Source organism: Pseudoalteromonas luteoviolacea NCIMB 1942, assembly GCF_001625595.1.
GTDB lineage: Bacteria > Pseudomonadota > Gammaproteobacteria > Enterobacterales > Alteromonadaceae > Pseudoalteromonas > Pseudoalteromonas luteoviolacea_A.
In genome coordinates, this window is record NZ_AUXT01000147.1 from 1 (window position 1) to 57,671 (window position 57,671).

The window sequence follows — 57,671 nt, forward strand, 5'->3', positions numbered from 1 at the left end:
CAGATTTTTGAACACTACCTCTAATTGCGTCTTTGCTTTTTACTTACCAACTTTTGCTTTATTTTTAAACCTTTTTAGCTCGCGCTGCGACCAACCAATAAGTATATCGATAAATGAATGGAGCTTTTTATGAGAAAATTATATTGGTTGCCCCTATCTTTGAGTGTTGTGTGGCAAGCACATGCAGCCCAATCTCACACTATTTCACAGCAGTTTCCTGCTACTTCAAGTCAAGCTTTAGAGATTGCTTTTCCCATTGGTAAACTAAACATTGAAACTTACCCAGGGGATTCGATTCAAGTGAATATTGAATTGGTGGAAAAAGCAGAGAGCTGGTTAGGTAAAACCGATTTAAGCGCGATTAAGCTTGAACAAAGGCAGTATGGTAATGAAATCTATCTCACTATAGACGAAGACACAGTAGAGCAAATTTGGCATGTTAAAGTACCTGTATCCTTAGTCTTAGACGCTGAAATAGGCGTGGGTAATGTCAGTATTGACACGCTTGAAAACAGTGCAGAAATCGAAGTCGGGGTAGGTAATGTCAAAATTCAAAGCGCATTAAAAGATTACCAAAGAGTCGACTTAGAGTCTGGTGTCGGAAAAACAAAGCTCAAAAACTTTTCAGGCCAATCTCATCACGAAAAATCTATGGTTGGTTCTACAACCCAATATCAAGGTAAAGGCAAATTCCAGTTAGAGGTCGATGTGGGAGTTGGCAATATCAAAGTTACTCACTAAGTGCTGTGGGGATCAGCAGCGCTTCGACCTTTTCTTGGAGTGCTGTAAAGTCCACGGGTTTAAAGAGGTGTGTACTTGCGCCTAAATCATAGACTCGTGCAATAGAGTGCTCCGATGTATTTGCAGTGAGTACAAGTATCGGTAATTCCAGTCCCAGCGACTGTCGAATCAGTTTGATCGCTAAAAAGCCATCCATAATCGGCATATTTAGGTCCATGATCACCAAAGAAAACTCCTCACTTTGCAATGCGTTAATTGCTTCTTGCCCGTTTATGGTATGAACAACACTTAGCCGGAGATTTTCTAGCATAGAAATGACGATCCGTGCATTCAATAAGTTATCTTCCACCAAAAGCACTTTTTGTGTTGCCCCCTCCCGATGCTTAGCTGTATTGTTTTGTAAGGTCAATTTAACGGGCAGATCCAATCGTACTTTTGTGCCGCAGGGCTCACATTCACTAAACACCATTTGTCCATCCATCATGCTTACTAGTAAACGTGCTCGCGCCAACCCCAATTGCATACCCTGGTAGTTTTTTGTCTCATCGTCATTACTTTTAATGCCTGTCATTCCAGGGCCCGTATCTGAAATTTCACAAACCAGATTAGCCTGTTCATGAGCTCCAAAAACACCATATGCCTGTACTTTCACTTCGCCGTGTTCGGTAAACTTAATAGCATTACCTAACAACTCTCCAACTAGCCAGGCAACTCGATTGTGATCGCACTCCACCACCTGTTTCAATTCATCCCCTATCTCCGCGTGAAACTGCAGCTGCTTGTTGCTTGCCACGCCTTCATGGAGCGAAATAGGCAAATCTAATGTATCCGATAGGCACGCGACTTTAGTCTCTAGCTTTATATTTTTTTGTTCAGACAACGCGTTATAATCATCAATAGATGACAGCAATACATGCAATTGCTGTGCACTTCGACTCACGATATCCAAATGAGCTTGTTTTTTGGTTTCTAGGTATAGGTGCAAATAGCCCAATATGGCTTGCAGTGGTGTCCGCATCTCGTGGCTGGCTCTAGCAAGGAACTCCCCTTTGCTATGCTGTAATCGGTTGGACTCTTGTCGCAGTCGCTGCAGGTGGTTAATTTTGTCTCTGATACTAATTTCCATTGGGTAAAATATCCATCGAACCTCAATGGCTAAAATAATCAATCCTAACAACCAGATCAGCAGCTCCGCATTTTGGATCTTAGCAACTTTCTCGTTAGCAAACTCCTCATGTAATGTGACTGCTTTATCTAAAATAACCAATATTTGCTGCGATCTGGCGTTAACTTGTTCCAATTTTTCAATGCTTAAATTATTAGCGTGGGCAAGCCTATGTGCGTCTAGCAACATCAGCCAATAGGTTTTGATTTGCACCTCCAAAGCGACCGGTTTTTGAAAATAAAGGCGCTCCAACTCAGGTGATAAATGCACATACCCTTGCGCATTTTTTTCCATCAAGAAGGCATGGTTGGCACGCATCATCTCCAGAGTTTCAAGAAATGCTTGTTCGTTAACGAACTTGTGCTTTTGCTCTTTAATATATTCATTGCCAAGTAACAAAGCCGCTTTTTGAGAGAGCATCCTTTGCATACCAGCAGTATTAATCACATTTGCGCTGATAGACTGCTGTGACAACAGCACTTGCATCGTGACCATTGCTGTAGTTATCAAGATCGCCATAATGGAGATTGCTAGGATATATCTCCGCCTAAAGTTTTTCAGGATTTTCAACAACCGAAGATCTCCTTCTCGGCCTCAGCGCCGCAAAATAAACTCTCTCACCAACTATCTCAGTCTAGCTTATTTTTCATCTTTTACCTTTCGAAGCTTGACACCTAGACGGCCAAAATGTTTCAATCCCCCTGACCCTATTATCGCAAAATAGCCATTGTTGCTGTTTTGAGGGCTGGAAGAGGTGCGTTATTCAGGTAGCTGAGTCGAGGAGAGCAAATTCCAAAGACACTTAGTGAGGGGAATTAACGCCGAGAAGAAACCGTTTTTGTTTGGCGGTTTTTTCGGGCGCTTGGGCTGAATCCCAACGACTGTCACCAACATATTTGGTGGAGAGCTTCTGGTCTTAGAAAGATAAGGCCTGCCTTATTCTATTTTAAGTCCATTGCTCTTCGAATTTTAATTGTTCGAGAGATGGGCAAGCTTCAAAGCGCCTAACTATCGAACAGCTTTTAAGTTCGGTAGAGATGAAATCTAATTATACCTTATCAAACTACCCCTTGTGGACGGCATTAGTTACGCCGTTTGACGACAATAACCATGTTGATTTTGCGACTTTAGAAGCATTAGTGCGTGCTCAACAATCTGCGGGTAATGGGATATTGCTGCTTGGCAGCACAGGTGAAGGCCTCGCGCTTTCGCAGCAAGAACAACGTGCTATTGTTAATTTTGTCTGTGACCTAAACCCAACAGTACCACTGATGGTTGCCGTTGGAGGCTGTGATCTTGCGCTGCAACTTGAGTGGGTAAAATTTTGCAATACCAAGCCCATTGATGCATTTTTACTGGGTTCACCACTTTATGCAAAGCCGGGGAATATTGGCCTCACACACTGGTTTAAAACACTGCTAGATGCCAGTGATTTCCCTTGTATGCTTTACAATGTACCTGGCCGTAGTGCCGTTTCTATTAGTCCAAATGTGATCGAGAATCTCTCTTCGCACCCAAACCTTTGGGCACTCAAAGAAGCCAGTGGTGACATTGTAACATTCGAATCTTTTCGTAAGGCATCCCCTGAATTAGCCATTTTCAGTGGTGATGATGGGCTCATGCCTTATTTTGCGCAAGCTGGTGCTGCGGGCCTAGTTTCCGTTGCTGCCAATGCTTGGCCAAAGCAAACCGCCGAGTTTGTTAGTCGCTCTTTGGCTGGTACATTTCCAAATTTATTTACCACTTGGACCGACGCCGTAAATAGCTTATTTAGCGTCGCAAATCCAATTCCAGTCAAGGTGCTAATGCACTTACAGGGCCAACTTTCGACACCACGATTGCGACCACCGCTGACCCATTTAGAACTGACTGACACCACTTTTATTAAAACAGCAAATTCAACAATTTTATCTTGGACTTAAGGAAGTATACATGAGCTGGTTATCCCTATTAAACAACCTTGAAAACGGTACTGTTCGCGCTGCAACACAGGATGAACAAGGCAATTGGCATGCAAATGTCGAGGTAAAACAAGGTATTTTAGAAGCATTTAGAAACGGGACAAACACCGAGTTCCCAGGTGGGTTTGTCGACAAAGATAATTTAGCACCGCAAGGTTTTGCTGCAAAAGCGGGTGTAAGAATGGTACCCGGTGGCAGTAGTGTTCGCCGCGGAGCATATGTAGCAGCCGGCACGATTATCATGCCGCCAGCCTATGTTAACATCGGTGCTTATATTGATGAAGGCACGATGGTAGACAGCCATGCCTTAGTGGGCTCTTGTGCTCAAATTGGTAAAAATGTGCACCTGAGTGCAGCAGTTCAGGTTGGTGGTGTGCTTGAGCCAATCGGTGCGAGCCCCGTTGTCGTTGAAGACAATGCATTTATCGGAGCGGGTTGTGTTTTAGTTGAAGGCGTCGTTGTTAAAAAAGGTGCTGTATTAGCCCCTGGTGTACGCTTATCTGCAAGTATCCCTGTTTATGACTGTGTAAATGAACGTGTTTTAGAGAAAGGGGAAGCGATCCCTAAAAATGCCATCGTGATCCCAGGTTCAAGACCTGCTAAAGGCGACTGGGCCCAACAACAAGGACTAAGCTTGTCATGCGCACTGATTGTTAAGTACCGCGATGAACAAAGCGATGCTGCACTTGAGTTAGAAGAGGTGCTTCGATAATGCAAACCTTGAGTACGCCAGTTAAAGCAGCGATAACCGACCTAACGGCCCAGCAACATGAACCATTTTACCTGTATGACTTAGAACAGTTGTCTAAGCACTTAAAGAGTATAAATGATCAATCAGTTGTAAAGCTGTGGTACGCAGTCAAAGCAAACCCTCTGTCTAGCGTCATTCAAACTTTAGATCAAGCTGGGTTTGATTTTGACGTCGCTAGTAGTGGGGAACTAAAGCAAGTACTGTCTCAAGGTATCGACGCTAAACGCGTACTCAACACTGGACCTGCTAAGTCTCAACATCAGATAGAAGAGTTCTTCTCGTTTGGTGTCACAACCTTTGTCGCGGAAAGCATCAATCAGGTGACTTGGCTGCAAGAAGCTGCACAGAGGCATGATACTCAGCTGCGTATTTTATTACGGGTACAGCTGCGTTGGCCAAACAACGAAAAGAACCCGCTTGGCGGTGATAGCTTGACGCCGTTTGGCTTAGGCGCCGAAGAGTGGACAACGATAAGCTTAGGTGACTATCCAAACTTAGACTTTGCAGGTTTACATATTTTCCAGTGGGGCAATATGCTTGATGCAAGCAAACTCGCTTCACTGTGGCAGCAAATGATCGCGCCGCTTGTTTCCCTGTCCGAAAGACTTGAAATGAACTTACGCATTTTAGATCTGGGTGGCGGTTTGGGTATTCCTTACAGCAGTGAAGATTTACCTATTGATTGGCAAGCAATTTTAACGAGCTTAGCCCAGTTTAAAGCCGATGCGCGCATAGAAGAGTTATGGATGGAGTTGGGTCGCTATGCAGTAGGTGAATGTGGCTATTACGTCAATCCAGTCATAGAGCAAAAGCAAAACTATGGCGCAAACCAATTGATTCTAGCTGGCGGTATCAACCACCTACTTCGTCCAGCGGTTACAGGACAACCTTTTCCAGCAAAGCTGCTACGAGAAAGCCAAACAACAGCCGTGCCTTTTACACTGCATGGCCCTTTATGTACCGCCTTGGATAATTTAGGAGAACATCTACTACCAGCCGATATACATGAAGATGACTGGCTCGTGTTTAGCCAGTGTGGCGCATATGGTTTTACAGAGAGTATGCCTTATTTCCTGTGCCATGCACTACCTGCTGAATTCATCTATCAAGCTGGAGAGGTCCGTTGTGTGCGATCCTCTCTTACACCACAAGAGTACCTGAGGTAATTATGAATAAGATCACTCAACAAACCATTCAAGTTGGTGAGCTTGCGAATGGCCAAGCATTAACGATCCCAGTGTTTACTATTGGTGACAGGCAAGTTGGTCCAAATGTATATATTCAGGCCAACATGCATGGCGCTGAAGTGCAAGGTAATGCCGTGATTTACGCTTTACTTGAAAAATTAAAATCAGCACGGCTCGCAGGATCCATTACCTTAGTACCTTATGCCAACCCGATTGGCTGCAATCAAAAATCAGGTGAATTTACGCTTGGCCGCTTTGACCCAATTACAGGTGAAAACTGGAATAGGCTCTATCATGATCACAGCCAACTAGTCGCAGAATTTGTTACGCGCTTTAAAGATGAGCCTGAAGACATCATTCGCGATGAATTTAAAAAACTACTGGTTGAACATACTGAAGGCTTGCTCCTCGGACAACAGCACCAGTTGAAAACAGGCAAACGTATTGCCTTGCACCTGCAACATTTGGCACATCAAGCAAACTTTGTCCTAGATTTACACACAGGTCCGGTGTCTGCCAAACACCTCTACTGTCCTGAATATGCCAAAGACAGTGCAAAGCATTTTGATATTCAACATACCTTACTGATCCCCAATGAGTTTGATGGCGCTATGGATGAAGCCTGCTTCTGCCCTTGGTGGCAACTCAGTGAGTCTTTTGCAGCACAGGGGCGAGAGTTTTCAACTTTAATAGAAGCCTTTACCGTGGAGCTGGGCTCACAAGAGCAAATTGACCTCAAAGAAGCAGAGCATGATGCCAATAGCATTCTTAGCTATCTCACTCATAAAGAGGTGGTATTGGAATCAGGTTACCAGCCACGCTCAATTACCCGATACGCCTGTTATTTAAAAGATTATGTGGCGGTTTATGCTCCTATGGGTGGCATGATCGACTATCAAGCTTCATTAGGTGCCCATGTAAAAGCTGGGGATTCTCTGGCAACGGTGTTGCGTATGGATAAATATTGCGACGGGGAAGCTCTACAGCAAGTAACCTTTGCACAAGATGGTATCGCAATATTGCACTTTGCTTCAGCTAGTGTGAACCAAGGCACTGAACTATATAAGCTGTTCACCAACTATTTCGAATTATAAGGCCAGCCCTAAACAGGTTTGGTACTACACATTGCGTGAGAGTAGGTAGGTCTGAGACTTACTTGCTAAGGTGTGGTGGCTCTGTCACCACCCTTTTTTCCTTCCCCGCACGTTAATACCCTTAAAAAATGAAAGATCTAACTCATACCCGATATCAAGCTGCGAACATAAAAAAGCCAAAGCATGCTACTGCTCTGGCTCATAGGATCAGAAAAATACGTGACTACTATGGGCGAGGGATGAAACCCACCACGTCATAGACTGCTTTTAACGTCTTCTCTGCGCGCTCACTCGCCTTTTCGGCGCCATTGCGCATGATATTTTCAAGCAACGTCTTATCGGCTCTAATCTCATGGAAGCGAGACTGGATCGGCTCAAGCATCTCAACAACCGCTGCCGCTGTATCTTTTTTCAAATGTCCATACATTTTGTCTTCGTACTCTGGCACAAGAGTGTCAACTGAACGACCAGTTGCCACAGACAGTAATGTAAGCAGGTTAGATACACCAGGCTTTTCTTGACGGTCAAAATAAATTCGCGCTTGCTCATCGGAGTCAGTAACCGCTTTTTTAAGCTTCTTCTCGATTTTTTTCGGCTCGTCCAATAACAGCACAAACCCATTCGGATTTTCATCTGACTTAGACATTTTTTTCGTTGGATCTTGAAGACTCATTACGCGCGCGCCCAACTCAGGGATATATGGCTCAGGCACCTTGAATACATCACCGTAAATATTATTAAAGCGGGTTGCAATATCACGCGTCAGCTCTAAATGTTGCTTTTGATCTTCCCCAACAGGAACCTGATCAGCTTGATATAGCAATATATCAGCAGCTTGCAACACCGGATAAGAGAACAAACCAACATTTACATTGTTTGCATGTTTTGACGATTTGTCTTTAAACTGAGTCATGCGATTCAGTTCACCCATCTGAGCATAACAGTTCAATACCCAACCTAATTGCGCATGCTCTGGTACCTGTGATTGTACAAATAAGGCCGATTTTTTAGGGTCAATTCCACACGCTGTATACATGGCAATACCGTCTAAAACACGCTCACGTAAAGCGGCTGGGTCTTGACGCACGGTAATGGCATGAAGATCAACCAGCATAAAGAAACAGTCGTGATTTTCTTGTAGCTTAAGCCACTGGTTTATGGCACCTACGTAATTGCCTATTGTCATACCACCGGTTGGCTGAATGCCACTTAATACTACTGGTTTAGTCATCTTGTTCCTTTATTTGTTTCAAGTCTAAATTATTTAAAATGGGGATTATATCTAAGAACCTATCGCAGAGGTACTCTGGATTCAACTGCTTTAAGTCAAAGCCCTGATTGTACCCATAAGTTAACGTGATCACTGGCATACCCGCATTTTGTGCTGCCAAAATATCGCTTTTGGAATCGCCGATCATTATCGCTTCTTGCACAGTTAAACCTAGCTCTTTACAGGCAGCATGTAGAAGCTCTGGATCTGGCTTTTTGTTTCCATCATCACCACATACAATAACATCAAAATATGTGCCGATGTTAAGTTTTTGCAACAGCTGCAATGTAAAAGCTCTATTTTTATTTGTGACAATCGCTTTTGGCACACCTGACAGCTCTCTTAGTACGCTCTCAACGTCTTGATAAAGCTGAGCATATTCTCCAACGAGTGTATGGTAGTGGTGCTTAAACTGTTCCGTAGCTTGCTGTATTAACACCTCAGACAGGTTAGGGTTCACTTCAAAGTCACAGCTCAACCCTCTCATCACAAGCTTATCAATACCATTACCTACCCAGTCTCTGACCTGAGCTTCCGATACAACAGGAAAAGCCACATCAGATAGGGCTAGGTTTAATGACCAGTGCATGTCTTGCACGCTGTCAACTAAGGTTCCATCTAAATCAAATATAATACCCTTCAAACTCATTAGCGTACCTTTGACAACTCTTGACGCATGGCATCAATAACAGTTTTATAGTCAGGCTGATTAAATATTGCAGAACCCGCCACAAACATATCAGCGCCAGCAGCCGCAATTTCAGCAATATTCTCCACCTTCACACCACCATCAACTTCTAAGCGGATTTTTCGACCCGATGCATCAATAAGCTCTCTGACTTGTTTCAATTTATCCAACGTATTTGGAATAAAACTTTGGCCACCAAACCCTGGGTTTACAGACATCAATAAAATTTGGTCAACTTTGTCCATTACATAGTCAAGATAATGCAGCGGAGTAGCAGGGTTAAGCACCAAACCCGCTTCACAACCATGCTCTTTGATTAGCGCCAGACTGCGATCAACATGTTCGCTCGCCTCTGGGTGGAACGTGATGATATCAGCGCCCGCTTTAGCAAAACTCGGGATTAGCGAATCAACCGGTTTTATCATGAGGTGTACATCAATGGGGGCGGTAATGCCATAGCCTCTTAATGCTTCACAGATCATTGGACCAAAGGTAAGATTCGGCACGTAATGGTTGTCCATAACATCAAAGTGGACAACATCAGCTCCTGCATTAAGAACTCGCTCCACATCGCTGCCCAAGCGCGCAAAGTCTGCCGATAGAATAGATGGTGCAATTAAAAATTCAGGCTGTGAATTGGCTAAAGACATGGGACCCCCTTAAAGTAAAATGTCGACGCTACTTTAACCCAAATTGTGCTTAATTACACGGCTAACACCTGTTCAATTTGCCAGTAAATGACAGTAATCGTAGATAAAGCGATTGTTTAATAAACATCCATAGTGTACTATTTATAGATAGCTCATCGCTGAGGGGATAGTTATGGCAACATGGCTTAAAACACGGACGGTATTGTTTGCAGCTGCTGTAGTTTCAGTAGGTGTATTCTCAATTGGAAACGAAGAGATTGTGGTTACAAAGTACGAGCAATGTCAGTGCACCAATTCTAATAATAATTACAATGTTCCGTACTGCAAACGTGAGGCGCACACAAGCTGGTTTGCTTGGTTAACTGGTGGTAGTAGTAATGCCCAATTCCACTACCTCGACTTGTTGGAACTGTTGATCGGTTCTGATGACAAGCAAGACACTTCGTCGATTTCACAATTTTAATGCTAAACGTAGCTTGGACGTAAAATAATGACTTTTATTAATCTCATTCAAAGCGTCCTTGCTGCTATGTTTGGCGTGCAAAGCGATAAAAAATATCAGTTTGATTTTCAGCAGGGTCGTTTCTGGCCGTATGTAGTGGCTGGTACAATATTTGTTGTGCTCTTTGTTGTTTTTCTCATCACGCTTGTAAATGGCATAATTGCGCTAAGTGCTTAACCTCTAGCTAGAACGCTTATCGGCATCATAGAGTGCCATCAACTCATTTACTTTGTTTCGACCATTCCCCTTCGGGCTAATCGTTCTTTTTACCTGGATCACATCCAAATTAGCTTGGCTATAGATTTTCCTTGTCCAAACCGTATCATGATTTGAAATCAACACAGGCTTATTACTTTTGAATGCCGCGGTTTCAGCAAGGTTTGCAAGTTCAGCCTGATCGTCCAAGTTAAAACCGCCTTTAGCATAGCTTGTAAAAGACGCCGTTTTACTCAAAGGCACATAAGGAGGATCGCAGTATATAACTGAGTTATTGGGCAGCTTGCCAAATACCTGCTCATAACTTAAGCAAGTAAACGTGGCACTTTGCGCTTTTTCAGCAAAATAATAAAGTTCATTTTCTGGGAAATAGGGGCGCTTATATTTACCAAACGGCACATTAAAAATGCCCTTTAAATTATATCTGCAAAGGCCATTGTAACCATGACGATTCATGTACAAAAACAAGATTGCACGCTCATAAACATCGACACATTCATTGAACTGCTTGCGATATTCATAGTAGGCATCAGGGCAATTATTTTGTTCGACAAATAACTTCTTTGCGTCACTAATAAACTCTTCAGGTGCCCGCTGCAACTCTTTGTACAAATTGATCAAATCAGCATTGATATCATTCAAAACATAGCGTTTAAAGTTACTATTCAGAAATACAGAGCCAGCACCCACAAATGGCTCAACCAACGTGTCAGCCTCAGGATTAGCACTACGTAATCGCTTAGTGATCTCTTCTACTAAGCTATATTTTCCGCCTGCCCATTTTAAAAAGGCTCTGGTCTTTTTCTGCATGATCGATCTAATTACTCAAAAGTAGCGCGATTTTACACTATTTTTCTTATTGTGACTGTTGGATTTGCTGCTTTATTTGAGAGATACGTTTAAAAAATGGCTTTGCAGCTAACAAATCCCCTGATAGGTTTGCGCGCGCCGTTTTCGCATCTTCTAATTGACCGAATGGGGCCAAAGTAACAAACCACCATGTTTTACCATTGCGCATTACTTCAGCCACTTTAAGGTTATCCTCGTTATACTTGGCAAGAAAATCATCCACCACTTTTCTGTCCATCACAGCTAACAACTGAATACTCCATTCACTATCAGATCGGGTAACAAACCAAGCATTATCATTACCTAAGTTGGTTTTCGGTGGCGTCGCAACAAGCGGCTGCGTATTTACGGTGGTATCGTTCTGCTGTTGCGTCTGCAATTCACTAACAGGGTCTAATGTTGTTGGTGACGTATTTAGTGACTCATCTGGCACAGTAACTTCTGCCATAACGGCTTCAACAGATGAGGTCATATCCTCTTTTTTAGACTCTTCTAAAGCATTTGGTGTCGCCAAAAGCGCCCCGAGTACCGCTGAGACTTGGGTGGGCTCAACCTGCTCCTCATCAATAATCGATACGGCAACGTCGTTATTGGGATCTTCGACGGCTACATCACTCAATACCAGTTCTGCTTCTAATACCGTAGGTTCAGACAGTACATTACTACTCTGCTGCTCAACCGCTTGACGTTGTTCAAGTAAGTTCATCAACTGTTTGTTATAAAGTGCAGCCATCAGACACAATACCAACACAACCGAAGACGCCGCAATAAAATAGTGTTTTTGCCTACTCTTCGTCGCCAGTGGTTGCCTAAGATCTAAGCTTTGACTCTGTTTTGTCCATCCGAGTAAAACACTGGGGTTGCCGTGCGCCTCTGTCACAAATGTGCTAAATATCGGATCGTCTTCGGGTGGTAACTCTTTAAAAAACATTTTCATAAGTTGTTTCGACTCCGAAAATGTCAACGGCTCTAAGTGTATATCAAGCGCTCCAGGCAACATACCAGGACCTTGCGCTGTAACCAATATATATAGAATACTGGGGGCCCTTGTCGCCAAGCTTTGTAGTTCAGCAATTAACTCATCACTGAGATGACGGGCACCATCGAGCACCCATAAACACGGCTCCGCAGGTTGCTCACTGTGCAAAACAAAAAAGTTTTCAGATAACGAGAGTTTTTGATCGACGATAGGCGAGCGGAACGTATGCTCCATTAATTGCCTTATAACATCTATGTCTTTGCTTTGAGCTGAGAGTTGAATAAACGCTTTTGAAAAGTCTTCGTACTTATCTGTTATAAAGCTTTCAGCTAAATAACTTTTGCCTAAACCTGAGTTACCAACCAAGCATATTAAGCTTTGGCCGTACTCGAATTGCATCGCAACTCGGTCTACCAAGGCAGCTCGGCTTGGTAATATTTGAGACTGCATTACTGCCCTATTAAATTACCTACACTTTCATCTGAAACATCATCCACCAAAGCGCATACCCCAACAGCAGTGGGTACGATAAAGCGAATTTTACCGCGTTTATTCTTTTTATCTTTACGCATATGATGGATAAATTGCTCAGATGTCATGTCGCTTGGTGGAGCAATAGGCAAGTTATACTGAGATAACAGTGAACGCACACGCTCAACTTCCTGCTCGGTGATATCACCTCGCTGTTGACCAAGCTCCATCGCCAATACAATCCCAGCAGCAACCGCTTCACCGTGTAACCAATTACCATAACCCATTTGTGCCTCGATAGCGTGGCCAAATGTATGCCCTAGGTTGAGCAAAGCCCTCAGTCCAGCTTCTTTCTCATCTTTCGCGACAATTTCTGCTTTAATCTCACAACAACGGTAAATGACTTGATTTAAAGTCTGCGTTTCCAGTGTTGTCAGTTGCTCAGATGCTTTTTCTAATAAGGCTAAGAACTCAGCGTCATATATAAGCCCATACTTAATCACTTCAGCCATACCTGCTGCAAATTCACGAGAAGGCAATGAACGCAAAGTGTCAGTATCAATAAAAACAGCTTTTGGTTGGTAAAAAGCCCCAATCATATTCTTCCCAAGAGGGTGATTGACAGCTGTCTTACCGCCCACTGAAGAATCAACTTGAGATAGTAATGTTGTTGGGATTTGGATAAAAGGCACACCGCGCTGATACGCCGAAGCCACAAACCCTGTTAAATCACCAATAACTCCACCACCCAAAGCTATGAGGCAAGTATCACGACCACAATTGTGCTCCAATAAAAAACCACAGATTTTTTCAAACCATTCTAAGGTTTTAAATTGTTCACCATCTGGAATAATGAAGTGAAGAGGAGAAAGATCATTTAACTGTTCTTGTAACGCAGTTAAATAAAGAGGCGCAATGGTTTCATTACTAATAATAACAGGACGACTACTACCTAAGTACTCTCGAAGTCGCCCACGTTCGGACAATAGATCCTGACCAATATAGATGGGATAGCTACGCTCGTTCAAATCCACATTTAATTCAAGCATCACCACTCCCTCCTTTTTATTGGTTATTAGAAATCTAGTTTGTCGATAATTTGATTCGCAACCACTTTAGCACTTTGTTCATCGGTGCGTACAACGATATCTGCAACTTCGCTATACAAATGATTACGCTTCTCTGCTAAATCTTCTAAAATCTTTCTTGAGTCTTCACCTGTTTGCAACAGAGGTCGGCGCTTATCTCGCTGTGTTCGAGCCACTTGTTTTTCAATTGGCGTTTCTAAATACACGACTATCCCACGAGCTGACAGTTTATTACGCACTTCTTTGCTGATCACAGAACCACCGCCTGTCGCCAGAACAATGCCCTGCTTTTCAGTAAGATCTGAAATCACAGTTTCTTCACGCTTACGGAATCCTTCTTCGCCTTCAATATCGAAAACCCAAGCAATATCAGCACCAGTGCGGCGCTCAATTTCTTGATCCGAATCGAAAAACTCAAGGTGTAACTGATCGGCAATGTGACGACCAATTGTGCTTTTACCAGCCCCCATGGGGCCTACTAGAAATATATTACGTTTCTCAGCCATATCTATTTAGTACAAACGAACTCTAAAATTTGAAATAAAACCCCGCCTAACGACCTGGCCCCAAAATTAAGGAGGGGATTATCTCAGTATTTCATTCAAAATTTCAAGTCAAAAGGCGCAAATTCCACCTTTATTTGTTAATTTCTCGCCATTACAAATTATCATTCATAATTCTGGGTGTGACAAAAATCAATAACTCTCTCTTTTCATTGATTTCTTTCGTGTTTCTAAAAAACATGCCTAAATAAGGCACGTCACCCAATAATGGAACTTTACTTACTGCATTGGTTGTTTCTTGCTGATATATACCACCAAGTACAACCGTTTGCCCATTATCGACTAATACTTGTGTCTGTATTTGTTGGGTGTTTATTGCCACCGCAGGGCCACTTGCGGTTTGTACTGTATCACCTCGTGTATCTTGGGTGATAATTAAATCCAAAATTATTTTGTTATCCGGCGTAATTTGAGGTGTCACCTCAAGACTCAAAACCGCTTTTTTAAATTCAACCGATGCAGCGCCGCTCGAAGTTGCCTCAACGAATGGTATCTCTGTACCTTGCTCTATCCGCGCAGTTTTTTGGTTTGCAGTAGTAATACTCGGCGTCGCGATAATTTCGCCTTTATTTTCCTGCTCTAGCGCAGTCAACTCTAGATCAATTAATGTCCCATCAGAGAGTTTTGCGATATGCATACCAATACTGGCTGCCGTACCTTGCACCGGCAAGTTAACATTTAACCTGTCAGATAACTGCGGAATAGTGCCGTTTGATAACAACTCAGTCGCCGTTAAATTACCAGAAATCGCATCAGTCCCTTGCTGATCACTAAAACCCCAGCGGATCCCTAGGTCTTCTTGTACATTATCCGTCACCGTTACCATACGAGACTCGATACGCACTTGCTTAACTGGTACGTCAAGCTTTTCTACCATACGGCGCACATTTTCAATACTGCGTGCGGTATCCTTAATCAATAACGTGTTGGTACGGACATCAACAGACACGCTACCGCGTAAGCTAATGATAGAATTAACATCCGTTTTCAACAAATCTGAAAACTCTTGCGCTTTTGCATAGTTGAGTTGAATATACTCAGTATAGAGTGGCTCTAACTCTTCCACTTGCTTTCTAGCTTGCAACTCTTTTGCTTCACGCGCACTAAGCTCTTCTGAAGGCGCTACCATTAGAATAGAGCCTTCCATTCTTTTATCCAGTCCTTTGACTCGTAAAACTACATCTAATGCCTGATCCCACGGTACGCCGTCTAGACGCAGAGTGATATTGCCCGACACCGAATCACTCGTAACCAAATTAAAGTTATTAGTATCTGCGATTATCTGTAATACCGAACGCACCGGGATATCCTGGAAGTTTAGCGTAATTGGCTGTCCTTGATATGACTTCTCACCACCAAAACTGAATTCGTTTGTATCTTTTTCAACCGTCAGGGTAAAAATATTTTCTAATTGCTGATAGTTAAACTTAAATGCTGAGTTTGGTTCGATAACAATACGAGTTTTATTATCTTCTCTAAATGTTTCAATTTTACTAACAACCGTCCCAAAATCTGTGACATCCAACTCATATAAATGATCATCAGCAATACTGATATGATGAAAATCAGCAATAATCTTGTCACCAATTTTCTGTACATCAATGGCGCTTTGAGACGTGTTCAAAAAAGCGAGGATTTGCGCAGCGCCCTTATCTGTTCTTTTAAAATCGATACTTTGAATGCCATTGATATATTGATTGGTTAAATTTGAAGCTGCTGAATCAGGGATCGGTTGGTCAGAAATCTGAAGATAGACCAAGTTATTTTTGACCGTTGTCTTATATAACTTTAGCGCCTCCAGAGCTATGCTAATCTTAAAGCCCCCCTCTTCCATGTAACTATTTATCGATTTAATGCCCGCTTTATTAATGGCCAATTGTTTCAGGCTCTCTTCAAATTCAGCGTCAGAAAAAAATAACTCCAATCTGGCAGGGTCGCTAAGCACCTGTACTTTAGGTTCAATATCAAGCTGCTCGTCAAATACCAATTGCAGTTCAGTTTCTCCAGAAGGAACTGGGTTGTATCGAATATCGTACAACATAGGGATTGCATGAGAGAGCATTGAAGCTCCTAGCAGTGCTCCACCGATAAGCGTTTTCGCAAAGCTATTCGCTAGATTGCGCGTCATAGTCATTTCACCTTTTTATTATTCGCTCGCGCCAATTTCATCAGCTTCTGGCATTTCTATCGTAGTTAGACGCTCTTTCCAACAGCCTGAGCCATCAGGAATAAGCTCCATCAACTCAACTCTATCGGAAAAGACACCAACAACTTCTCCATGATAAAGCCCCATGTATTGTCCTTCTTTAATTCTGTAAAGACCTTGATCCGCAGCTTTAATCAAAGCCCATGTCGACGCATTTGTTGAGATAATTCCCTTCATCACTAGGTTATCCAATGGAAACTTTTCCAGTGGATCTCTGGTTCTTTCTGGGTCAGGGTGCAAACAGTTTTTTATCTGTACCAGCCGACTTTCTATCACTTCAGGCTCAGGCGCAACAAATGGGCTGCGCAATTCGAAAGCCTGATAAGCAAAGTGTTCAAAATTCATCATTTCAGGAATAGGTTCAATATAAGGCGTTGCGCTGGCCTGAACTTTGTCGATGTATTCTTTTTGCTTGGCGGTGTCGTCGTTGCACCCTGCTAATAATACTAACATGAATGCAGGCGTCAGCCATTTCATTGACTTTCCCCTTGTTCATATCGGTATGTTTTCGCAACCACGCCAAAAATCAATGCGTTGTTACCTGCATTTTCGATCCTAAAGTCATGCAAACTCACTATTCGTGGAAGTTGCGCCACTTTACTTACAAATTCGCCAAACTCGTGATAACTCCCCACGACTTCAAGGTTGATAGGCAGTTCAGTGTAAAACTCTTTTTTGACTTCGGGTAGCCATCCAATTTTAAGAAATGTCAGCCCACTAGACGTGCCAACATACGTTAAATCATCAAGTAATCCTGGTGTTTCATTAGATGTTGGTAACTTGCGTAGCAGCTGAGAAAACTGCTCTTCCATATCAGCCATTTGTTGCCGATATAACTCTAAGTTATTCGAACGCCCATATTTAATGCGATAGCTTTTACGTAATTCTTCCTCTTTTCGTACAGCCCCTTCGTACCTATCAATGGAAGCAGAAACCAGCATAGTGTAGCCTACGATAAGCATAATGAGCACAACCAAAGCGCAGCATAAAGCCTTAACTGGTAACGGCCACTCGCCGATGTTATCTAACTCAATCTCGTTCCAATCTATCTCTTGTAAAGCTTTTACATCCAATTTCATGTAGCAGGTACTCCAGACTGCGTGCCATCTCATTCTTGACGTTCTTGTTCCATCTGTTCGAATGATTTAACGTAAAAGTGCATCATAAAATCACTCAACAACCTATCATCATTGCTCCCTGCAACTATCCCTTGGATCACAGGTCGTTCTAATAAATAGGATGATTCAACCGCTCTCAACATCTGTGACAAACGATTATTAGATTCACTCCGCCCTATCACCTTAATCATGTCGCCTGTGCGCTCTAAGCTAGTTAAATACACACCAGCTGGCACAACTCTGGCCACTTCATCAATAATTTGCGTGCCCAAATTGCGATTGCTTTGTAATACTTCAATTAAGCGAATACGTCTTTGCAGATTTTCTTTTTGTTTATTCAAGCCTTCGATCTCGCCAATGCGCTTGTCTAACTTTACAATCTCGCCTTGCAAATATCGATTTTTAATCTCCTGCCCCTGTCGCAATCCGTCATAAAAAGTACCCATTAGGTACATGAATGCCAAACTACTCGCAACAATCACTGCCAAAATGGTTAGGAACTTTTGCTGAGATGCTTGACGCTGCTGTTCACGCCAAGGCAGTAGATTTATATGTGGCATGTTGAAAAGCTCCTCAAAGCCAACCCTGTAGCTATTGAAAATTGAGAGCGATGTCTGTTAAGCACACTCCTGTCCACTTTCGGTGCTACTTCCATATTTGCGAATGGGTCTCCAATAATACTGTGCACGCCCAATTCATCTACTAGCAATCGATCAAGCCCTTCCACCAACGCAGTGCCGCCTGTCAATATGATATAATCAACCTGATCATGGCCACTGGTTGTCATAAACATCTGCAATGCTCTCCTTATTTGCTGTAACAGAGAGGTCTGAAACGGCGCCAAAACTTCAAACGTGTAGTTTGGCGGTAAGTCACCCGTCGTTTTAGCTAGTTCGGCTTCATCAAAAGTTTTATTGTAGTACGCTACGATGCTATTCGTGTACTGTTCACCACCAAATACTTGATCTCGCGTATAAAGAGTCTTGCCAGACTGCACCACACTGATCAGTGTAACGACTGCGCCAATATCAATAATAGCAACAACTTTATCGTATGCGTCGGATGGCAATTGCTCATATAACACGTCTACTGAACGCGCCAGGGCATAGCTTTCAACATCAACAACTTTGGCTTTTAGTCCCGACTCTTCTAATGCTCCAACCCTTGCTTGGACACTTTCAGTGCGCGCTGCCGACAAAAGTACATTCACTTTTGATGGATCGGCTTCGTTGACAGACAGTTTCTCAAAATCTAGGCTGACTTCATCTAATGGGTAAGGTATTAAGCTATCCGCTTCAATCGCTATCTGAGATTCCAATTCAGCATCTGTTAAAGATACATCCATAAAAATCATTTTCGTGATAACTGTTTGCCCGGATACGGCCACGGACGCATACTGCGTTCCTTTGGGTAGGCGTTTTTTGAGCTTTGAAATTACGCGCCCAATTGCTTCAATATCTTGAACAGCACGCTCTTTCATGGCCCCTTTTGGCAAGGGTTCAATTGCAACAGCTTCAACTCGGAAGCCCGCGCTTGATTCCGCTAGGAGCACAGCTTTTATACAGTGTGAACCAATGTCGATCCCAACCATTAGTGGCGCGTGCTTTTTAAATATTTGATCAAACATGCAATTAATCCAAATATCTTATTTAGTAGTTATCTCGGCGTCATTCGTCAAGAGTTAACATTTGATACGCCTTAAGTATTATGCATTATACTTACCAAACAACTTCGGTGCATCTTTTAACACCTGTCCGGGCAGAAGAATTTACGTAAAAGTTATTAATCGCTTTTTAATCAGGATATACTATCAGTGTCCAATAGCAATTGGGAGTCTCAGTAGGGATAAATTCGTGAATTTATTAAAAAGATTATTACAGACTGTTTTCGTTTTTGGCCTTTTTGGCCTTTTGATTCTAATCGGCTTGTACTTCTATGTAAAATCCGACATCCCCAGCGTCAAAGTATTGAAAGACGTGCAGTTGCAGACCCCTATGCAGGTGTTTACACGTGACGGAAAACTCATTAATCAGTTTGGTGAAAAGCGCAGGATCCCAGTACAAATTGCGGATGTACCAGAGCCGCTGTTAAATGCCTTTCTAGCAACTGAAGACAACCGATTTTATGAACATTTTGGTATCGATCCCATAGGTATCGTTCGCTCCTTTATTGTGCTCGTTAGCACAGGACAGAAGAAACAAGGTGCGAGTACTATCACCATGCAGCTGGCGAGAAATTTCTTTTTAACCAGAGAAAAAGCCTATATCCGAAAGGTAAAGGAAATATTCATCGCTTTACATATTGAAAGATTATTGAGTAAAGATGAAATATTTGAGCTTTATCTTAATAAAATAGAGCTTGGTCATCGCTCATTTGGTATTGGAGCAGCGGCACAGGTCTATTACGGTAAAGAGTTGCACCAATTAACATTGCCACAAATGGCCATGATTGCCGGGTTGCCTAAAGCACCTTCAGCATTAAACCCAATTCGTAACCCAACCCGAGCTAAAGTGAGAAGAAACGTAGTATTGGGTCGTATGTTGGCAGAAAAATACATATCGCGAGCTGAGTATGATGAAGCTGTCAAAGCACCTATCACCGCCAAACGCCATGGAGCAGAAATAGAACTATATGCGCCGTATATTTCTGAAATGGTACGCGCATATATGGTCGATAAGTACGGTACAGATACGGCCTATAATTCAGGTTTCAGAGTCTACACCACGGTTGATTCTGCAACACAAGCGGCTGCTCAGCAGGCACTCATCGATAACTTACATGCCTACGATAGACGTCACGGTTTTCGCGGGCCGGCCGCAACTTATTGGCTAGAAGATGAAGCGCCTTGGAGTACAGAGCAAATTATTGCACGTTTGAAAAAGGTTAAAGCAATAGCACCATTGCAAGCTGGCGTTGTCACCGAGATTGAAGAACAATCCGCTTTAATTATATTGCCTTCTGGACAATCAATTACGCTAGACTGGCCGGCAATGAACTGGGCAAGAGCTTATATCAACGAAAAACGCCAAGGTCGCGCACCCAAAACGGCTTCAGAGATCCTTAAGCCAGGGATGCAAGTGTGGGTTAGAAATGTCGACGATCAGTGGCGATTAAGCCAATTACCTCAACCAGCCAGTGCGCTTGTTTCTCTAGACCCTCAGAGTGGCCAAATAAAAGCACTGGTCGGTGGATATAGCTTTAAACAGAGTCAATATAATCGAGCTGTTCAAGCAAAACGACAAGTGGGCTCTAACATCAAACCATTTATTTACTCGGCAGCATTAAAATCAAATTACACACTCGCAACCATTATCAATGATGCACCAATTAACCATTGGGATAATAGTTTAGGTGTTGCTTGGCGACCAAAAAACAGCCCTAATGTTTATAGCGGTCCTATTCGCATTCGCAGAGCACTCGCGCAATCTAAAAACGTTGTTTCAGTGCGCTTAATGCGGGGCGTAGGGTTAAATAATACCGCTGATCATATCCTTAAATTTGGTTTCAATGATGAAGATTTAGTTCGCAGTGAATCTCTAGCGTTAGGGAGCGCTGCTTTAACTCCCTTAGAAATGGCTAGAGGTATGAGCGCGTTTGCCAATGGTGGGCACTTAATCGAGCCTTACTTTATTGATCGCATGACTGACTCATTTGGCAATGAACTAGGTACTGCCAGCCCATTAAGAGTATGTGATGAAATTGAACTAGAAACCGATCCTTATGTCTGTGCCCCGAGAATCATTTCAGAGAGAAATGCCTTTTTAGTTGCTGATGCATTGAAAAGCGCCATCTGGGGCGGCGGAAGTTGGCGTCATAAAACAGGTTGGACCGGCACTGGCTGGCGAGCTCAGACGTTGAAACGTAAGGACTTAGCGGGTAAGACAGGCACAACAAACAATGCCGTAGATACTTGGTTCACTGGCTTTAACCGCAATTTACTCACCACAGTTTGGGTTGGCTTTGATGATGCCAGTAAACCGCTAGGGCGTGCAACATACAACAGTAATTTAGGTAAACAGCAAATCGTTGGCGGTGAGGCCGGAGCAACAGCCGCACAGCCAGCTTGGGTTCAATATATGCGACATGCGCTAAAAGATGAGCCACTTGCTCCTATCGACCCTCCTCCTGGCCTTGTGTCAGTGCGCATCGACTTAAAAACTGGCTTACTCAGCGAGAAAAACGACTTTACGAGTCGCTTTGAATATTTTGAAAGAGGCACAGCACCAACCAATTACGTGTTAGATTCTGGCGGCAGTACTCCCTTTGAAGATGCTTTACCTGCGACAGAAGAGCTGTTCTAAATCATAAGAAAAGGGCCACGCAATGCGTGGCCCTTTTTATTAGGCAAATTTAAAGTTTAAAATAACGTTTAACGCTAGCGGTATTTAACCGCTATTTTAAGTTTTGCGTTAACCAATAGAGGTCCGAGTGAATGCCTGCTGCCGTCACATCTTTACCCGCACCCGGCCCTTGAATAACCAGTGGGTTTGTCTCATACCATTGGCTCGTAATCACAAAAATATTGTCACCAGGTGTTAAATTGGCGATGGCACTACCATTATCAACATAGGCTATACCAACTTTTACAGTCACCTTGCCATGCTCATCAATATCTAACGCACCTGTGTAGCGCAGCGCTTTTCCTTCTCGCTCAGCCTGCTCAGCTCGTGTCGCATAAAACGTATCTAAGTCTTGTTTATTAGCTAAAAACTCGCTCCAATCACCCTCGGCTAAGTGTTCCGGCATCAATGGCTCTAGGGCAATATCATCAACATCAAGTTCGAGCCCTAAGTCCCTCGCCAATATCAGCAGCTTGCGCTGCATATCACGACCAGATAAATCTTCTCTTGGATCTGGCTCTGTATAGCCCATTTTCTGCGCCGCTAAAACGAGATCTGAAAATGGCTTTGAACCATCGAAACTGCTACATAACCAAGACAAGGTACCAGAAAAAACACCTTCGATACGTGTTATCTTATCGCCGCTATTTTGTAGATCTGCCAATGCAAAATTAATTGGCAAACCAGCGCCTACACTCGTGTTATAACGCCACAATAGATTCCGTTCTTGTAGCTGCTCAAGCAACTGTGAGTACCATTTACGCTGCGCTGTACCCGCATACTTGTTAGCACTGATTAGATGACAATCTTGCTCCACAAAGCTCGGATATAATTCACTAAACGCGTCGCTGGCCGTAATATCAATGACCACTTTATGCTCGTAATCCAGCTCGCTGATACGCTCCAACAAATCAGACCGTGTATAACTTTGCGCTTCACTGCGCCATTGCTGCTGCCAATTGCCAATACTGATACCACTTGGGCAAAATAACATGTCTTTTGAGCGTAAAAGTGCAACCACTTTCAAATCAAAAGATGTCTGCAACTTCGCAATCTGTGCTTGGCATTGCTCGACGAATACTTCACCCACATTCCCCAAACCAGCAATGATAACGGCTAATTCGCGTCCTTTATTAACTAATTTATCGTGCAAAATTGCCAACACATCACTATCGATCGACTGGTCGGTTAGAAATAGCCCATAGTTGCTATCACTGTGGGTAAATCGCACCACAACATCTTGCTGCTCTAATACAACCTCGGCTTGTTGTGTAAGTTGCGTCACTTCATACTCTGGCGCAACCAGCGCCACTCCTCTCAAATGCGTCTCGACAATATTTCCACGGCCTCGCAAATGCGTTGCGACTGCGTGTGTATCGTTACTTGGCACCAGAAGGTAGTCATCACCTCCTTTACTAAAGTGGTGAATACTGTGTTGAATAAGTTGACTCAAAGTGCGTACTTCACCACGTACAAGCTCTTCAACTCGAATTAAATCCAACTCATCAAACGTTGTAATAAAGCGCTTATCTTTACTGTAGCCTTGTTTAACGATTTCTGTACCTAATATCTCGGGCTCGTAGCTGCTGCGCACTTGCAGCTTGATATTCGTATTTTTTAATGGTGACAAAGTCTTAGCATGCAGCACAGGGTTACCCAGTCTAGCCAATAAGTTTGCTTGTACTCGGCATACTTTCGGATATTTGAGGGCAGTCGACACTTTTCGGGGATCCGTACTAAACACCCCTTGAGTATCAGTCCACACAGAGACAGACTCAGCGTCAATGTAATTGGCTAACAAGGTTGCGCTGTAATCACTGCCATTGCGCCCTAGCGTAATCGTATTACCGTCACAGTCAGCAGCAATAAACCCTGTGACTACATTAATCTTGGTGGTATCGATTTGAGATAAACATGCCTGCCTGTTTTGCGCATGCAACAACTGACCTTGATGCTGTGTAAATAAAATCCGTGCATCGACATCGCTAGCAGCTACGTTCAAGGTATTTAAAAGGTGCGCTAACAATCTGGCGGACCATACTTCTCCATGAGCAAGCAAAGTTGCTTCATGCAGCGTCCGCGCATTCGCAGATTGAGCAATAGCCACCAGCTCATCCTGTAGTTTATCTTGCAGTGCCTGAGCGCTTGGTTCTGAAAATAACTCACTCAGTAATTGACGCTGATGATTTTCAATTTGCAAGAGAATATCATTAAACGCTTTATCGTCTTGCTGTGCAAAACTCTGCCATAACTTAACTAGCGTATTGGTTGTTTTACCAGCGGCGGAGACAACAACACAGTCTCCTGCTTGGCATTGACCAAGCACAATGTTTGCTACTGCTTTATACCTAGTGGCAGAACTTAAACTTGATCCGCCAAACTTATGTACTACTTTTGTCATATTAATTACCACAATACCGTATGTGCAGGAGACAATTTAAAGTCTTTTGCGCTGTCTGGGGCACCTTGAGTGCCAGGCTTGATCCGCTGGAAAGCTTGCTCTATATCTGCGAGTAAGTCCTCTACTTCCTCAATCCCCACAGAAATTCGAATTAAAGTATCCCCTACACCCGCTTCCAATCTCGCTTCTGGATCCATTCCAGCATGGGTCATTGTCGCTGGGTGACAAATTAAGCTCTCAACTCCGCCCAATGATTCAGCGAGTGAAAATTGCTTCAACGAGGTTAGGAATGCAGCTGAGTCTTCCAATCCACCTTTGATATCAAAACTCACCATGCCACCAAAGCCATGTTGCTGTTTTTTAGCTAGCTCATGCTGCGGGTGTGAAACAAGGCCTGGGTAGTAAACTTGCTTTACAAAAGGTGAGGCTTCCAAATATTTTGCAATTTCTAAAGCATTTTGCTCATGTTGCTTTAGACGCACTTTAAGTGTTCTCAGCCCACGCAGCGTTAAGTAACTGTCAAATGGTGAACCCGTGATACCGATATTGTTCGCCCACCACGCAAGCTCTTCACCTAACTCTTTGGTACGTGCAATTACGGCACCACCCACAACATCAGAGTGTCCATTAATAAATTTTGTTGTCGAATGCACCACAATATCAACGCCAAATGCAATTGGGTTTTGTAATGCTGGAGATAAGAAAGTATTGTCTGCAGCAACCAATGCACCGCAGTTGTGAGCTGCTTTTACAACAGCTTCAATGTCTGTCAATCTCAGGATGGGATTACTTGGTGTTTCTATCCAAACGACTTTCGGCGCGATCTCTGCGATTTGCTCTAGACTTTCCGACTTAGTCAGATCTAACACGACCACTTTTAATAAACCGCGTTTTTCTAATGACGTAAATAGACGGTAGCTACCACCATAGCAATCATGAGGAATAACTAAGGTATCATCATGATTGAGTAACTGAGTAACTAGGTGAACAGCCGCCATACCTGTTGCCGTGATCATACCTTTCTCGCCGCCTTCTAGCTGAGTCAGTGTATCAGCGAGTATGTCTCTATTTGGGTTACCACTACGCCCATAATCGTAATCACGTTTCTTATCAAAATCTGCAAACGAGTAGGTTGTAGAGAGATAAAGAGGCGGCACAACTGCGCCATGGTGCTTGTCGGCATCAATGCCATTTCTAACTGCGATAGTTGACTTGTTGCTTTGGCTCATAGGTCACCTAGATACTTGGATGTTTAGACGTCTAAAAGGTTAGATGAACAAATCAAAGAAGTCAAAACATTTATACTTCTACATGGCTAAATAACTAGTATTTGACTATCTTATTCAAACCGATAAAATTTCGCCACAAAGCGATCTCGTTTGTAAATAAGACTGAGTCTTTGACCAAATATGGCAAAAGACGTGTTGTTCTGCCACTTATGTATAAAGTACCATTTTCTTAAATTGGACCACTTTAGTTATACCGTCAGCAGTAAACCTCACGAGCAAAAACACAGTCTTATTTGCATCCCAAGTAAACACTGAGGCAAGTACAGAATTATGGCTAAATGGAACGGTGAATATGTTCACCCTTATGCAGAACATGGTAAAAAATCTGAGCAAGTGAAAAAAATCACAGTCTCTATTCCTCTGAATGTACTCAAAGTACTAACAGATGAAAGGACTCGTCGCCAAGTAAATAACTTGCGCCATGCAACTAACAGTGAACTATTATGTGAAGCATTTTTACATGCCTTTACAGGACAGCCTTTACCAAATGATGAAGATTTAAGAAAGGATAACCCTGAAAAAATCCCTGCCGAAGTACGTAATATTATGGAAAAGATGGGATTGGATATTCCAGAGATCAACGAAGAATAATCGAACTCTTCGTCATAAAACTAAAAAAGCCTCACACTGTGAGGCTTTTTTGTCGGATGCGATTAAGCCATATAATTTTCTGGCATATCGATTTGTGCGACACCTGAATCAATAGCAGCTTGCGCAACCGCTTTTGCGATACGTGGCAGTAAGCGCGGATCCATCGGTTTAGGAATAATATACTCTGCACCAAACTCTAAGCTGTCTACTTCAGCAGCAACCAGCACTTCTTGTGGTACAGGCTCTTTGGCGATGCAACGGATAGCTTCCACAGCAGCAATCTTCATTTCGTCATTGATCGCTGTTGCACGCACATCTAATGCACCACGGAAGATAAATGGGAAACACAGTACATTATTTACTTGGTTAGGATAGTCAGAGCGACCAGTTGCCATAATCAAATCATCACGAGCGCCATGAGCCACTTCAGGGCTAATCTCAGGATCTGGGTTTGAACATGCAAATACTACAGGTTTGTTAGCCATTAATTTAAGATCTTCTGGAGACAGTAAATCAGGGCCTGAAACACCTACAAACACATCAGCTTCGGCGATAACATCTTGTAGCGTGCGCTTATCTGTGTTGTTTGCAAAAAGCGTTTTATATTCGTTCAGGTCATCGCGACGTGTATGGATAACGCCTTTACGGTCAAGCATGTAAATATGTTCACGCTGCGCGCCACACTTGATCAAAAGTTCCATACAAGCAATAGCGGCTGCACCTGCACCTAAACATACAATAATAGCTTCTTTTATGTCTTTACCTTGAATTTCTAACGCATTCAACATACCTGCGGCGGTTACAATTGCGGTACCGTGTTGATCATCATGAAAAACTGGCACATCACAACGCTCAATAAGCGCTTTTTCAATTTCAAAACACTCAGGTGCTTTAATATCTTCTAGATTGATACCGCCAAAAGTATCTGCAATGTTTGCAACTGTATTGATGAAATCTTCTGTAGTGCGGTGCTTTACTTCGATGTCAATTGAGTCTAAACCAGCAAAGCGCTTGAACAGAAGCGCTTTACCTTCCATAACGGGTTTAGATGCCAATGGGCCTAAGTTACCTAAGCCTAAAATAGCTGTACCATTACTGATCACAGCAACCATGTTGCCTTTACCTGTATAACGGTATGCATTAGCAGGATCGGCTGCAATTTCACGTACCGGTTCTGCAACACCTGGACTATAGGCAAGCGCTAAATCTTTTACAGATTCTGCTGGCTTAGTAAGCTCAACACTGATTTTACCTGGGACGGGGTGAGCGTGGTAATGTAATGCTTTTTCACGTAAATCTGACATGACGCGATTTTTTCCTACGAGAAGTTAAAAGTGAGAGTGAGATAAAAATTCGCTAACTGTCTTCACAATACCCTTTTTGAAAATTAATTCAAGCACTATCAGGTCTATCCTGTTTACGGGGATTTTTTAGAATTTAGCGACTTTTACATGACTTTTCATCCAATTTTTCTGCTGTAATACGACTCAATATTCGCTTTTAAAAAGCAATTATGAGTAATTATTATGCAAAAGTTAACTCAACCACAATTCATTGAAAATTAAACCACATATCAATGCACTTTACTTAAACTTAACTACATTTAGTGACATTTAGATGAATTTAACTCACAAAAAAGTGAATCACTAAAGCATAAATATTCAAAACAAGAAAAAATTTAAACACCAAACAGCACTCGGTTGGCATAAAAAGCCAACGACAAAGTGTTTAATCACACAAATGTTATAAAATAAATATGGCAACTTTTTAATACAATACCAAATTGCGCGAATTTTTAATCGAGGAAGAGGGGGGGTTGGATATTTTTGATAAAAAGGATTTACATACTTTAGAACTAAAAAAAGCACCCGTAGGTGCTTTTCTATAATACCAAGCTGTTGATTAACGCTTAGCTGAAAGCGCACCGAAGCGCTTGTTGAAGCGATCAACACGACCACCTGTGTCAAGGATCTTCTGCTTACCAGTGTAGAACGGGTGACAAGAAGAACATACATCTAGGTGAATGTCTTTACAAAGTGTTGAACGAGTCTCGAATTTGTTACCACAAGAGCACGTAGCTGAGATCGTCTCGTACTTAGGGTGAATACCTTCTTTCATAGGAAACCTCTAATTAAGGCCGTATCGCTCTCCAAACCCGAAGTTTGGCACCATACGTCGTTATACATATAAATTGGACGCGTATTTTAGAGTTTATATGCTCAAACTACAAGCAATAATTGAGACTAAAAAGAGATTTTTCTGTTTCTTCCTCTAATACCAATAATTTGCGCGTACAAGCAATGAGGGATAGGGTATACTCATTACCGCTTTATCTTCACTTTCAAGAGCAATAGGCTTAGCTACTGGAGACACAATGCCATTTGCAGCTGTCGCAATCAAAGTACCCTTACACAAAACATTTGACTACGCTTATGATCCCTCAGACCTACCATGTATCGGTGGTCGAGTATGGGTCAAATTTGCCAATCGTCGATGCGTTGCCGTGGTAACCGAGTTAAAAGAGCACAGTGACGTACCAAAGGATAAAGTTAAAACAATTGAATCAATCATTGATCACACCCCAGTACTATCGAAATCTCACTTGGACTTTTTGCGCTTTGCTAGCCAGTACTACTGCTACCCTTTCGGTGATACCTTGTTTACCGCGTTACCCGGCGCACTGAGAGACGGGCAAGATACTGATAAAACACAAACCCCTATCATAACGCTGACAGAATCAGGGCGCGCAACAACACAACTGCGTGCTAAAAAACAATTGGCATTACTCGAGCAATTACGCAGTGCAGGTGACGCGACTGGCACAGAGTTGAAAACGCTCGGCTTCAGTCAAGCACAAATTAAAGCTTTGTTAGAAAAGCAGCTTATCCGTGAAGAAGTTCGCCAAGATACTTCATGGCAAACCACGCCATTGCAAATTGGTAGTAAGCCAATCCTCAATCCCGAGCAAGCTACGGCATGTAGTGCAGTTAACCATAATCAAGGATTTCGAACCTTCCTACTAGAGGGGGTTACAGGCAGTGGTAAAACCGAAGTTTATTTGCAGTGCCTTGAAAAGGAGCTGTCAGCGGGCAAGCAAGCATTGGTGTTAGTACCGGAAATAGGCCTCACGCCACAAACAGTAAATAGGTTTAAACGTCGCTTTCCTGGGTTGCCCATCGACTTATGGCACTCAAATCTGACCGACAATGAGCGGCTGCATACATGGCGACGAGCACAACAAGCAACCACCGCATTGGTTATTGGTACGCGTTCCAGCATTTTTTTGCCATTTAAATCTCTCGCAATGATAATCGTAGACGAGGAACACGATCATTCATTTAAGCAACAAGATAGTCTGCGCTACCATGCAAGGGACTTAGCAGCATATCGCGCTAACCAAGCACAGATCCCCCTACTGTTAGGTACTGCAACACCCGCCTTAGAGACACTAAAAAAAGCGCTGGATAACAAGTATCAATTAATTACGCTTAGTAAACGTGCCCAAACCAGCCAAGATAATAGCTTCCATATCATTGATATGAAAGCCCAACAGACTCAATCAGGCTTTGCCAGTAGTAGTTTGCAGGCCATCAAACAAACCTTGGCAGTCGGTAAGCAAGCGATGATTTTTTTGAATCGCCGCGGCTTTGCACCCACTTTGATATGTCACGAATGCGGCTGGCTTAGTAACTGTGAGCGATGCAGTACCAGTGCGACTTATCATAAAAACATGCAGCGATTGGTCTGCCACCATTGTGGCGAGCAACAATTTGTGCCACATCAATGTCCAGATTGTGGCAGCACACAAATTATGCCGACAGGTCTGGGCACGGAGCAGTTAGAAGAGTTTTTAACGGATGAGTTTCCAGATACGCCCGTCAGTCGTATTGACCGAGATTCGACACGTCGAAAAGGGAGTTTAGAGAGCGCGCTTGAACAAATTCATCAAGGTGGCGCTCAAATATTAATTGGCACTCAAATGCTCGCTAAAGGGCATCATTTTCCAGATGTCGCGCTAGTGATAATATTAGATGTCGACAGTGGTCTATACTCATGCGACTTTAGAGCGACTGAGCATATGGCGCAATTGGTGACGCAAGTGGCTGGACGCGCTGGTAGAAGCGGTGAACCCGGTACTGTGCTATTGCAGACACACTTTCCAGAGCATCCTTTGTTGCAAGACTTGGTTAACAACGGCTACCAAGATTTCGCGCGATATGCACTGACCGAGCGAGAAGAAGTGCTACTGCCACCATACTCTCATTTGGCAATCATCCGAGCCGAAGCGACGTCCTCACATTTAGTTATGACATTTTTGTCTGATCTGGTTCCTGCTCAGCCATTCTCTGGTATACAATTGCTGGGACCAATTCCTGCCCCTATGGAGCGTTTGGCAGGAAAATATCGCTATCAACTACACATACAGGCAACACAACGTAATATTTTGCATCAATACCTAGTGCAACTTAAGGACTATATTAGCAATCATAAGCTAGCAACGAAGGTGCGTTGGAATATTGATGTGGATCCTATGGATACCTTTTAAACGTTATGGCACAACACGATTATATAAATAAAACTCCAAAAAAGGGCCAAAAGAAGAAGCAACCAGCTGCTCAAAAGCCTTTTCCAACAATTCTCGCGGTTTTCGCGCTCCTCTTAATTGGTGGGTTTGCGTATGGACTCTGGTATATCAAACAACATGCAGATCCAGTAAAAGTGCAACAAGCGCAACAACCAGCCAAAATTGAAGTCCCCGTTGAAGAAAAGAAAACACTGCCAAGGCCGCCTACCTTTATTAAAGATATGGAGCAAGCGACCGTCGATGCCGAAGTAAAAGAAATAAAGTCTAAAGGGCCTTTTCAGATGCAATGTGGTTCATTCAGAACTTATGAACAAGCTGAAAAGCGTAAAGCACGCATTGCATTTGCAGGACTGCTTTCGGAGGTCCGTAGAACAGAAGGTAAAAATGGCGTTTGGTATCGCGTACGCCTTGGCCCTTACGAAAAGAAACGTACGGCAGAAAGTGATAAAAACCGTCTAAAGCGCATCAAAATTGTCGATTGTGGAATTTGGGGCTGGACTTGAAATTAGCACAGCTGCCCTCATCTATGCATTTATTGATATAATTATCTGAGGCACAGGCCTCCTATTAAGGAATACTATGACTACTATCGTAAGCGTTCGTCGTGGTGACAAAGTTGTTATCGGTGGCGACGGTCAAGTTTCTCTTGGCAATACGGTGATGAAAGGCAATGCCAAAAAAGTGCGCCGCCTTTATAACGATAAAGTACTCGCTGGATTTGCTGGCGGTACAGCGGATGCTTTTACACTTTTTGAGCGTTTCGAAACTAAATTAGAAATGCACCAAGGACATCTAACCCGCGCAGCTGTTGAAATGGCCAAAGATTGGCGAACAGATCGCGCGCTTAGAAAACTCGAGGCTTTACTTGCTGTAGCCGATGAAACCGCGTCATTAATTATCACTGGTAACGGTGATGTTGTGCAGCCAGAACATGACCTAATCGCGATAGGTAGCGGCGGTAATTTCGCCCAAGCAGCCGCAACAGCACTTTTAGAAAATACCGACCTCGGTGCCCGTGAAATTGTAGAGAAAAGTTTAAAGATTGCAGGTGATATCTGTGTATTTACAAACAATTTCCAGACCATCGAAGAATTGTAATAGGAAAATCCATGACTGCAATGACACCTAGAGAAATCGTTCATGAATTAGACCAACATATCATTGGTCAAGACAAAGCCAAAAAAGCGGTTGCAATTGCCCTTAGAAACCGTTGGCGACGCATGCAGCTAAACGATGACTTACGTGCGGAGGTAACGCCTAAGAACATCTTAATGATAGGTCCTACAGGTGTGGGTAAAACTGAGATCGCACGTCGACTGGCAAAACTGGCTAACGCGCCATTTATCAAAGTCGAAGCAACTAAATTTACTGAGGTAGGCTATGTCGGTAAAGAAGTTGAGACCATTATTCGCGACTTGGTTGAAGTCTCTTTTAAAATGACGCGCGAACAGCAAACGAAGAAGCATAAGCATCGTGCTGAAGAAGCAGCTGAAGAGCGCATTTTAGACGCTTTACTGCCACCTGCAAAAGATGCGTGGGGCGAATCCCAACCTGCTGAGAATAGCTCAACACGTCAAGTTTTCCGTAAAAAGCTACGTGAAGGTCAGCTAGATGATAAAGAAATCGATATTGATATCGCAGAAACATCTCCTCAAGTTGAAATCATGGCTCCTCCTGGAATGGAAGAGATGACGAACCAACTTCAGGGCATGTTCCAAAACCTTTCTGGCGACAAAAAGAAAAACCGCAAGCTGAAGATTAAAGAAGCGTTTAAACTACTAATTGAAGAAGAAGCTGCTAAGTTAGTAAACCCTGAAGAGCTTAAAGAGCAAGCCATCTTTGCCGTTGAACAAAACGGTATCGTATTTGTTGATGAAATCGATAAAATCTGTAAGCGTGGCGAAGCATCAGGGCCAGACGTGAGTCGTGAAGGTGTACAGCGTGACTTGTTACCTTTGATTGAAGGATCTACTGTCAGCACTAAACATGGCATGGTGAAAACGGACCATATCTTGTTTATCGCATCAGGTGCTTTCCAGATGGCTAAGCCATCGGATCTAATCCCTGAGCTACAGGGTCGCTTACCAATTCGCGTTGAATTAGAAGCACTGACGGCAAAAGACTTCAAGCGTATCTTAACTGAACCTCATGCTTCTTTAACGGAACAACAGCAAGCTTTGCTTAAAACTGAGCAAGTGGCTATTGAATTTACCGATGACGCAATAGAGCGTATTGCCGAAGCGGCATGGAAGGTGAATGAAAAAACCGAAAATATTGGTGCGCGCCGTCTGCACACAGTAATGGAAAAGCTGATGGAAGAGATCTCATTTGATGCATCTGACAAAGCAGGTCAATCACTGACTATTGATGCAAAGTACGTTGAGCAGCATTTAGAAATGCTAGTACAAGATGAAGACCTCAGTCGCTTCATTCTTTAAATGAGGACAGGGCCAGCATTAGCTGGCCTTACTTTTATGTATCAAGTCACTAAATTACATTATCATCGCACCAGTAAGTTGCTCGATATCCATTTTGATGATGACTTAACGGTTACATTGAGCTGCGAGTTTTTACGCACCCACTCTCCCTCAGCTGAAGTACAAGGGCATGGTCCTTCACAGCCACAACTGGTCTTGAATAAACAAAATGTGCAAATATCCCAGTTAGAACCCGTTGGTCATTATGCGATTCGACTTTGTTTTGATGATGGCCACAACTCAGGGCTATTCAGTTGGCAGTACCTACGAAAACTCTGTACGGAGCATAAATCCTTGTGGCAAACCTATCAACAGCGCGTTGAAGCACACCAACAAAGTAAAGACAGCGTACCCATTAAATTTGTGCCTTAAGGTACGCGTTTAGCAGTGCTCATTGAAGCGTTGTTTATTCGCAGAGAAAAACATAGAAGAGTAGTTACTGAAGCGTCAAGTTAAGTGCCCAAAACTTGTATTTTAGGCACTTATTGACTGTTAGACCTTGTACTTATCAATGGCTATATGAAGTGCTCGAGCCTGTTCAGAAAGCTCTTCACTGCTTTGAGCATTCGAAGCTGCATGCTCAGAAGCATTTTGTGCAATGTCCCTGATTTTCACAACATTCTTGTTCACTTCAGAAGCAACTTGATTTTGTTCGTCAATCGCTGTTGCAATATGAGTACTCATATCCATGATGTTTTGTACATCTTCGGTGATCAGACCCAGTAGCTCACCAGCTCTTTCTGCTTGCTCAACACTCTCGTTACTTTGCCCACGGCATTCTTCCATGATGCTTACAACGTCTTGAGTACGTTGCTGTAACGTCGAAATAATGCTTTCAATTTCTTGAGTAGAGTCTTGAGTACGCTGCGCCAATGAACGCACTTCGTCTGCAACAACCGCGAAACCTCGCCCTTGCTCACCCGCTCGCGCAGCCTCAATTGCCGCATTCAGCGCCAATAAGTTAGTCTGTTCAGCAATACCGCGTATTACATCCAAGACCGAACCTATCGTTTCACCATCGCGCTCTAACTGGCCCACCACTTCAGACGCACCACTTAGTGAGTGTGACAACGCCATAATGTGATCTATGGTAGAAGTTACTTCACTGCGACCTTGCTGCGCGTTATTGTTCGTTGACTCAGCTTTTTGTGCAGCCGCTTCAGTATTGTGTGAAATATCTTGAATAGTCGCCTGCATTTCTGTTGCAGCGGTGGCCACCATATCAGCTTCATGAAGCTGTTCATTCATACCAGCACTGGTTTGTGCGGTTGTTTGCGATAAATGATCTGTCGCATCGTTAATAGTCACAAGCGCACGATTAACATCAGCGATTAGCTCTTTAAAATCACCAATCAGACTGTTGAAATCTCGGGTCATATCGGTAATTTCATCATTACCTGTCTGCTCGATGAAAATGCCTAAGTTATTTTCTCTGCGGATCCGCTCTATGGTTTGATAAACACGCTCAACTGGGCGAATAATCGAACGACTGGTCGACCAAACTAAAAACATTACAATCATAGCCGCAACGACGAAGATCACAATGGCAACAGACTTGGCAAACTCCGCATTATTGTGAATTTCCGTTTTAGTCTGCAACACAATGGCCGCAACCACGGCATCACTCTTTTGCACCGTGCGCTTCATCTCGCCCAAGGCGCCACTATCAAGATCAACCCCAAGCGCGACTTGCGCATCTATCAAGCCTTTAAATTTGATTTGATACACATCAAGCAACCTGTTCAGATCTTGTTGATAGCTACTACTGTGATTAGAATCGCGGATTTGTGCTTCAAACGTCTCTATGTGCTTATTGAATTTTCCAAGATACTTGGTATCTAAGCGCAACATAAAGTCTTTTTCTGCCCGTCTAAGCTGAAGCATAGTCGTCAGCAGCTTATAGTCTTCTTTTTGTTTAAGCAGCGTTTCAACACCATGTACAGCTTTTCGTAATTCGCCGTATAAAGCGTCTTTAGGGTGCAAGCCAATTGTTCTTTGCAATGATACAACGTTATTAAACGATTGATGATACTGCTTGACCAACTGGTCAAACTCCTGAAGCTGAGAGCTATCTATATCAAATTCAATAAAAATCTCCTTTAACAGCGCTTTCTTTTCTTGCAGCTGACGATATTCATTTTCAAATTTGTCTAGCGCATCGACATCTTTGTAGAACAAAAAGTTCTTCTCGTACTTTCGCATCGCTAGCTCGTGAACATCCAGTTCTTCCGCATATTGAATCGTTTCATTCAAACGGCGCATTGTATTGGCTTCGGTGATGATCACCGCCAACATCACAAGCAATGCTACACCGACAACTACAGCGTTTAATTGCAAACGCCTTTTAATGGTGAGATTTTCAAGTAGAGCCATACAGTTACCTAATTATTACAGAACCTGCAATACAGTATAGCCAAAGTCACCTTGCGTCGGAATTCAATCTACAACTTTATGCAACTTTTTTTCAAAATGCTCACCTATCATGCAACTTTGTTCCTATTTTGTAGGACTGGAGACCATAAACTATCGTGAAGTGCGCTGTAATCTTGCCACTGTCCCTTTGCCAACCAGTCGGCTAGCGGAGTTGCATCTGATGGAAAATCGATCACTTGCCCCTCTGGATATTCCAACCATTCTGCCAGCGCTTCTGAATTGAGGTAATTCATTACGTTTGCCAATCCCAAAGACTCAAGTGTCATTGCATTACTTAGCTGCTCAAATTGCCCTTGCAACGGCTTGAGCAGTAACTTTTTACCATATTTCAGTGCTTCGCTAGACAGTTCAAAGCCAGCATTAGCAACAACACCCGATGCGCTGGCGAGATCTTCTAAAAACCCATGACGTGAAGGCGACCGCAAATGAATATGGTTGATCGATTGATTGGTCGCATCTGGGTGGTAGCAATAAAACTCTCTGTCGGGAAAGTCTCCCAACAGCTCTACAATATTGTTGAGCTCTTCAAAAGGTAGATAGACCAATATTTTATTTGGAATAGACACTTTATGCGCGCCGTGATAAGCAATAAATGGCGGCACAATGTTTTTCGCAAAAGGCTGCCAATGCACGCCTAAGTACACATCTGCCGGTGCAAACCAGCGGATCAATGCTCTTTGTATGGAGCCCGCACCAAATAAAGGTACCTCCGGTGACAAAAATGCGGCCTGGTGACTCATGGCAACTACGGGCACTTTGGCTAATTTCGCAGCCCACGCAGATATTGGTTCAAAATCATTGAACACCATATCGTAGCATTTAATATTTAAACCTCTGACATCTCGGGCAAAAGTACCAAAATTAAGCTGTTTAGCTGTCTCCCGATAATTCAAACGGCCACTTTTCGTAATAAAACTCATGCCAGTTCGTGTTTGATATTCACCGAATATATCCATGTCGAAATACTGGTCAGCTTGTCGACCAGAGAAGAGGTAATCCACTTCAATATTCATGCTCTTGAAACACTCAGCCATCACGCGTGCACGCGTTATGTGACCATTTCCCGTTCCCTGGATACCATATAATATTTTCATAACTCTCCTAAAATCCCGATTGCCAAGACGGCACAGCCGCTCCCCATCAACGCCCCAATAATCACATCGGCTGGATAATGAACACCAACGAGTACACGTGATAGCGAAACACCCATTGCCCAAACGACTAACGGGATCGTCAGGATTGGATAAACTTCCATTAAACAGGTTGCATATAACCAAGCGCCCGCGCTGTGTCCTGATGGCAAACTAAACTTATCACTCGGCGTCAGCATGGCCTTCACCGCCAAACAATCACACGGTCTAACCCTGGCAAAATGTTTCTTCAATAAGAAATACAAGGGTCGCTCTATTGCAAATGCCACCAGTACCGTTTGAAAGAAAGTGACACCGACCTTACCCATAAAATAGCCATTGAGTAGTGCGAGAATCACGTACAGTCCGCCGTTGCCGCTTTTGGACAACATCAACATTAACCACTTAAACCATGGTCCGCGCTTAGGCTTATAAAGTGCAAAGTAAAGCGCCGTATCCAGCTTGATTATTTGTGCTTTCATCATAGTTGCTTACATTTGTTCACAAATTCAGCATAGAAGAGCTTAATAACAATCACACGACATTTTTGTTACACAATTATGTAAGTTGATTCAAAGCATTGCGCCGAATAGGAATGGGAGTATACTGACAACAGTTTAGCCATTCTCTGAGGATACTATGATGGATTACAGCACTTCTGAACTGTGCGATCACTTCGCAGATGCCATTGACGTACTTGAGCCAATGTTCATCAACTTTGGCGGTCAAAGCGCCTTTAGTGGCCGCATAAAAACCGTTAAATGCTTCGAAAACAATGAAGTGATTGCTGAAGTACTACAACAAGATGGTACTGGCAGAGTCCTACTTATCGATGGCGGCGGCTCAACCAGACGTGCACTCATTGATATCGACCTCGCAGAATTGGCTACAGATAACAACTGGCAAGGCATTGTTGTATATGGCGCAGTACGCCATGTAGAAGAGCTTGAAGAGTGTGAATTGGGCATTCAAGCCATTGCGTCAATTCCTGTTGCCGCAGATAGTGAAGGAGCTGGCGTGCAAGGTATTCCAGTGAACTTTGCTGGCGTATCTTTCTTTGACGACGATTTTCTATACGCCGACTCTACAGGCATCATTATTTCTGCTGAAGAGCTCCTACTAGAGATAGATGACGAAACATCTGAAGATTAACTTAAAACAGATCCAGAACTGAGACACTCGGTGTACTCAGTTCTGCTATCTTCAAAGTACCACCTGCATTAAATAACATCTGAGCACCATGACCGTAAATAATTGGATTAAGATTTATAACGAATCGAATATCAACGAGTACACTTCTACACGCGAAAATGAAACCCGCTTCTGGCAATCGCTTTCTTTTTTACAAGTACAAAATGAATTTTCTCAAGCCTTAAAAGATGCAGCGCAGTTTGGCATCAAGTATGTACTCGTTGCCATTAATGAAGACATTGGTCCACGTGGCAACTGTGGCAATGGCGGCGCAACAGATGGCTGGTTTGCGTTTTTAAAACGCTTTTTAAATTTACCTTGTAACCAATTTTTGAAACCAGACAACGTGCTACTTCTTGGTGAAGTTATCACGGTCGATCTACAAGCAAAAAGTGAACATATAGACAATCGCACTGCGGATGGTTTAGAACAGCTTCGTACTTTGTGTGAAGAGCTGGATCAACGTGTTAGTGGTGTTTTACAGGCAATATTTGATGCGGGCCTTGAGCCTATCGTTATTGGCGGAGGACACAATAACAGCTATGGGTTGCTTAAAGCACTATCACAAAGCCAAAAGGTACCTTGCCAAGCGATAAACTTTGACCCGCATGCAGACTTCAGAGCATTAGAAGGACGTCATTCAGGTAACGGCTTTAGCTACGCACACAACGCAGGCTTTCTAGACAATTATCATATCGTGGGCATGCATGAACAAAAAAATAATGACACCATTGTAAGTGCTTTAACTCAAGCAGGGTTCACGTACACGAGCTATCAGGATATTTTGGTTTCACGTCAAGTAAGCTTGACCGATGCCATTAAGCCCGCGCTAAAACGCTTTGATCAATCTCGTCCACTAGGCGTTGAGGTCGACGTAGATGCCATTTCTGGTATGCCAGTCAGCGCATATACCAATTGTGGCTTCAGCGTGAACGATGCCGAGCACTTTGTCTATCAAAGCGCACTCCAACCCAATGCAAAATACCTTCATTTGTGTGAAGCAGCCCCCGCCAACCACCCTCAAGGTAAGCAGCAAGGTGACATCGAAGCCGGACAAGTGCTCTCAGGTTTAGTGTGTAGTTACCTTAGAGCAAAACAGAACTAATCAATATCGGTCGCACTCGATGGGTCTTCTATCGGGTGCTCCCAACGCCATTGTTTGAGCCAACTTATCATTCCGATACTACTCAACGGCCTGGTAAATAAATAGCCTTGAGCAGCAAATGCATTCAGGCTGTGCGCGAATTGCAATTGCTCTTGAGATTCGACGCCTTCACAGATCACCTTACACTCTTGGACGTTTTGCATTTCTACAATGCCGCGCACTACTGCTTTAAAGTTACCTTGGCTTTGATTTGGTGTGGTGAGGGAGCGGCCAAGCTTTACGTAATCCACTTCTAATTTAGGTAACTTGGCTAGCAATAATGGCGACTCACCAAAACCATCAACACACAATCTCACTCCCATCGTACGGAGTCTTGCCACCATAGCGATACCCTGCGGATCTAGCGTGGTAAACATTTGGGAAGGACACTCAATGATGATATCTTGCGGCAACAATTGATGTTCAACTAACACCCTGTCGACAAACTCGATAAATTCTTCGTGTAGCATCTCTGGGCCGAATAAGTTAATGCCCAGCGGCATTTGGATCCCTTCTACCCTCAGAGCCAAGGCTATTTCTGCTGCACGTTCAATTACATATTGCGCCAACGGCAACGCTAAACCTGCAATTCGGATATCATCGATAAACTTACTAGCAGCAAGTATCCCCTGTTTCGGATGCTGCCAACGCAACAGTAATTCGACATATTCAATGTCGCCATCACTATTGCGAACGATAGGTTGAAAATACAACTCAAGTTCGTTTTTAAAATCTATATGTGCCAACTCAGCCAACCGCGCTTGCTGCTCTAAGCGATCGACCTGCATCTTCTGCTCATACGGAGAAATGACTTTTTCAGGCGAACTATCCAGTGCTAAAAACGCGCAGGTTAGTAAGTCGTCAAACTGCCCAAGCTCCTCGTCACAATTAACAAAACTCGCGCGAGCACTTACCTCAATAATGCAATTCCCCACATTAAATGGCTTTAACGTACTTTCTATTATCTCGGCACAGAGGTGCTCGTGAAGATGCTTTTGATTCGCCAAACTGCACACAAAAACAAAGTGCAATCCACCTAAATGCGCAAGTCGAGCAACCTCATTACCTATCGCAATAGGCATAACATCATGACTTTGCAAATACTGTTTCATCCTATTTGCAGACTGCGCAAGTAATAAGTCACCAAATTCACGACCGAGATGAAAGTTAACCTGCTGGAAGCCCTCAAGCCGGATCATCACTAGCATAGCTGTGCCAGGCGCACTGGCACGGTATTCGTTAAAAGTCTCTCTCACGCCCGCGCGGTCAGGCAAACCCAATATGTCGCTGTTGGGCATTTGTTGAGGTTCGACAGAAGCGGGGGTATCTGCATTGGGAGAAGGTAAAAACAGTTCACTTACAAAGATAGGTAAAATGGCGATAACGACATAGATCTCTGGCAAGTACCACCAGAAATGGGACAGTATCAACAAGGTTGCACTAACTGAGCACAAGGCTGCCGCCACTATGTACCACCCCTGACCAAGTCTATCGCTTTGCCAAATATGCAGAAGCAATAGTACAACCAAACTGTACAGGGCCAAATCACCAATAGCGGCAAGGACAGCCAGACAACCTGCCCCCAAAAGAGCATGTATGATTCGGTTAACAGCAAAGTGAGAGCGAGCAATCGCGACTAAACTTAGACTCATTACTGTGCCTGCAAAGAACGCATTCATGAGCCCAGGTTGCCAAGCATCGGCAAGCGATAACTTTGACAAAGCGGTACTGGCACATACCGGTAAAATCATACACGCCATACTTAACGCACAGATCCACTTTGCAGACATCACTCTTGCCATTACTCAATCACTTTTTACTTCATTATTATTGAATAAGTCTACCCGATATCCACAGATTTAACAGATCGTTTACGCCAAATTGGTAACTTAATTCAGCAGGGTGTTGTATTTGCCACATCGCAATGTCTGCTTTGCAGCCCACTTTCAGCACACCGCGGTCCTGAAGTCCAAGTGCTTGAGCTGCATGCCTTGTTGCACCAAGCAGAGCTTCTTCAGGTGTCATTTTAAATAAAGTACACGCCATATTAAGCATCAAACGCAATGAACATAGTGGCGCAGTGCCTGGGTTAAAGTCACTGGCGATAGCAATCGGCACACCATGTTTACGCAATAATTCAATTGGTGGATATTGTGTTTCTCTCAAGAAATAAAATGCACCAGGCAAAATAACGGCAACAGTGCCAGATTTTGCCATTGCCATTACACCGCGCTCATCTAAATATTCAATATGATCGGCAGAGAGGCCATTAAATTCAGCAACTAGCTCACTGCCATGCTGATTTGATAATTGCTCGGCATGGCACTTTACTTTTAATCCAAGCTCAGTCGCGCGTTCAAATACTCGTTTGGTCTGCGCATGACTAAAGCCTACATTTTCACAGAATACATCCACTGCATCCGCTAAATTACGCTCAGCAACCAAAGGCAGCATTTCGTCACACACTAAATCGATGTAGCCATCACTATCACCTTTATATTCGGGTGGTAAGGCATGCGCACCGAGAAATGTACTTTGGACTTGAACAGGATGATGTTCATCCAGTATTTGGTTTACTTCTAGTAATTTAAGTTCAGTTTCCGTATCTAATCCATACCCTGATTTACTTTCAACGGTAGTCACTCCCTCACGTAACAATGCGTTTAAGCGCTCTTTAGCAGCAACAAACAACATTTCTTTAGATGCTTGGCGTGTCGCTTTTACGGTTGTAGCAATCCCCCCGCCCTGCTCTGCTATTTCTTGGTATGACACTCCATTTAAGCGCTTTTCAAATTCCTCAGCACGAGAGCCCGCAAATAAGATATGTGTATGGCAATCGATTAAGCCGGGTGTTAACCACGCACCTTTAGCTGAAATCACAGGGGTAGACAGCGCGTCAAACTCAGGCAAATCAGATTCTTTCCCAAGCCAAACTATGGTGTCGCCCTCAATCATAACTGCACCATTTTCAATCACACCATATGCACCTTCGATTTGCGCATCCATTGTCGCAATATTTGCATTAGTTATCACTAAATCTACATTGATCACTGTCTATACTCAGTTGGATAAAATTAATACGAGTTTAGCAAGAATACTTGTATATACAAGATAAGTGTGCCACCTTTATGAGTAACCTTTGAATTAGTGGCTGCGAAGCGTGACCGAACAACCTAAATTTGCACAGATAAAACAATATATTATCGAGAATATTCGCGCTGGTGCTTGGCAAGAGCATCAACGGGTTCCCTCTGAAAATGAGTTATCTGAGCAGTTTCAGGTTAGTAGAATGACAGCTAGGCGTGCGCTAAGTGAACTGACAGAAAGTGGTGTGCTCACTCGCAGTCAGGGACTGGGTACATTTGTTGCTAGTTTCAAATCTCAGTCTTCACTACTGGAGATCCGCAATATCGCAGATGAAGTGAAAGAACGAGGCGGCGATTATACCTGTATTGTGCTGTCGTTGGAGTCAATTGCCGCAATTGCGCCGATTGCCATTGCGCTAGGCGTTGAAATGGACAGCTTAATTTACCGCAGCGTTATCGTTCACAATGAGAATGACGCCCCACTGCAAGTAGAAGAACGCTTCGTCAACCCTGCACTCGCGCATCAATATCTACAACAAGACTATAGCAACACAACTCCCCATGAATATCTCACACAAGTTGCACCACTGACAGAAGCAAGGCACACCGTCGAGGCCATTATGCCAAACGAAGAGATCTGCCAATGGCTGGGTATGTTCAATGAAGAGCCATGCCTTCAAGTGATCCGAAGAACATGGTCATCACAGGGGATCGTAAGCTTTGCTCGATTGATTTCACCGGGTAGTAAATATCGCTTAGGCGGCCACTTAACCTTTAAAAAGTAGCCATATGGGAAACGTAAAGTTTACGGCCAATTCAATCACCTAAATATCATTGTTATAACTGAAGCCAAGCTGACACACCGCAGAGCCATCAATTATGCGCTTAGACTTAACCTCACTATTATACGTCGGTGGTATACTGCCATAGTCCTCGCAATGCTTTTGATAGTAGTCCTGCTTAGTAGGATGGGCGGGGTGGCATAAGTTGTAGATATCTTGCGCGTTTGACCAATTTTCTAAGATGCACAATAGACCATTCACCGCATCTTGTTGATGCAGCATATTAACGCTGGCTTGAGATGAGCTAGATAACTGTTTGCCAGATATAAACCGCCCTGGTTCTCTTTGTGGCCCGACTAATCCAGCTAAACGCACAATTTTACCACTTGCACTACGTACCAAATCTTCAGCGCATTGCAAAACTTGTTGGCGCGTCGAATCGCGCTCAGCTAATGTGGCATGCTCTGTGTATACGCCATCAGCGGTACCATAAACGGCAGTCGAAGAACACAGGATAAAACCTTTACACTCCATGTTTCGAGCCGTCGTAAGCGCATGTTGTAAAGTATCCAAATAATTACTGTCTGCTTGGCGCATACGTGGGGGGATCGCACAAACCCAATATGCATCTGTCAAAGTTAGTGTATGGTGGAGCCCAGAATCGGTTAGACAAAATGCGCTTACCTGCGCTTGGCTATCAGCGGTTCTGCGTGTCGCTTCCACTTGCCACCCGGCTAATTTCGCCTCTTGTGAGAGTGCGTTTCCCAGCCAACCGGCTCCTAAAACGACCAACTTATTACTCATAATATTTTCTTATATTTACCTAAAGTAGGTCACAATGTTAGTACAGAAGTTATTAAATTTCTATCCGCGCTTTCTCAGCTTTAGGTTATAAATATGATGTAGTAATTTGATGATTCTGTACTATTTTTTTATTCAACAAGTGAAGATATGATGATTGTACATGATCTCACACTGGCTGAACCTTAACCATTTATGGTAGCCAATTAAGATGAGATATGGTTTTATTATGCTAGTTGCTGTCCCAATAAAAAGAATATGTCATGTTTGAAAACTTATCTCTTCGTAAAAAAATTCTCATTTTAATCGGTGGTACAATATCGGTACTTCTGACCCTTGCTTCAACTTACTTTGTTAATCATATAGCAACAATCTCTCGCCAAGGTATTGAGCGCGAAGCTCAGAGCTATTTGTATTCAGAAAAACTCTCAATGGAGTCATTTTTTGCTCAATACGGTAAGGTTGTAGAAACCTTTGTTACGAATCCACACAACATCAACTGGTTCGATAATTACAGTGAACGTGAAAGAGATTTGACCAACGACAAGGGTTATGACGAGGTCAATGAAGACTTCATTCGTATCAGTAAAAGTGATGAAAATATTCTTTCAGCCTTTATGGCATCAGCACGCACGGGCGAATATTTTAAAGAGAATGAGCGTACTTCAAACTTCACTGATGGCCGTCCTTATCATGCCTATAAACGTCCTTGGTGGCAGGATGCATTAAGCCATGGGAAACTCTATGTTGGAGCATTATCTGTTGATATCACTACCGGTGATGTATCTGCCGTTGTGCAGCAACCAATTTATAATAAACAAGGCGAACTGGTTGCGGTCGGCGGAGTCGATTTACAGATTAACCGGATCAGTGCCATGGTCGAAGAAATTCAGTTTGATGGCGAAGGTTATGGATTCTTACTCGACCATGACCTGAAAGTAGTGCACCTTTCAAAGCGCACTGGTCACTCTTTATCAACGACAGACTCAGAACCAAAGGGTAAAGAAGGGTTAGCTGGCTTAGAACAACAGTTTCAGGACACTTCAGGCTTTAGCGAATTAACCCGCTCCATCAGCAACCAAGATTCAGGCACCGCAGTTGTCACGCTAAAAGGGCAGGATTACTACGTTGTATTCAATAGTGTCAAATTGGATACACCAGTTCTTGATTGGCATGTGGGTATTTTAATCCCTGTAAGCTTAATTGATGAGCCCGTGGACAATGCTGTGACCAGCACGGTGACTGCCGTGATCATTATCTTGACTATCATTGTTGCCATGATTCTTATTGCAGCGCAGATGATCACACGCCCTATCATTACACTAACTGACGCAATGCGTGACATTGCCACCGGTGAAGGGGATCTTACGCGACGTATCAACATCAATAGTACAGATGAAGTCGGTCAGCTCGCTATGCACATGAATACCTTTATTGATAAGTTGCGTGCCATGATGATAGACACAGCTGCACAGGCTGAACAATTGAGTGGCGCATCAGCGCAACTGCGCGACGTTTCGAACAATACCAATACTGAGATCCAGCAAGAGAAAGAGCAAGTTGATAGCGTCTCTGCTGCAGTTACAGAGATGGCCGCGACCGTCACCGAAATATCACGTAATGCACACGAGACTAACCGCGCGTCAGACTTAGTACAAAGCATGACAAACGATGGAGCTGAACGCTCTAGTCAAGCGCAAGAAGTGATGACTGAACTTGCATGTCACATTGGTGAAGCAGCTAGGGTTGTTGAAGGCTTAGAACAAGAAACCAGTAACATTGGCGCAGTTATAGACGTCATCAATGGCATTGCTGAGCAGACAAACCTACTTGCGCTTAACGCCGCTATTGAAGCAGCTAGAGCAGGTGAACAAGGCCGAGGCTTTGCAGTTGTAGCCGATGAAGTGAGAAGTCTAGCCAGTCGTACGCAAGAGTCGACCGATGATATTCGCAATATGATTTCTAAGTTACAGCAAATTGCACAACAAGCTTCAACTATGATGCAACAGGGTCAAGAAAGAGCACAAAGCTCTGTTGAGCAAACACAAGAAGTACTCGACGCGCTTCGTAATATCACTGAGTCCGTCAATACAGTGCAAGATCAAAGTCATCAAATCGCGACGTCAACCGAAGAGCAAACAGTTGTCGCGGAAGACATCAATAACAGCTTAAATGCGATTAACGACTTAGTGAATAGCACAGCCAATCATGCCCACCTCCTAGCAGATGAGGCACGAGATCTAAACGATCTGGCTAAGGCACTGAACGCGACCGTTAATCAATTTAAACTTTAAAAAATTAGGCGTGCAGGTTAGCACTGCACGCCCTCACTCTCGTTCTTGAATTAACCACCAATCAAATAAACTTCAACTCAGCCCCAAACAAAGCGCACAATAATCCATCACTGAAGTAGATTTACTTTCCAACTTCAATCAAAAACACCATTACTATCAAATACTAACAGAAAAGTAAAAACTATTGATTGGAGTCAAATAATTTCACCTTGATTTCACCAATTGGGTATTTTTTTTCACCCGATAAATAATATGATCCTATTGCAATATTTACACTAAACTATTCATAGGGAAGTCTATCTTTCCACTCATTTTTCATCAACAGCTTAACTTAAACATAAGGCTTTTAAATGGTTAAAAACTGGCGGCTAAACCAACAGCTTAATAGCGCTTTCGGCGTGATGATTTTTATGATGTTAATCCTCTCTATTGTTGCATATTGGGGTTTAAGTTCTGGGTACACAAACTTTGTCGAATACCGTACAAAGGCAAGAGACAGCACCCTAGCTGGGCGTATTCAAGCAAACTTGCTGGAAGTGAGGTTACAAGCGGGTAAATATTTAAAGCAACAAAGCCCAGCAGCTATCAATCAGTTTAATCAACGCTTAGCATTGCTAGAGCAATTAATGGCTGAAGCGAAAACCCAATTTAAAGACCCTGCACAATTACAAGTGATTGAGCGTAGTCAACAACAGGTGGAACGTTACAAAAAAAGCTTTGATAACATTGAGACATTATTCGAGCGTCGTCATCAAGTCGTCAATGACGTCTTAAATGTCCGTGGTCCACAACTAGATAATTTGCTGAGAGACATGATCCGCGACTCGCAATCACTGTCAGACGTAAGAAACTTCAGTACACTGCGTGGACTACTACAACAAGGCCGCTTATCGACAAATAAATTTTTGGTTACCAACGCACAAAAAGATTATCAGGTAGCAAAACAAAGTTTCGATACATTAAAAGCCCAGTTTCAAAAAACCTTAGGGCTGAGCTCGGCACGAGCTAGTGTAGAATTTGGACAAGCACTCAAAGCCTATCAAGATGGACAGGAAGCGGTTTACCAAGTGATAACTGAGCGCAACCAACAGATCTCACAAGTGTTAGACACCATAGGTCCAAAGGTCGCTACCCAATTGGAGAACATAAAACTGGACATCAAAGCAGTACAAGATCAATTAGGCCCCGTTGTGCAATCAGCCAGTGCTAATTCTAAATTTACCATTGTCGCCTTTGCGAGTTTAATTATCCTGCTTGGCATATTTTTTAGTTGGTACATCAGCAAAATTATTAAGCTACCAATTGGAGGCGAGCCACGAGAAATAGAGGCCATAGCCAGAAAGATTGCCGCTGGCGATTTAACAGTGCAGTTCAACCATCAAGCTAACAGCACTGGAATTTATCAAGCAATGGCCAGCATGGTGCAAAATCTACGAGAGTTTATTGAGCAAATCCACCAATCGACCGGCACCCTTGCCGACACATCTCAAACGATGAGTACGATTACAACACAGGCTAAGCATGGTGCAGAGCAACAAATGGCACAGCTTGAGTACACTGACAGAGCAATGGATGAAATGACAGAAACCGTTTCAGAAATTACGCGTAGTACCCAGTCAGCAGCTGATACTGCCACCTCAACAGAACAGACTTCAAAACAGGGATTGCAGGCAGTTTCAGAAACGCGCAGCGCGATTTCAACACTTAAAGAAGACATTAATAATGTTAGTCTGACCATTTCTAGTTTGGCTGATGAGACTCAGTCTGTGGGGTCAATTTTAGATGTCATTAGAGGCATTGCCGATCAAACTAACTTGCTTGCTCTTAACGCCGCAATTGAGGCTGCTCGAGCTGGTGAGCAAGGCCGTGGTTTTGCAGTTGTTGCAGATGAAGTACGCAGCCTAGCAAGTCGCACGCAACAAAGCACCGAAGAAATTCAGGCCATGATTTCGCGCTTACAGCAGGAAGCCCAGCGCTCTGTTGAATTAATGAGTAATAACGTTAATAACGCCGAGATCACGGCTCAGCGTGTACATGAAACAGGTCAAGCACTGGAGCACGTATCTGATTCAGTCGTCTCTATTCGCGATATGAGCATTCAAATAGCCAGCGCGACTGAACAACAAAATGCCGTTACTCAACAAATATCTGAGGGTGTCAGGGAAGTTACCAATACGGCCAAAGAAACAGCCCAAGGTGCGGAGAAGTCGTCCAGAGATGCAGAGCAACTTGCAAAATTAGCGGAAGAGCTAGCGACAACAGCGAAGCGCTATCAACTTTAAAATATACAACAAATGTAAGGCTACTGGCCTTACATTTGTCTACTAATCGCCCACTTGAGTCAGATCAAACTTTACTTTAGCCCACGCAATTATAATTCATAATGTGTCATTTAATTTGAGTGCGATCGTGATTAAACTACCTTTTTGGGAAGACTCCCTTATCAAGAAATATAATATTTCTGGCCCTAGATATACATCTTATCCAACTGCCCTATCATTAACATCTGGGTATGATCAACAAGCATTATCCGAAGCTGTCAAAAGCTCTACAAGTCGGGCATTGTCTCTTTATATACACATTCCATTTTGTCATCAGCTTTGTTATTACTGTGGTTGCAACAAGATCATCACCCGCCACCAATCTAAAGCAGATGTGTATTTAGATCACTTGTGCGCAGAAATTGAAACCCAAGCAGCTCTTTTCAAGACATATCGCGTTGAGCAGATCCACCTTGGAGGCGGCACACCAACATTTCTTACAGAAGCGCAAATGACGCGCTTAATCAATACCATAGAACAGCATTTCACGATTTCTAAACAGGCACAGCGCGGTATAGAAATTGACCCTAGATCGCTGGCAGAAAATATGCTGGTTACGCTGAGAGATTTACGCTTCAACAGGGTTTCATTTGGCGTACAAGATTTTAATGATCAAGTTCAAGCTGCTGTGAATCGCCCACAGCAAATAGATGAAGTGCTCAATATATTGCATCAGGCTCGTGCCCTAGGGTTTAAATCCATCAATATGGATATGATATATGGCCTACCACACCAATCACCCAAGAGCTATCGAGAAACCATCACGCAACTTATCGAGCTATCTCCTGATAGAGTCTCTCTGTTCAATTACGCCCATTTACCAGACCGATTTGCGGCCCAGCGTAAACTAAAAGAGCAAGATATGCCCTCTGCCGAACAAAAGCTACAAATATTCAAAAACGCACTAGCACAAATGACAGAAGCTGGCTATCAGTACATTGGCATGGATCATTTTGCAAAACACGATGATGAACTTGCCATCGCGCAGCGTGAGAACCATCTACACCGTAACTTTCAGGGTTACACCACGCATGGAAATTGTGATTTATTAGGGCTCGGTGTTTCTTCTATCTCACAAATAGGCAATGCAATACTGCAAAATGAAAAAGATTTAAAAACCTATTACGCTGCTATCACCGACCAGCGGAGCGCTATATGTAAAGGTGTCACACTTACACGGGACGATGTGATAAGAGCGCACGTTATTAAGCAATTGATTTGTCATTTTGAGTTAGAAAAATCTGCCATTAGCAGTGCATTTAATATTGACTTTGATGCCTACTTCGCGGATTCACTACAGTCATTGCAGCCACTCATTGATGATGGGCTCGTGGTAAGTGAGAATAACACCATCACGATTACAGCTCGCGGGACTTTATTCATCCGCATTATATGTATGAGCTTTGACGCATACCTACAACAGCAGATCAAAAATACACGCTTCTCACGCGTTATTTAAATTGGTTACTGCAAATAGCCCAACCTATTTGCAGTAACACTCTCACACAATCGACATACTTATTTCCCATATCACGTACTTTGAAATCAAAGTACGTATGCTCTTGCGCCGCTCTATAAAATAATTTTCATTTACAAAATCGTTATGAACTCTATAGATTCGTTTTAATAAATCTAATAAACATCTTAAAGTCTTCAGTTTTATCTATTTAAAATACTGATATTAATAGATATATTATCGTCACCACAATATCTCGATGAGAAATTTATAATGATGCACAATATCATTATTAATAAGTTTAAAACAACATAAATTCACAAAAAATAAACAGCATTGACACATTAACTCTATTTAAAATAAAGTGCTTTTTGTTCAATTTCTGAACATAGGAATTACGTTCCTAATTTTGAAAATAACAAAAAGGATTTATTATGAAAAAACTAGCTGCTATTGCATTTGCACTCTGTACTCTTGGCAGTAATGTATCAAATGCAAACGAGGGTATAACAATTCAAAGTGAAAATTACGGAGTGAGTGGTCACTTCGAAACGACCCTCAATACAAGTTCACTCAAAAGTACGATATCTGATAAAGATAATACCGTTAGATTTAGTCTCTCAGATGATCTGAATAATCAAATAAACAGTTCCATTACATTTAATGGAAACACATTCAATTTAAAACTAGATAATGTAAATAAAACGGTCGACATTTCTGGTTTTGACATTAATAACAAAAAGTTGATTAATAGCGAAAAGTTGAAAAGTTCATTAACCAGTATTTTTCGTGATTCTCAAAATCATGTCGAAGATATTTTAAACGCACAAACCAAACTAGACACAGAATCAAAAATCGTTCTATTCAAGTTTTTTGAATTCCTTTCTACTTATCCAGTAGGTATGCCTCTAGAACAAACGATTGAGCAAGACTTCTCGGCTCAAGGGTGGACTGATCTTTGTCCGTATATGGGCAAGTACAAAACAGCAATTTGGGATGTCACCTATGTTGGTGTAAAAACCAAGCGTTATAAAGTAGGTGGTCACGGCTTCTGTGCCGCTCGTTGCGGAGCTGGCTGTCCTATGTTTGGCGATGGCCAATATACACAAGATTGTTTAAATCATGACGCTTGTGCAGACGTGGAAGGTGAGCAATTAGGTGTCTGTGGCGACGAGTGGACATCAGCATCTGATGATTTCTGGTTCTCACCAGACTGTACGACGCCACCTTCAAGCTAAGTGGATAATTACAGGGGAGTGATCACTCCCTTTTTCTTTCCCATTCAGCCTTGCATACTCCGCAGGTTGACTTGATCTATTTTTATCCCTATCAGACAATGGCCGTATAAAACGAACAAGGATGAAATATATGTTTAGCCAAAGACGGCTTTTAGCCTTATCTATTATTATGGCATGTATTGCCATCGCTCCATTGGTCGCCCTTTTATTAGCTGAAATTATTTCTAGCCAGTTAAACTGCATAGTCAATGAGCGTAGCGATATACGCTGTGAGTTGTTAGGCACTGACATTACCATGTTACTCGTCAGCTTTTATGTGAGTGGATGGGCAAGCTTTATCACACTGCCTCTAGCCGGTGGCATCGCGGCATTGCTGTACTTAAAGTATTTAGATCTGAAACTAATAAATCGTGAGCCATAACCACAGCGATTTCTGCCAATTGTTCCTCAGGTATAGACCTATAAAGGGCCTAATAACGAATACATAACCCCTGTATTTAAAATATACATTTAAGGTACACTGATAGTGTATAACAACTATTCAGGGACAAAGAATGAGTATCGAAAATGCGTGGCAGCAATGGGGTGAAATACTGGGTGCTGACAATATCTGCTGTGAAGGAGAGCGGTTGTCATCGTATGAAACAGCCACTTTTGAAACCAATATCAAGGTAGGAGGCGTGCTCAAAGTAAAAACGAGACAACAGCTGCAGCAAGTTTTACAAACTGCCAATGCAGAGCGTGTTGCAGTGTACCCCATCAGCGCAGGAAAAAATTACGGTTATGGGTCTAAAGTACCTACGCAAAGCGGGTCCGTGGTCATTGATCTATCGTCCATGACGCGTATCATCGACTTTGACGAAAAACATGGCACGCTAACCGTTGAGCCCGGTGTTACATTCGAACAAGTGCATCAATTTCTTGTAGCACAAAATTCCGCATTCTCTATCGCAGGGACAGGCGCGGCTCCCAGTTCGAGTTTGATAGGCAATGCCGTGGAGCGGGGAATTGGCAAAGGGTTGGCTAGTAACCGCATTGACAATATTTGTAATTTAGAAGTGGTGTTACCTGATGGTAAATGCATTCACACCGGCCTAGGGCGTTTCGAAAATGCCAAAGGCAAGACCATCACGAAGCTAGGCCCAGGTCCATTTCTAGATGGATTATTTACACAGTCTAATATGGGCGTAGTTACGGCAATGACTTTTTGGCTCACCCCCATTCCTGAAGCATTCACAACCTTTATTTATTGCGTAAAAGATGAATCTAAGCTGCCCCAAATAATCGATAAGCTGAGAGAGTTGAAGCAGAGAGATATTTTACGGTCCTCTACAACACTTTTTAACGGCCACCGTATCTTGGGCTATACAGGTAAATACCCTTGGGACTTAACCGATGGTGGACGAAGCCTCACCGAACAAGAAATCGCAACAGCACTGAAACGCAGCCTGCCCGTCGTTGCCAAATGGTATGGCGATGGTGCCTTATTTTGCCATACTCGAGCTCAGGCAAAAGCCGAAATTAAAATTGTAAAACAAGCACTCAGCGGTTTAGTCACCAATCTAACATTTTTCAGAGAGCCTTATGTTTCCCTTGCAGAAAGGGCCCTTAAAATTGTTGGTAAATTTTCAAAGAAGTCTTTTATCAACCCCTTAGAAACTTATTTTAGAAAGTCCATGTACCTTGGCCACCCTCTCCCAATCACACAAACATTAGGTAGTACCTACATACGCAAAAAAATGGAGCTCCCGAATGCAGATAAAATCGATCCAGACAGAGACGGCTGCGGCACCTATTGGATGGGCCCTATTATTCCCTTTGAAGGTGGTGAAGTTGAAGCGGCAATACAGATTGTTAAAGAGGTTATGACTGAGTATGGCTACGAGCCCGCCATGACGTTGCAATGCGTTTCAGCAAGACAAATAGATATCATCATATCAATATCATTTGACAGGGACCTTCCCGGTGAAGACCAAAATGCCAAAGCATGCCATGACGCCTTACTCGAAAAGCTCTATCTTGCGGGGTATTACCCGTATCGGCTAGGTAATCAATCTCAAACTCTACTGCCCACACCTGATGACGACTATCTGGACTTCCTTAATTCAGTAAAAAGTGCTTTAGACCCAAATGGGGTGCTATCACCTGGAAGATATGATTTTAAACAATCGATTTAAAATTAGCGTAATTGGGCTCTTGTTTCATATTGAGCCCAGCTAATCATACGTTCTTTACAGCTTCGAAAATAAACGGTTCGTGAAAATATTCTAAAGGAGGTTGGTGACCCTGCGACTTACAAAGTAACAAAAAGTAAAGCCCCGATAATAAACCGAGGCTTTACGCCAATCTTGCCGACTTCTCAGCTCAATTACCGCGCTGTGACTATTTTACGTAATAATGCAGCGTATCTTGCTCTGCTCCACTATACGCGCCGTTGCTATAAGGCCACTGATCAAATTTGACGCTATGTTGATATAACGCAGCGCCAATTCGGGTATATCCATCACCCCGGCTGGTCGATTTTATACTCAAACTGACAAACGAATAATCTAACCCAGATGCACTGCAACCTGCACCTTCATGCTGCCATATCACACCAATATCATACGGTACTGGCGGTTGAGTCAAATTAACTGACTCATCAAGTGCAACACAGTTTGCGTGGGCTAACTTATCTTTATTGAGTAAGGCAACTTTGCCATATTCATCAACAAACATCATGCCTGTTGTCATGTTTGAACGTGTAGCATGCCACTGTGAGTTAGCTAACACTCCCAGACGTTCTGGCGTTTGCGGCAGGTTAACGGTCAAACGGTCGAGTCCATCTTTATGATGTGCAACGAGCGTCCAGCCTCCGCCGTTAAGCGTCATCTCACAATGTGCATAAAACGGATAAACACCGCCGGCGCCATCGGGGTCAATCTCATACATACCTGAACTCGCATTAGGATTATGTTGCTTAATTGATTCACATGTCACGCCAACAGTGGGGTCTGGGTTTACCGGCGGAGGGGTTGGCTCACTCACTCCCGATGTAACAAACCCCCCATAATACTCTAATTCACCAATGGCACGATATGCATGCCCTTGAGTAGTATCGATTTTAAGCCTCACATATTGACCAACGGCAGGCTCAGTCAGCTCAATGGTTTGATCTAGGCTCTTAGTCAAAGCAAAGGATTCATGATCGATGAAATTCACATTATCATTAGACACCTGCAAAGTGACATCCTTAACGCCCATACCTGGGTTGGATGCACCAGGATACAGCGTTACCCTGAATGAGGTAATGTAAGCTGGTGTATTGAATGCTACCTGCAGCCAATGCCCTTGATCTAGTGTAGTTAACCAAATACCACGCTTAATTTGACTGCTAGCAATGTCATTAATTTTGGTACTTGAATTAAAGCCATCAAATGCACCAGGAGCACTATCTAGAGAATAACTATCACTTGCGGTATAAGAAGTTTCGGTCAGTCCATTTGTGCCGATTAAAGCGATATTACCAAATTGACCTGAGGTCTCCCCGGGCACCACAGTGAAGGTACTCGACGTCTCTAAACGCAATGCAACCGGATCTTTACCATAGTGAGTATTATCCTGAGCAAAAAGTTTATTTTTAATTGAGAGAATGCTTGCGATCTCCAATAAGTGACTGGTTTCCTCATCTTTTGATTGCTCTTCTTCGACAAATAGCTTGCCTTGTAATGTCTGAAAACCGACCTCATTAATGGCTTCTTGCGTTAAATGATACGACACACCATCATTTGTCATTCCACTATTAACATCCTTGTAAACGGCTAGATAAGCGATAGACTCATCGACCAATGTGCTCCCTAACTCTTGTCCATTGCGACTGACACCAAATGTTTGCTGAGAGGTGCTCGACGCACGTAAAGAAAACGCATCAGGACCGCTTTGTGTTTGCGCATTCAAAAAAACATAAGGCGCGTGCGCAAAACTTTCTGTAAAAAACTGATGCGACGTATCACTGGCGAGTGTAAATTCTCCCGCTTCCCAAATGCTACCGTCCTCTAATTGATGCCGTCCTTTTTCAACCACCAAAAATGACACGTGTTCTTCGCCATGAATACCATCTAAATAAGGCCATTCTTTAAACTGCACATCAAAACTCGACGGCGTGACATTTGATATAGAGACCACACCTGGCGCTTTATCTTTAAAAGTCGGTACCGATGCAATGACAATAGGGTCATGATAGCCATTTATTGGGATTGTTACCTTTTGATCTGTAATAGATACATTTTCGATTAACGTAACGGCTTGCACGGCAGGTGCAATGGCTGCGATGAAGGATGCAAATCCAATTGTTTTTAGCATAACTAGTTCCTTTAACTATATGATTTGAATGGAAGGCACAGCAATATCAATCACATATTGCTATTTGCTTCCGCTGTGTTAACTAAAAACCAAGACCTGCACAAGCACACTTTTCATTCAAAAATAAATTCACTTTAATTAAATTTTTACTAACAAAAAAGCGTAAAAGCGAGAGATTACCTAGGCTGCATAGCCATATAAAATAATTTAAATAAATTAAAATTAATGGGATTTCAAACTGTAATTTTATTGAGAGTTATCGGCGAGAGTCGGAAGGAAAAGAGATAAATTGACTTTAATACCTAGCGAACGATGGTTGTTCTTGAAGCTTAAAAAACAAAAACCCCAGCCGAAGCAGGGGTTTTTATAAGTAAACTTAATTAAAAATTAAGCTTTCTTAGGACGTTCAATCACGTCAACTAGCATCCAAGATTTTTTCTTAGAGATTGGCGCACATTCGCGAATAGTCACGACGTCACCTGCTAGTGCTGTGTTGTTTTCATCATGTGCGTGCAACTTAGTTGTACGCTTGATGAATTTACCGTAGATCGGGTGTTTAACCTGACGCTCGATAGCAACAACGATTGACTTATCCATTTTGTCGCTAACTACACGACCTTGAAGAGTACGGATCTGATCGCTCATTATGCACCTGCCTTCTGGTTGATAACCGTTTTAACACGCGCAATACTGCGACGTACTTTTCTCAGCTCGTGAGTCTGAGCTAGCTGACCAGTGCTCGCTTGCATGCGCAGGTTGAACTGCTCACGAAGAAGCTCTAGAAGTTCAGCTTTAAGCTCTTCTACGCTTTTGTCTTTCAATTCGCTAGCTTTCATTACATTACCGTCCGAGTTACAAATGTTGTTTTGAAAGGTAATTTACGAGCAGCTAGGTCGAATGCTTCACGAGCAAGCTCTTCAGGAACACCTTCCATTTCATAAAGTACTTTGCCAGGCTGGATTTCAGCAACCCAGTACTCAACAGAGCCTTTACCTTTACCCATACGAACTTCAAGCGGTTTCTCTGTAATTGGCTTATCTGGGAATACACGGATCCAGATTTTACCTTGACGCTTTACGTGACGTGTCATAGCACGACGAGCTGCTTCGATTTGACGAGCAGTCATACGGCCACGGCCAGTCGCTTTCAAGCCGAAAGAACCGAAGCTAACTTTGTTACCGCTAGTAGCAAGACCACGGTTGCGGCCTTTGTGTACCTTGCGGAATTTTGTACGTTTTGGCTGTAACATTAGTCGCTACCTCTTACTTAGCACTTTTTTTAGCTTTCTTCGGTGCACGTTTAGCTGGCTTCTCTTGCTCTTGTTTCAGTGGAAGACCACCGATAACTTCGCCTTTGAAGATCCAAACTTTAACACCGATGATGCCGTAAGTAGTCAAAGCTTCTGAAGTTGCGTAATCGATATCAGCACGAAGAGTGTGTAGAGGTACACGACCTTCACGGTACCACTCAGAACGTGCGATTTCAGCGCCGCCTAGACGACCGCTAACTTCAACTTTGATACCTTTAGCACCTAGACGCATTGCATTTTGAACTGCGCGCTTCATAGCACGACGGAACATAACACGACGCTCTAGCTGTGAAGAGATACCGTCAGCAACCAATTTTGCATCTAGCTCAGGCTTACGTACTTCTGCAATGTTAATTTGTGCAGGTACACCAGCAAGCTTAGTTACAGCTTGGCGAAGCTTTTCAACGTCTTCACCTTTTTTACCGATAACAACACCAGGACGAGCTGTGTGAATTGTTACACGGATAGATTTAGCTGGACGCTCAATAACGATTTTAGACACAGAGGCGTTTTTCAATTCCTTAGTAAGGTATTGACGCACTTTGTGATCGCCAAAAAGCTGCTCAGAGAAATCTTTTGTATTCGCGTACCAAGTAGATACCCAAGGCTTTGAGATACCTAGGCGAATACCAGTAGGATGAACTTTTTGTCCCATTACTTATATCTCCTAGCTATCTGAAACCACAACAGTGATGTGGCTTGAACGCTTAAGGATGCGGTCTGCGCGTCCTTTAGCACGTGGCATAATACGTTTCATTGTAGGACCTTCGTCTACAAAAACTTTAGCCACTTTAAGCTCATCAATGTCAGCACCTTCGTTGTGCTCCGCGTTAGCGATAGCAGACTCAAGTACTTTTTTAACCAATACAGCCGCTTTCTTTGGGCTATACGCTAGGATTTCTAGCGCGCGATCAACCGGAAGTCCGCGGATCTGATCAGCAACTAGACGTGCTTTTTGCGCCG

52 protein-coding genes and 1 riboswitch (1 of these 53 running past the window's edge) are annotated in these 57,671 nt (G+C 43.1%); of the genes, 23 read left to right on the forward strand and 29 right to left on the reverse strand.

Translation table 11 applies throughout. The annotated features are described in order from the left end of the window. Positions 1-129 precede the first annotated feature (129 nt). Positions 130-741: a hypothetical protein gene (locus N482_RS08430; protein WP_063376620.1), complete on the forward strand. Its 612-nt coding sequence runs from the start codon at positions 130-132 to the stop codon at positions 739-741. Here N482_RS08430 and N482_RS08435 read toward each other — a convergent pair. Then, positions 731-2,425: a response regulator gene (locus N482_RS08435; RefSeq protein ID WP_063376621.1), complete on the reverse strand. Its 1,695-nt coding sequence runs from the start codon at positions 2,423-2,425 to the stop codon at positions 731-733. The two genes, N482_RS08430 and N482_RS08435, sit on opposite strands and share 11 nt — an antisense overlap. Positions 2,426-2,647: 222 nt before the next feature. Next, positions 2,648-2,824: riboswitch (Lysine riboswitch) on the forward strand. 119 nt (positions 2,825-2,943) lie between these two features. On the opposite strand from N482_RS08435, the gene dapA reads away from it, so the two are divergent. The 4 genes from dapA to N482_RS08455 are packed head-to-tail and all read left to right on the forward strand — an operon-like array spanning position 2,944 to position 6,899. Further along, complete coding sequence (dapA, locus tag N482_RS08440) at positions 2,944-3,828, forward strand: 4-hydroxy-tetrahydrodipicolinate synthase (RefSeq protein ID WP_063376622.1); 885 nt, start codon at positions 2,944-2,946, stop codon at positions 3,826-3,828. Between the two features lie 10 nt (positions 3,829-3,838). Further along, complete coding sequence (locus N482_RS08445) at positions 3,839-4,579, forward strand: 2,3,4,5-tetrahydropyridine-2,6-dicarboxylate N-succinyltransferase (protein ID WP_063376623.1); 741 nt, start codon at positions 3,839-3,841, stop codon at positions 4,577-4,579. Beyond that, entirely contained in the window at positions 4,579-5,784 is a 1,206-nt protein-coding gene (locus N482_RS08450) for a PLP-dependent decarboxylase (RefSeq protein ID WP_063376624.1), read from the forward strand. The genes N482_RS08445 and N482_RS08450 overlap by 1 nt, the downstream gene beginning before the upstream one ends. A gap of 2 nt (positions 5,785-5,786) precedes the next feature. Then, positions 5,787-6,899 (forward strand): succinylglutamate desuccinylase/aspartoacylase family protein, encoded by a 1,113-nt coding sequence (locus N482_RS08455; RefSeq protein WP_063376625.1) that lies wholly within the window; start codon positions 5,787-5,789, stop codon positions 6,897-6,899. Positions 6,900-7,125: 226 nt separating this feature from the next. On the opposite strand, the gene trpS is transcribed toward N482_RS08455, so the two are convergent. From trpS to rpe, 3 genes are read right to left on the reverse strand one after another with little or no spacing between them, the layout of a single operon-like run. Then, the gene (trpS, locus tag N482_RS08460; RefSeq protein ID WP_063376626.1) at positions 7,126-8,130 is read right to left on the reverse strand and encodes a tryptophan--tRNA ligase; all 1,005 of its coding nucleotides are present in this window, start codon (positions 8,128-8,130) and stop codon (positions 7,126-7,128) included. Continuing rightward, complete coding sequence (locus N482_RS08465; protein ID WP_063376627.1) at positions 8,123-8,818, reverse strand: HAD family hydrolase; 696 nt, start codon at positions 8,816-8,818, stop codon at positions 8,123-8,125. Before N482_RS08465 ends, trpS begins: the two co-directional genes overlap by 8 nt. After that, positions 8,818-9,507, reverse strand: a complete 690-nt coding sequence (gene rpe / locus N482_RS08470) for a ribulose-phosphate 3-epimerase (protein WP_063376628.1) — start codon at positions 9,505-9,507, stop codon at positions 8,818-8,820. Before rpe ends, N482_RS08465 begins: the two co-directional genes overlap by 1 nt. 172 nt (positions 9,508-9,679) lie before the next feature. Between rpe and N482_RS08475 the strand changes: the two genes are divergently transcribed. Together N482_RS08475 and N482_RS08480 are read left to right on the forward strand one after the other, a co-directional pair. Then, positions 9,680-9,970 (forward strand): hypothetical protein, encoded by a 291-nt coding sequence (locus N482_RS08475; protein WP_063376629.1) that lies wholly within the window; start codon positions 9,680-9,682, stop codon positions 9,968-9,970. A gap of 27 nt (positions 9,971-9,997) precedes the next feature. After that, the gene (locus N482_RS08480; protein ID WP_063376630.1) at positions 9,998-10,186 is read left to right on the forward strand and encodes a DUF2970 domain-containing protein; all 189 of its coding nucleotides are present in this window, start codon (positions 9,998-10,000) and stop codon (positions 10,184-10,186) included. Between the two features lie 3 nt (positions 10,187-10,189). Here N482_RS08480 and N482_RS08485 read toward each other — a convergent pair whose 3' ends face one another. From N482_RS08485 to N482_RS08525, 9 genes are all read right to left on the reverse strand, one after another. Further along, a complete protein-coding gene (locus N482_RS08485; protein WP_063376631.1) occupies positions 10,190-11,035 on the reverse strand; it encodes a Dam family site-specific DNA-(adenine-N6)-methyltransferase in 846 nt (281 codons plus the stop codon). Positions 11,036-11,081: 46 nt separating this feature from the next. Then, the gene (locus N482_RS08490) at positions 11,082-12,503 is read right to left on the reverse strand and encodes an SPOR domain-containing protein (RefSeq protein WP_063376632.1); all 1,422 of its coding nucleotides are present in this window, start codon (positions 12,501-12,503) and stop codon (positions 11,082-11,084) included. Further along, entirely contained in the window at positions 12,503-13,573 is a 1,071-nt protein-coding gene (gene aroB / locus N482_RS08495) for a 3-dehydroquinate synthase (protein ID WP_063376633.1), read from the reverse strand. Before aroB ends, N482_RS08490 begins: the two co-directional genes overlap by 1 nt. A 26-nt stretch (positions 13,574-13,599) precedes the next feature. Continuing rightward, positions 13,600-14,118 carry a shikimate kinase AroK gene (gene aroK, locus N482_RS08500; protein WP_063373445.1) on the reverse strand — a complete coding sequence of 173 codons (519 nt, stop codon included), beginning with the start codon at positions 14,116-14,118 and terminating at the stop codon, positions 13,600-13,602. Positions 14,119-14,269: 151 nt separating this feature from the next. After that, positions 14,270-16,303: a type IV pilus secretin PilQ family protein gene (gene pilQ / locus N482_RS08505; RefSeq protein WP_063376634.1), complete on the reverse strand. Its 2,034-nt coding sequence runs from the start codon at positions 16,301-16,303 to the stop codon at positions 14,270-14,272. A gap of 18 nt (positions 16,304-16,321) precedes the next feature. Beyond that, positions 16,322-16,858 carry a pilus assembly protein PilP gene (locus tag N482_RS08510; RefSeq protein WP_063376635.1) on the reverse strand — a complete coding sequence of 179 codons (537 nt, stop codon included), beginning with the start codon at positions 16,856-16,858 and terminating at the stop codon, positions 16,322-16,324. Then, entirely contained in the window at positions 16,855-17,460 is a 606-nt protein-coding gene (locus N482_RS08515; protein ID WP_063376636.1) for a type 4a pilus biogenesis protein PilO, read from the reverse strand. The genes N482_RS08510 and N482_RS08515 overlap by 4 nt, the downstream gene beginning before the upstream one ends. Before the next feature lie 29 nt (positions 17,461-17,489). Then, positions 17,490-18,059: a PilN domain-containing protein gene (locus N482_RS08520; protein ID WP_063376637.1), complete on the reverse strand. Its 570-nt coding sequence runs from the start codon at positions 18,057-18,059 to the stop codon at positions 17,490-17,492. After that, positions 18,047-19,126 (reverse strand): pilus assembly protein PilM, encoded by a 1,080-nt coding sequence (locus N482_RS08525; protein WP_063373450.1) that lies wholly within the window; start codon positions 19,124-19,126, stop codon positions 18,047-18,049. The genes N482_RS08520 and N482_RS08525 overlap by 13 nt, the downstream gene beginning before the upstream one ends. A gap of 226 nt (positions 19,127-19,352) precedes the next feature. Here N482_RS08525 and N482_RS08530 point away from each other — a divergent pair, with 226 nt between their 5' ends. Next, positions 19,353-21,800: a penicillin-binding protein 1A gene (locus N482_RS08530; RefSeq protein ID WP_063376638.1), complete on the forward strand. Its 2,448-nt coding sequence runs from the start codon at positions 19,353-19,355 to the stop codon at positions 21,798-21,800. Between the two features lie 91 nt (positions 21,801-21,891). Here N482_RS08530 and metL read toward each other — a convergent pair whose 3' ends face one another. Continuing rightward, positions 21,892-24,240 (reverse strand): bifunctional aspartate kinase/homoserine dehydrogenase II, encoded by a 2,349-nt coding sequence (metL, locus tag N482_RS08535; protein ID WP_063376639.1) that lies wholly within the window; start codon positions 24,238-24,240, stop codon positions 21,892-21,894. 5 nt (positions 24,241-24,245) lie between these two features. After that, positions 24,246-25,469, reverse strand: a complete 1,224-nt coding sequence (gene metB / locus N482_RS08540; protein ID WP_063376640.1) for a cystathionine gamma-synthase — start codon at positions 25,467-25,469, stop codon at positions 24,246-24,248. A gap of 330 nt (positions 25,470-25,799) precedes the next feature. Between metB and metJ the strand changes: the two genes are divergently transcribed. Continuing rightward, positions 25,800-26,120, forward strand: a complete 321-nt coding sequence (gene metJ / locus N482_RS08545) for a met regulon transcriptional regulator MetJ (RefSeq protein WP_063376641.1) — start codon at positions 25,800-25,802, stop codon at positions 26,118-26,120. A 62-nt stretch (positions 26,121-26,182) separates the two neighbouring features. Here metJ and N482_RS08550 read toward each other — a convergent pair whose 3' ends face one another. Then, the gene (locus N482_RS08550) at positions 26,183-27,424 is read right to left on the reverse strand and encodes a malic enzyme-like NAD(P)-binding protein (RefSeq protein WP_063376642.1); all 1,242 of its coding nucleotides are present in this window, start codon (positions 27,422-27,424) and stop codon (positions 26,183-26,185) included. A 598-nt stretch (positions 27,425-28,022) separates the two neighbouring features. Beyond that, a complete protein-coding gene (gene rpmE / locus N482_RS08555; protein WP_023398433.1) occupies positions 28,023-28,238 on the reverse strand; it encodes a 50S ribosomal protein L31 in 216 nt (71 codons plus the stop codon). 256 nt (positions 28,239-28,494) lie between these two features. Between rpmE and priA the strand changes: the two genes are divergently transcribed. The 5 genes from priA (at position 28,495) to N482_RS08580 (ending at position 33,554) form a co-directional block, all read left to right on the forward strand. Further along, the gene (gene priA / locus N482_RS08560; protein WP_063376643.1) at positions 28,495-30,666 is read left to right on the forward strand and encodes a primosomal protein N'; all 2,172 of its coding nucleotides are present in this window, start codon (positions 28,495-28,497) and stop codon (positions 30,664-30,666) included. A 5-nt stretch (positions 30,667-30,671) separates the two neighbouring features. Next, on the forward strand, positions 30,672-31,208 hold the full coding sequence (locus tag N482_RS08565) for an SPOR domain-containing protein (protein ID WP_063376644.1): 537 nt from the start codon (positions 30,672-30,674) through the stop codon (positions 31,206-31,208). A 76-nt stretch (positions 31,209-31,284) separates the two neighbouring features. Continuing rightward, complete coding sequence (hslV, locus tag N482_RS08570; RefSeq protein ID WP_063376645.1) at positions 31,285-31,803, forward strand: ATP-dependent protease subunit HslV; 519 nt, start codon at positions 31,285-31,287, stop codon at positions 31,801-31,803. 11 nt (positions 31,804-31,814) lie between these two features. Next, positions 31,815-33,143, forward strand: coding sequence for an HslU--HslV peptidase ATPase subunit (hslU, locus tag N482_RS08575; RefSeq protein WP_063376646.1), 1,329 nt, complete (start codon positions 31,815-31,817; stop codon positions 33,141-33,143). Between the two features lie 36 nt (positions 33,144-33,179). Then, positions 33,180-33,554, forward strand: a complete 375-nt coding sequence (locus N482_RS08580; RefSeq protein ID WP_063376694.1) for a gamma-butyrobetaine hydroxylase-like domain-containing protein — start codon at positions 33,180-33,182, stop codon at positions 33,552-33,554. A 120-nt stretch (positions 33,555-33,674) separates the two neighbouring features. On the opposite strand, the gene N482_RS08585 is transcribed toward N482_RS08580, so the two are convergent. From N482_RS08585 to N482_RS08595, 3 genes are all read right to left on the reverse strand, one after another. After that, entirely contained in the window at positions 33,675-35,555 is a 1,881-nt protein-coding gene (locus N482_RS08585; RefSeq protein WP_063376647.1) for a methyl-accepting chemotaxis protein, read from the reverse strand. 107 nt (positions 35,556-35,662) lie between these two features. Continuing rightward, positions 35,663-36,709 (reverse strand): MJ1255/VC2487 family glycosyltransferase, encoded by a 1,047-nt coding sequence (locus N482_RS08590; RefSeq protein ID WP_063376648.1) that lies wholly within the window; start codon positions 36,707-36,709, stop codon positions 35,663-35,665. Further along, a complete protein-coding gene (locus N482_RS08595) occupies positions 36,706-37,227 on the reverse strand; it encodes a phosphatase PAP2 family protein (protein WP_231100818.1) in 522 nt (173 codons plus the stop codon). Before N482_RS08595 ends, N482_RS08590 begins: the two co-directional genes overlap by 4 nt. 160 nt (positions 37,228-37,387) lie before the next feature. Here N482_RS08595 and rraA point away from each other — a divergent pair, with 160 nt between their 5' ends. Both rraA and N482_RS08605 read left to right on the forward strand, forming a co-directional pair. Next, positions 37,388-37,897, forward strand: coding sequence for a ribonuclease E activity regulator RraA (gene rraA / locus N482_RS08600; protein ID WP_063376649.1), 510 nt, complete (start codon positions 37,388-37,390; stop codon positions 37,895-37,897). A gap of 88 nt (positions 37,898-37,985) precedes the next feature. After that, positions 37,986-39,041: a formimidoylglutamase gene (locus N482_RS08605; protein ID WP_063376650.1), complete on the forward strand. Its 1,056-nt coding sequence runs from the start codon at positions 37,986-37,988 to the stop codon at positions 39,039-39,041. Here N482_RS08605 and N482_RS08610 read toward each other — a convergent pair. After that, the gene (locus N482_RS08610) at positions 39,038-40,882 is read right to left on the reverse strand and encodes a GGDEF domain-containing phosphodiesterase (protein WP_231100819.1); all 1,845 of its coding nucleotides are present in this window, start codon (positions 40,880-40,882) and stop codon (positions 39,038-39,040) included. The two genes, N482_RS08605 and N482_RS08610, sit on opposite strands and share 4 nt — an antisense overlap. A gap of 25 nt (positions 40,883-40,907) precedes the next feature. Next, on the reverse strand, positions 40,908-42,086 hold the full coding sequence (hutI, locus tag N482_RS08615) for an imidazolonepropionase (RefSeq protein WP_231100820.1): 1,179 nt from the start codon (positions 42,084-42,086) through the stop codon (positions 40,908-40,910). A gap of 154 nt (positions 42,087-42,240) precedes the next feature. On the opposite strand from hutI, the gene hutC reads away from it, so the two are divergent. Continuing rightward, positions 42,241-42,951, forward strand: coding sequence for a histidine utilization repressor (hutC, locus tag N482_RS08620; RefSeq protein ID WP_063376652.1), 711 nt, complete (start codon positions 42,241-42,243; stop codon positions 42,949-42,951). 39 nt (positions 42,952-42,990) lie between these two features. On the opposite strand, the gene N482_RS08625 is transcribed toward hutC, so the two are convergent. Beyond that, positions 42,991-43,752, reverse strand: coding sequence for an NAD-dependent epimerase/dehydratase family protein (locus tag N482_RS08625; protein ID WP_063376653.1), 762 nt, complete (start codon positions 43,750-43,752; stop codon positions 42,991-42,993). A gap of 260 nt (positions 43,753-44,012) precedes the next feature. Here N482_RS08625 and N482_RS08630 point away from each other — a divergent pair, with 260 nt between their 5' ends. From N482_RS08630 to N482_RS08655, 6 genes are all read left to right on the forward strand, one after another. Continuing rightward, a complete protein-coding gene (locus N482_RS08630; protein ID WP_063376654.1) occupies positions 44,013-46,043 on the forward strand; it encodes a methyl-accepting chemotaxis protein in 2,031 nt (676 codons plus the stop codon). Between the two features lie 350 nt (positions 46,044-46,393). Beyond that, entirely contained in the window at positions 46,394-48,325 is a 1,932-nt protein-coding gene (locus tag N482_RS08635; RefSeq protein WP_063376655.1) for a HAMP domain-containing methyl-accepting chemotaxis protein, read from the forward strand. Between the two features lie 127 nt (positions 48,326-48,452). After that, positions 48,453-49,823, forward strand: a complete 1,371-nt coding sequence (gene hemN / locus N482_RS08640) for an oxygen-independent coproporphyrinogen III oxidase (RefSeq protein WP_063376656.1) — start codon at positions 48,453-48,455, stop codon at positions 49,821-49,823. 431 nt (positions 49,824-50,254) lie between these two features. Continuing rightward, positions 50,255-51,058 carry a hypothetical protein gene (locus N482_RS08645; protein ID WP_063376657.1) on the forward strand — a complete coding sequence of 268 codons (804 nt, stop codon included), beginning with the start codon at positions 50,255-50,257 and terminating at the stop codon, positions 51,056-51,058. 130 nt (positions 51,059-51,188) lie between these two features. After that, positions 51,189-51,479 carry a hypothetical protein gene (locus tag N482_RS08650; protein WP_063376658.1) on the forward strand — a complete coding sequence of 97 codons (291 nt, stop codon included), beginning with the start codon at positions 51,189-51,191 and terminating at the stop codon, positions 51,477-51,479. Between the two features lie 133 nt (positions 51,480-51,612). Further along, positions 51,613-53,235, forward strand: coding sequence for an FAD-binding oxidoreductase (locus tag N482_RS08655; protein WP_063376659.1), 1,623 nt, complete (start codon positions 51,613-51,615; stop codon positions 53,233-53,235). Between the two features lie 205 nt (positions 53,236-53,440). On the opposite strand, the gene N482_RS08660 is transcribed toward N482_RS08655, so the two are convergent. The 6 genes from N482_RS08660 to rplV form a co-directional block, all read right to left on the reverse strand. Then, a complete protein-coding gene (locus N482_RS08660) occupies positions 53,441-55,399 on the reverse strand; it encodes a discoidin domain-containing protein (RefSeq protein ID WP_063376660.1) in 1,959 nt (652 codons plus the stop codon). Between the two features lie 387 nt (positions 55,400-55,786). Beyond that, entirely contained in the window at positions 55,787-56,044 is a 258-nt protein-coding gene (rpsQ, locus tag N482_RS08665) for a 30S ribosomal protein S17 (protein WP_063376661.1), read from the reverse strand. Continuing rightward, a complete protein-coding gene (rpmC, locus tag N482_RS08670; RefSeq protein WP_046358406.1) occupies positions 56,044-56,235 on the reverse strand; it encodes a 50S ribosomal protein L29 in 192 nt (63 codons plus the stop codon). The genes rpsQ and rpmC overlap by 1 nt, the downstream gene beginning before the upstream one ends. Beyond that, entirely contained in the window at positions 56,235-56,648 is a 414-nt protein-coding gene (gene rplP, locus N482_RS08675) for a 50S ribosomal protein L16 (RefSeq protein WP_046358407.1), read from the reverse strand. Before rplP ends, rpmC begins: the two co-directional genes overlap by 1 nt. Before the next feature lie 13 nt (positions 56,649-56,661). After that, the gene (rpsC, locus tag N482_RS08680; RefSeq protein WP_063376662.1) at positions 56,662-57,363 is read right to left on the reverse strand and encodes a 30S ribosomal protein S3; all 702 of its coding nucleotides are present in this window, start codon (positions 57,361-57,363) and stop codon (positions 56,662-56,664) included. Between the two features lie 12 nt (positions 57,364-57,375). Further along, positions 57,376-57,671: the 3' portion of a 50S ribosomal protein L22 gene (gene rplV / locus N482_RS08685; RefSeq protein WP_010386167.1), read on the reverse strand. The gene runs 37 nt beyond the window's last position; the window shows 296 of its 333 coding nt (coding positions 38-333); its start codon lies off the right edge, out of view; it ends in the stop codon at positions 57,376-57,378.

Excerpts from the sequence above, each read along its gene's own strand:
- N482_RS08485 (WP_063376631.1), bottom strand. The coding sequence starts at position 11,035 with ATGCAGAAAAAGACCAGAGCCTTTTTAAAATGGGCAGGCGGAAAATAT.
- N482_RS08565 (WP_063376644.1), top strand. The coding sequence starts at position 30,672 with ATGGCACAACACGATTATATAAATAAAACTCCAAAAAAGGGCCAAAAG.
- rplP (WP_046358407.1), bottom strand. The coding sequence starts at position 56,648 with ATGTTACAGCCAAAACGTACAAAATTCCGCAAGGTACACAAAGGCCGC.
- metB (WP_063376640.1), bottom strand. The coding sequence starts at position 25,469 with ATGAGCCAAAGCAACAAGTCAACTATCGCAGTTAGAAATGGCATTGAT.
- N482_RS08490 (WP_063376632.1), bottom strand. The coding sequence starts at position 12,503 with ATGCAGTCTCAAATATTACCAAGCCGAGCTGCCTTGGTAGACCGAGTT.
- N482_RS08510 (WP_063376635.1), bottom strand. The coding sequence starts at position 16,858 with ATGAAATGGCTGACGCCTGCATTCATGTTAGTATTATTAGCAGGGTGC.
- rraA (WP_063376649.1), top strand. The coding sequence starts at position 37,388 with ATGGATTACAGCACTTCTGAACTGTGCGATCACTTCGCAGATGCCATT.
- N482_RS08630 (WP_063376654.1), top strand. The coding sequence starts at position 44,013 with ATGTTTGAAAACTTATCTCTTCGTAAAAAAATTCTCATTTTAATCGGT.
- N482_RS08550 (WP_063376642.1), bottom strand. The coding sequence starts at position 27,424 with ATGTCAGATTTACGTGAAAAAGCATTACATTACCACGCTCACCCCGTC.
- N482_RS08585 (WP_063376647.1), bottom strand. The coding sequence starts at position 35,555 with ATGGCTCTACTTGAAAATCTCACCATTAAAAGGCGTTTGCAATTAAAC.
- N482_RS08590 (WP_063376648.1), bottom strand. The coding sequence starts at position 36,709 with ATGAAAATATTATATGGTATCCAGGGAACGGGAAATGGTCACATAACG.
- N482_RS08525 (WP_063373450.1), bottom strand. The coding sequence starts at position 19,126 with ATGTTTGATCAAATATTTAAAAAGCACGCGCCACTAATGGTTGGGATC.
- N482_RS08520 (WP_063376637.1), bottom strand. The coding sequence starts at position 18,059 with ATGCCACATATAAATCTACTGCCTTGGCGTGAACAGCAGCGTCAAGCA.
- rpsQ (WP_063376661.1), bottom strand. The coding sequence starts at position 56,044 with ATGAGCGATCAGATCCGTACTCTTCAAGGTCGTGTAGTTAGCGACAAA.
- hslU (WP_063376646.1), top strand. The coding sequence starts at position 31,815 with ATGACTGCAATGACACCTAGAGAAATCGTTCATGAATTAGACCAACAT.
- rpe (WP_063376628.1), bottom strand. The coding sequence starts at position 9,507 with ATGTCTTTAGCCAATTCACAGCCTGAATTTTTAATTGCACCATCTATT.
- N482_RS08655 (WP_063376659.1), top strand. The coding sequence starts at position 51,613 with ATGAGTATCGAAAATGCGTGGCAGCAATGGGGTGAAATACTGGGTGCT.
- N482_RS08580 (WP_063376694.1), top strand. The coding sequence starts at position 33,180 with ATGTATCAAGTCACTAAATTACATTATCATCGCACCAGTAAGTTGCTC.
- N482_RS08480 (WP_063376630.1), top strand. The coding sequence starts at position 9,998 with ATGACTTTTATTAATCTCATTCAAAGCGTCCTTGCTGCTATGTTTGGC.
- metL (WP_063376639.1), bottom strand. The coding sequence starts at position 24,240 with ATGACAAAAGTAGTACATAAGTTTGGCGGATCAAGTTTAAGTTCTGCC.
- N482_RS08445 (WP_063376623.1), top strand. The coding sequence starts at position 3,839 with ATGAGCTGGTTATCCCTATTAAACAACCTTGAAAACGGTACTGTTCGC.
- N482_RS08625 (WP_063376653.1), bottom strand. The coding sequence starts at position 43,752 with ATGAGTAATAAGTTGGTCGTTTTAGGAGCCGGTTGGCTGGGAAACGCA.
- metJ (WP_063376641.1), top strand. The coding sequence starts at position 25,800 with ATGGCTAAATGGAACGGTGAATATGTTCACCCTTATGCAGAACATGGT.
- N482_RS08450 (WP_063376624.1), top strand. The coding sequence starts at position 4,579 with ATGCAAACCTTGAGTACGCCAGTTAAAGCAGCGATAACCGACCTAACG.
- hutI (WP_231100820.1), bottom strand. The coding sequence starts at position 42,086 with ATGGATGCGCAAATCGAAGGTGCATATGGTGTGATTGAAAATGGTGCA.
- N482_RS08455 (WP_063376625.1), top strand. The coding sequence starts at position 5,787 with ATGAATAAGATCACTCAACAAACCATTCAAGTTGGTGAGCTTGCGAAT.
- N482_RS08610 (WP_231100819.1), bottom strand. The coding sequence starts at position 40,882 with ATGGCAAGAGTGATGTCTGCAAAGTGGATCTGTGCGTTAAGTATGGCG.
- N482_RS08650 (WP_063376658.1), top strand. The coding sequence starts at position 51,189 with ATGTTTAGCCAAAGACGGCTTTTAGCCTTATCTATTATTATGGCATGT.
- N482_RS08475 (WP_063376629.1), top strand. The coding sequence starts at position 9,680 with ATGGCAACATGGCTTAAAACACGGACGGTATTGTTTGCAGCTGCTGTA.
- aroK (WP_063373445.1), bottom strand. The coding sequence starts at position 14,118 with ATGGCTGAGAAACGTAATATATTTCTAGTAGGCCCCATGGGGGCTGGT.
- dapA (WP_063376622.1), top strand. The coding sequence starts at position 2,944 with ATGAAATCTAATTATACCTTATCAAACTACCCCTTGTGGACGGCATTA.
- N482_RS08645 (WP_063376657.1), top strand. The coding sequence starts at position 50,255 with ATGAAAAAACTAGCTGCTATTGCATTTGCACTCTGTACTCTTGGCAGT.
- N482_RS08660 (WP_063376660.1), bottom strand. The coding sequence starts at position 55,399 with ATGCTAAAAACAATTGGATTTGCATCCTTCATCGCAGCCATTGCACCT.
- hslV (WP_063376645.1), top strand. The coding sequence starts at position 31,285 with ATGACTACTATCGTAAGCGTTCGTCGTGGTGACAAAGTTGTTATCGGT.
- trpS (WP_063376626.1), bottom strand. The coding sequence starts at position 8,130 with ATGACTAAACCAGTAGTATTAAGTGGCATTCAGCCAACCGGTGGTATG.
- priA (WP_063376643.1), top strand. The coding sequence starts at position 28,495 with ATGCCATTTGCAGCTGTCGCAATCAAAGTACCCTTACACAAAACATTT.
- N482_RS08515 (WP_063376636.1), bottom strand. The coding sequence starts at position 17,460 with ATGAAATTGGATGTAAAAGCTTTACAAGAGATAGATTGGAACGAGATT.
- rpmE (WP_023398433.1), bottom strand. The coding sequence starts at position 28,238 with ATGAAAGAAGGTATTCACCCTAAGTACGAGACGATCTCAGCTACGTGC.
- N482_RS08595 (WP_231100818.1), bottom strand. The coding sequence starts at position 37,227 with ATGAAAGCACAAATAATCAAGCTGGATACGGCGCTTTACTTTGCACTT.
- aroB (WP_063376633.1), bottom strand. The coding sequence starts at position 13,573 with ATGCTTGAATTAAATGTGGATTTGAACGAGCGTAGCTATCCCATCTAT.
- N482_RS08635 (WP_063376655.1), top strand. The coding sequence starts at position 46,394 with ATGGTTAAAAACTGGCGGCTAAACCAACAGCTTAATAGCGCTTTCGGC.
- N482_RS08465 (WP_063376627.1), bottom strand. The coding sequence starts at position 8,818 with ATGAGTTTGAAGGGTATTATATTTGATTTAGATGGAACCTTAGTTGAC.
- pilQ (WP_063376634.1), bottom strand. The coding sequence starts at position 16,303 with ATGACGCGCAATCTAGCGAATAGCTTTGCGAAAACGCTTATCGGTGGA.
- N482_RS08435 (WP_063376621.1), bottom strand. The coding sequence starts at position 2,425 with ATGGCGATCTTGATAACTACAGCAATGGTCACGATGCAAGTGCTGTTG.
- rpsC (WP_063376662.1), bottom strand. The coding sequence starts at position 57,363 with ATGGGACAAAAAGTTCATCCTACTGGTATTCGCCTAGGTATCTCAAAG.
- rpmC (WP_046358406.1), bottom strand. The coding sequence starts at position 56,235 with ATGAAAGCTAGCGAATTGAAAGACAAAAGCGTAGAAGAGCTTAAAGCT.
- N482_RS08430 (WP_063376620.1), top strand. The coding sequence starts at position 130 with ATGAGAAAATTATATTGGTTGCCCCTATCTTTGAGTGTTGTGTGGCAA.
- N482_RS08605 (WP_063376650.1), top strand. The coding sequence starts at position 37,986 with ATGACCGTAAATAATTGGATTAAGATTTATAACGAATCGAATATCAAC.